The sequence below is a fragment of the Bradyrhizobium sp. LTSP849 genome (genome assembly GCF_000938255.1).
Lineage (GTDB): Bacteria > Pseudomonadota > Alphaproteobacteria > Rhizobiales > Xanthobacteraceae > Bradyrhizobium.
The window spans coordinates 226640-282474 of record NZ_JYMR01000004.1 but is presented as its reverse complement, the minus strand read 5'-3'; the positions used below and the strand labels follow the sequence as shown (position 1 = coordinate 282474).

Here is a 55835-nt window from a genome sequence, read left to right as displayed (position 1 = left end):
TGAGATGTCGCTATTCGATGGCATCCTGCGGCCGGCCATGTGACGGGTTCAAAATGACCGACGAGAACGAGAAGAAGCCAGCGGCTGGCGCCCGGCAGGACCGGCTGAAATCGGCGCTGCGCGAAAATCTGAAGCGGCGGAAGGTGCAGGCGCGCGAACGCGCCGCAAGCACCGACCCCTCGCAGAATGACGATGCTTCCCTAGATGAAGGGATCGCCGGCAAGACCTCTGACAAGACCTTCGACAAAGCCGGTGACTAGAATTTTTTGGAGTTAAGTGGACGTGGCCATGGGGCAGGACGGAACGAAACGAACCGACGGGGATACGCAGATGTCGCGGTTCTCTCGCCCCGAACAGACATTTCCGGCGCTGACACCCGCCGAGATCACGCGTATGCGGCATTTCGGCGAGCTGCGCAGCTATTCGCATGGCGAGCTGCTGTTCGAAACCGGCAAGCCGGGGCAGGGCATGTTCGTGGTGCTGAAGGGCCATGTCGCCCTCACCCAGCGCGACGGGCTCGGTCATGTCACCCCGCTGATCGACCAGGGGCCGGGGCAATTTTTGGCCGAGCTCAGCCAGCTCTCCGGGCGGCCGGCGCTGGTCGACGGCCGCGCCGAGGGCGATGTCGAGACGCTGCTGCTGCCGCCGGAGCGGCTGCGCGCGCTGCTGGTCGCCGAGGCCGAGCTCGGCGAGCGCATCATGCGCGCGCTGATCCTGCGCCGGGTCAATTTGCTCCAGGGCGGCGTCGGCGGTGTCGTGCTGATCGGGCCGTCGCATTCGGCCGGCGTGGTCCGCTTGCAGGGCTTTCTCACCCGCAACGGCCAGCCGCATCATCTGCTCTGTCCCGAGCGCGATCGCGACGCCGCTGAGGTGATCGCGCGTTATTCGCCAAAACCTGAGGACTGGCCGCTGGTCGTCACGACTGGTGGTACCGTGCTGCGCAACCCCGGCGAGACCGAGCTTGCGCGCGCGATCGGCATGATCGGCGGCCCGCGCAACGATCGCATCTACGACGTCGCGATCGTCGGCTCCGGGCCGGCGGGACTCGCTACCGCGGTGTACGCAGCGTCCGAAGGACTCTCGGTCGCCGTGCTCGACACCCGCGCCTTCGGCGGCCAGGCCGGCGCCAGCGCGCGCATTGAAAATTATCTCGGCTTTCCGACCGGCATTTCCGGCCAGGCGCTGACGGCCCGCGCCTTCAACCAGGCGCAAAAATTCGGCGCCGACATCATGATCCCGATGACGGTGAAGTCGCTCGACTGCACGCGCACCGACGGCGCATTTTCAGTGGCGATCGACGGCGGCGATCCCCTGCGCTCGCGCGCGGTGGTGGTCGCAAGCGGCGCGCGCTATCGCCGGCCGGAGATCGAGAACCTCGACAGATTCGAGGGCCGCGGCGTCTGGTACTGGGCGTCCCCCGTGGAGGCGCGGCTCTGCTCCGGCGAAGAGGTGGCCCTGGTCGGCGCGGGCAATTCGGCAGGCCAGGCAGCGGTGTTCCTGTCGGGTCATGCCAAGAAGGTGCTGATGATCATCCGCGGCGGTGGTCTGGGCGCCAGCATGTCGCGCTATCTCATCGAGCGCATCGAAGCGACGCCGAACATCGAATTGATGTTCAACACCGAGATATCGGCGCTCGAGGGCGACGAGGCTTCGCTGCTGCGGCGCATCCGCTTGCGCAGCCGGCTGTCTGCGGACGAGGATTCCGCCGACATCAAGAATCTGTTTCTGTTCGTCGGTGCCGATCCTGCCACCGGCTGGCTCGATGGCTGCGGCGTGACGCTCGATCGCGGCGGCTTCGTCGTCACCGGCGCGCAGTCCGAGCAGAACCAGGGCCGGCTCGTGGCCCCGCTCGAGACCTCCGTCCCCGGCGTCTATGCCGTCGGCGACGTCCGCTCCGGCTCGGTCAAGCGCGTCGGCGGCGCCATCGGCGAGGGCGCGCAAGTGGTGGCCTCCCTGCACGGCTATCTCGGCGACGCCGCAAAACCGGCGCTTTAGAGCTCGATCCGGAAAAGTGTGCAGCGGTTTTCCGAAAGATCGTGCTCAAATAATAAGTCAAGGAGAAGACAAGGGAATGGCAAGTCGAATGTGACTTGCGGTTTTGCCGTGTCCCGCGGACTATCGCCTCGTCGCGAGGCGCATCGCCCGCGAAACGAACAAAAGCTTCAACGGGAGGACTAAATGGCTGAACTCGTCGTGCTCTACAAGACGCCCAAGGATGCTGCGGCTTTCGACAAGCATTATGCCGAGACCCACATTCCGCTCGCCAAGAAACTTCCCGGCCTGAAGAAATACGCGGTCAGCACGGGGCCGGTCGGCTCCCCCGCCGGACCTTCCGGAGTCCACCTCGTCGCCATTCTCTCCTTCAACAGTGTGGCCGATATCCAGGCGGCATTCGGCAGCGAAGCAGGCAAGGCGGCAGCGGGCGACGTGCCGAAATTCGCCAGTGGCGGCGCCGATCTGCTGATCTTCGACACCAAGGAAGTTTGAAACCTGCAAGCTCGTAGCCCGGATGGAGCGAAGCGTAATCCGGGACAGCATTATCCAGGCGCGAGAACCCCGGATTTCGCTGCGCTCCATCCGGGCTACAAACTGCTGTCCATTGCGACAGTGATGCAAAAAAATCAGCCATGCGTTTGTCGATTCGCACGATGACGCATGGCTTCGTACGCATGTGTGATGCCGGCGCATGTAGCAATCCGATGAGGCGCGTAATACCATCCTGCTGATCTCAATATTGAGAGTAGGAGAGATGCCATGGTTCTTGGGTTGAGCCTGCCCGCCTTCACGCTAGTCCATGTCATCATCAGCCTGATCGCCATCGCCGCCGGCCTCATCGTGATGTTCGGCCTGCTCGGTTCGAAGCCGATGCCGGGCCTCACCGCGATCTTCCTGCTCTTCACCATCCTAACCAATGCGACGGGCTTCCTGTTTCCGTTCAAGGAGCTGCTGCCCTCGTACATCATCGCCGCCATCTCGCTGGTGCTGCTCGCGATCGCCTGCATCGCGCTCTACGGCATGAAGCTCAAGGGCGCCTGGCGTCCGGTCTATGTCGTGACCGCGATGATCTCGCTCTACTTCAACGTCTTCGTGCTGATCATCCAGTCGTTCCTGAAGGTGCCGGCGCTGGCCGCGCTCGCACCGGCCGTGCCGCCGGCGCCGCCGTCGGGCCCGGTGTTCGCCGTGGTGCAGGGTCTTGTGCTGCTGTTCTTCGTGCTGGTGACTATCGGCGCCTGGCGCCGCTACAGGCCGATGGCGTTCGCCTGATCTCTCACTGAAGGAGCCCATCCAATGCCCATCATCACCACCAAGGACGGCGTCGAGATCTTCTACAAGGACTGGGGCTCGGGCCAACCGATCGTGTTCAGCCATGGCTGGCCGCTGTCGGCGGACGATTGGGATGCGCAGATGATGTTCTTCGTCACTCGCGGCTACCGCGTCATCGCCCATGACCGCCGCGGCCATGGCCGCTCGTCGCAGGTCGCTGACGGCCATGACATGGATCACTACGCCGACGACCTCGCGGCGGTGACCGCGCATCTCGATCTGAAGAACGCCATTCACGTCGGTCACTCCACCGGCGGCGGCGAAGTCGTGCACTACATCGCCCGCCACGGCGAGAGCCGGGTCGCGAAGGCCGCGATCCTCTCCGCAGTGCCGCCGCTGATGGTTAAGACGGAGGCCAATCCCGGCGGCCTGCCGAAGAGTGTATTCGACGATTTCCAGGTTCAGCTCGCCGCCGGCCGATCGAGCTTCTATCGCGACGTCGCCGCCGGCCCGTTCTACGGCTACAACCGCCCCGGCGCAAAACCGTCGGAAGCGGTGATCCAGAACTGGTGGCGCCAGGGCATGATGGGCGGCGCGAAGGCGCATTACGACGGTATCGTCGCGTTCTCGCAGACCGATTTCACCGAGGATTTGAAGAAGATCACCGTGCCCGTGCTGGTGATGCATGGCGACGACGACCAGATCGTGCCTTACGCCGATTCCGCGCCGCTGTCGGCGAAGCTGCTCAAGAAGGGCACGCTGAAAACCTACAAGGGCTTTCCGCATGGCATGCCGACGACGCATGCCGAGACCATCAACGCGGACCTGCTGGCGTTCTTCAAGGAGCGATGCTGAAGCGGATCACTTCAATATCTCCCTGATCGCGTCAAAGGTCCGCTTCACGAAAGCCTCCGGCTTGTCGCGGGTGCCTTCGCAGAGCCAGCTCTCGCCGCCGACGCGCATCGCGCCGGTGGCGATCATGGCGACGAGCCGCGCCTTCAACTGGTCCGACTTGCGGCCGGAGCGTTGCGCAAGCCCTTCCGCCAGCGCGCGTTCGAGCTTCTCGTATTTGAGCTGGTCGCGCGCCTGAAGCGCGGGATTGTCACGTTTGAGCCGTGCCATCGCGGCCGCCTCGGTCGGATCGAGCCGTTTGACCGCCGCCGCAATCGCGTTTTCCGCGGCCGTCAGCAAGGATTCGTCTGCAGGCCTGGCGATGATCGCGGCGACGAGGGCGGTTGAAGCATCCTCCTGCCAGGCGGCAACCACGTCCTCTTTCGAGGCGAAGTAATGGAAGAAGCTTCGGCGCGACACATCGGCGGCGGCTGCGATGTCGTCGATGGTCGTGGTCTCGAAGCCGCGCTCCAGGAACAGCGCCATCGCCGCGCGGGTCAGCCGCTCGCGGGTCGCTTCGCGCTTGCGCTGCCTCAGGCCCGGCACCGCCGGCGATTTTCCTCCTGAGGACAAGGGCTTGGCGCGTTGCTTCGCCTGTTTCTTGGCCTGTTTCCCGGCGTGCTTCGAAACCTTCAAATTCTTTCACCTCTTGCAAAGTTGCACTAAGTGCACATTTAGACCGGTCGCGGGGCTCTTCCAACCCCTGACAGGAGATTAAGGCATGACCGACTGGAGTACGGCAGACATTCCCTCCCTCAGCGGCAAGACGGCCGTCGTCACCGGGGCCACGGGCGGCCTCGGCTACGAGACGGCGTTGGCGCTAGCGGGCGCCGGAGCCATCGTCATACTCACGGGGCGCAACGACGCAAAGGGCCTGCGGGCGATCGAGCGCATTTGCGAGCAGTTTCCCAACGCGCTGATCGCCTATGAGCGCCTGGATCTCGCGAGCCTCGCCTCCGTCGCCGATTTTGCCAGGCGCTTTGCCTCCAGCAATGATCAGCTCGACCTCCTGGTCAACAATGCCGGCGTGATGGCGCTGCCGAAGCGGCAGCAGACCGAGGATGGTTTCGAGATGCAGCTCGGCACCAACTATCTCGGCCATTACGCGCTGACGGCGCGCTTGCTGCCGCAGCTGCGCCGCGCAAAGGCCGCGCGCGTCGTCAATCTCTCGAGCCTTGCGCACCGCTCCGGCGCGATCAATTTCGACGATCTCCAGAGCCGGCGGTCCTATCGTCCGTGGCGTGCTTACTGCCAGTCCAAGCTCGCGATGTTGATGTTCTCGCTCGAATTGCAGCGCCGCAGCGACGCGGCCGGCTGGGGCGTGCGAAGCGTCGCGGCCCATCCAGGCTATGCACGCACCGATCTCATTCCGAACGGCCCGGGCGCCAACACCTTCCAGTCGCGCGTGAGCCGTTGGCTACAGCCCTTCATCAGTCAGTCCGCGGCTGAAGGCGCGCTGCCTACCCTGTTCGCGGCGACCTCTCCGGCCGCGGAGCCCGGCGGTTACTACGGTCCGAACTGGTTCTACGAATTGAAGGGGCCGCCGGTGCCGGCGAGGGTCATGCGGCAGGCGAAGGATTTCGCCGCGGCGGCCATGCTGTGGGATGTCTCGGCAACGCTGACCGGTGTATCCTTCGACGAGATCGCGGCCGCCGCATGAGCCGCGACATCGTGGGGGACGTCCCGATGCGAGTCATTGTCTTCGGCGCGACCGGCATGGTCGGGCAGGGTGTTTTGCGCGAGTGCCTGATCGATCCCGGCATCGAACGCGTGCTGGTGGTCGGGCGCAGTCCGACCGGCGTGCGCAGCGCCAAGCTCACCGAGATCATCCACGACGATTTCACCAACTATTCGGCGATCGAGGCGCAGCTCACCGGCTTCGATGCCTGCTTCTTCTGTCTCGGCGTCTCCTCGATCGGCATGAGCGAGGACCGTTACCGCCATCTCACCTACGACATCACGCTCGCTGCGGCGACGACGCTTGCGCGGCTCAATCCGCAGATGACCTTCACCTATGTCACCGGCGCCGGCACCGATTCCACCGAGCAGGGCTCGCGGATGTGGGCGCGGATCAAGGGCAAGACCGAGAACGACCTGCTCAAGCTGCCGTTCAAGGCCGCCTTCATGTTCCGGCCCGGCGTGATCCAGCCGTTGCACGGCGTACGCTCCAAGACCGCCTGGGTGCAGGCCGTCTACGATGTGACCTGGCCGTTGTGGTCGGTGCTGCGCCGCCTTGCGCCTCGCCTGGTCACCTCGACCGAGCAGATCGGCCGCGGCATGATCCGGGTTGCGCGAGAGGGCTATCCGCGGAAAGTGCTGGAGATGGAGCATATCAATGGGCTCTAATCCGCCCTCTGGTTAGTTTTGCGGATATTTTGGCACCTCCGCGCGTTGTGCCGCATCTGCATCGCAGGAGAAGGGCCGGCGAATGTCTCCCCAGCTTAAACTGATCGCGCTCGACGCCGATGATCTCGCGGTGATCTCGACCCATGTGCAGGATGCTCTGGTGCAAGCCTCCGACATCATCTGGCGGCAGGGCGAGAAGCGCCTGGTGGTCGGCATGAGCCGGCTGGACTGGGAGCAGACGCTGGACGGCGAAACCGAGCCGCGCCGGCTGGTTTCGGCGCTCCGTTTCGACCGGGTGCTCGCCTGCAAGTCGCGCGACATCGATCTTGCGGCGTCGGAGACGGTTCTGGACCTCGTCGGTATCGAGTTTCACCCCCGGGACGGCCGCGACGAGGAGCCCGGCGGCAGCGCGCTGCTGCTGTTCGCCCAGGGCGGCGCCATCCGCCTCGACGTCGAATGCCTGGAATGCGAGCTGACTGATCTGGGGGCGGACGAGCTGGGAACGGGGCTGGGGGTCGAGGGATGAGGGACGGATACCGCATGCCACATATCCAGTGTCGTCCCGGCGAAGGCCGGGACCCATAGCCCCAGGGCATAGTTGTTAAAACGAGATGTGGCCCCATTTTGCTCAACAATTAGCTTTGGTGGTTATGGGTCCCGGCCTTCGCCGGGACGACATCTCCCAAGGGTTGACGTCGCTTCCCCGCCGCGCCATTGAGCAGGGGGCCTTGTGACGCCGATCCGCCCCCAAAGACCAGCCAAAAGACCATCGAAAAATGCCCGTTCGCCTCGACCGCAGCAGCGCCGATTTTGACCAGCGATTCTCGGCCTTCCTCGCCGCCAAGCGCGAGGTCTCGGCCGACGTCGAGGCCGCCGCGCGCGCCATCGTCGATGACGTGGCCAAACGCGGCGACGCGGCTCTGCTCGAGGCCACGGCAAAGTTCGACCGGCTGACGCTGGATGCATCTGGCCTGCGCGTCACTGCTGCCGAGATCGAGGCCGCCGTGAAGGCCTGCGATGCCGCAACGCTGGATGCGCTCAAGCTCGCGCGCGACCGCATCGAGACCTATCATCGGCGCCAGCTCCCGAAGGACGAGCGCTTCACCGACCCGCTCGGCGTCGAGCTCGGCTGGCGCTACACTGCGATCGAATCCGCCGGCCTCTACGTGCCCGGGGGCACTGCGGCCTATCCGTCCTCGGTGCTGATGAATGCGGTGCCCGCGAAAGTCGCCGGCGTTTCGCGCGTCGTGATGGTGGTGCCGTCGCCCGACGGCAAGCTCAATCCGCTGGTGCTCGCGGCCGCAAAACTCGGCGGTGTCAGCGAGATCTACCGCGTCGGCGGCGCGCAGGCCGTGGCCGCGCTTGCGCACGGCACCGCGACGATCGCGCCGGTCGCAAAAATCGTCGGCCCCGGCAATGCCTATGTCGCCGCCGCAAAACGGCTGGTGTTCGGCAAGGTCGGCATCGATATGATCGCGGGCCCCTCCGAGGTGCTTGTCATCGCCGACGACACCGGCAATGCCGACTGGATCGCCGCTGATCTCTTGGCGCAGGCCGAGCACGATGCCAGCGCGCAGTCGATCCTGATCACCGATTCCGTGCGGCTTGCCGCTGATGTTGAAAAGGCCGTCGCGGCGCAGCTGAAGACGCTGCCGCGCGCCGCGATTGCCGGCGCCTCCTGGGCTGATTTCGGCGCGATCATCATGGTGAAGAATCTCGCTGAGGCGATCCCGCTTGCAGATGCGATCGCCGCCGAGCATCTCGAGATCATGACGACCGATCCGGATGCGCTCGCCGCAAAGATCCGCAATGCCGGCGCAGTGTTCCTCGGTGCGCATACGCCGGAGGCGATCGGCGATTATGTCGGCGGCTCCAATCATGTGCTGCCGACGGCGCGCTCGGCGCGATTCTCCTCAGGCCTGTCGGTGCACGACTTCATCAAGCGCACCTCGATCCTGAAATGCGGCCCGGATCAGCTCCGTGCGCTCGGTCCAGCCGCGATGACGCTCGGCAAGGCGGAGGGGTTAGATGCCCATTCGCGCTCGATTGGATTGCGCCTCAATTTGTCATGACAAAGCCGCCCGAACAGGACGACTCGACCAATCGCATCGTCGCGGTCACCCTCGATGAGGATTCGATCGGCCGTTCCGGGCCGGACATCGAGCATGAGCGCGCGATCGCGATCTACGATTTGATCGAGCAGAACCTGTTCGCGCCCGACGGCGCCGATGGGAAAGGGCCGTTCACGCTGCATATCGGTATCACCGGCAGCCGGTTGATGTTCGACATCCGCCGCGAGGACGGCACGCCCGTGGTCGCGCATCTGTTGTCGCTGACCCCGTTCCGGCGGATCGTGAAGGACTATTTCATGATCTGCGACAGTTACTACCAGGCGATCCGGACGGCGACGCCGGACAAGATCGAGGCCATCGACATGGGCCGCCGCGGCATCCATGACGAGGGCTCGCGCACGTTGCAGGAGCGGCTGAAGGGCAAGGTGCGGATCGATTTCGAGACCTCGCGCCGGCTGTTCACGCTCATCACTGTTCTGCACTGGAAAGGCTAGGGCATGGCCCGGAAAAGTGCGCAGCGGTTTTCCGACAAGGCCATGCCCTCTATCAAGAGAGGCTAGGCGCGATGGCGGGTCCGCCACGCGCACGCGATCCGCAATCGGTGCTGTTCGCCTGCGCGATGAACAGCGTGCGCTCGCCGATGGCGGAGAGCCTGCTGCGGCACATGTTTCCGCAAGGCCTCTACGTGAAATCGGCCGGCGCGAGAAAAGGCGAGCTCGATCCCTTCGCGGTCGCGGTGATGGACGAACTGGGGCAAGACATCTCCACCCACAAGCCGCAGACCTTCGAGGAGCTGGAGGACTGGGAGGGGCTGAACTTCGACCTCATCATCACGCTGTCGCCGGAGGCGCACCACAAGGCGCTGGAGCTGACCCGGACGCTTGCCGCCGACGTCGAATATTGGCCGACGCATGACCCCACCACCATCGAAGGCAGCCGCGACCAGAAGCTCGCCGCTTATCGCGAGGTCTGCGACCAGCTCCTGATGCGCATCCGCCGGCGGTTTGCCAAGGTCGGCGCGGCGAACGGGTAGCATTCGCCGCCCGTAACACCGGCGTCACAGACTGCGGGCACAGGCATGTGGCGACCCTCGAATCGCTTAAGTCCGGGTTCCCGGGTTGTGAAATCAGCCCCCTTCCGATAGGTTCCGCGCGCAATTCACCCCCTGCTTCATCCCCAAAAAATCAGCTGATGCTCGGCCGCCCCAAATTCGTTCTTGCCTCCGGTTCGCCGCGGCGCCTGTCGCTGCTCAACCAGGCCGGCATCGAGCCGGATGCGCTCCGGCCCGCCGACGTCGACGAGACGCCGAAGCGGGGCGAGCTGCCGCGCGCCTGCGCCAACCGCCTCGCCCGCGCCAAGGCCGATGCGGCGCTCAAATCAGTCCAGCTCGACGACGAGCTGCGCGGCGCCTTCATCCTTGCCGCCGACACAGTGGTGGCGGTCGGTCGCCGCATCCTGCCCAAGGCCAACCTCGTCGATGAAGCCGCGCAGTGCCTGCGGCTCTTGTCGGGCCGCAACCACCGCGTCTACACGGCGATTACGCTCGTTACGCCGCGCGAGGCCTTCCGGCAGCGCCTGGTCGAGACCCGCGTCCGCTTCAAGCGCCTCTCGGAAGACGACATCCAGGCCTATATCGGCTCCGGCGAATGGCGCGGCAAAGCCGGCGGCTATGCCGTGCAGGGCATCGCCGGCTCCTTCGTGGTCAAGATGGTCGGCTCCTACAGCAACGTCGTCGGCCTGCCGCTCTACGAGACCACGACCCTGCTCGGCGGCGAGGGTTTTCCGATCCGCTTCGGCTGGCTCAACGCCACCGCCGTGTGAGCGCGGCGCTGGCCTCGCGGCCTAACAAAAATCTCGAAAACAACCCCATGCACAGTAGAATGGCCCGGCGCGACCTTGCGTGGAACGCATGCGCCGACGCCTGAGGAACCTGTTTGTTGACAGGCTCTTGAACGCCTTCACCTCCTACGCGCTGCCGAGATCATGGACGACCACGTCAAAAAGCCCGCCGGCCCTGTCAAAACCTGCTCGATCTGCGGCAAGCCGCAGTCGGAGGCAACCCGCCCGTTCTGCTCGTCGCGCTGCCGCGACGTCGACCTGAACCGCTGGCTGAAAGGCTCCTACGTCATCCCCGGTCGCGACGACGAGACGGATGGCGAGGAATAACTAAGCAATATCAATATTTTAATTGAATTACTGACGTGCCGCGCGCCAGCCGCGGCGAGGCCGCCCGACCTTGTGCACAGCCGGGCCGCGCCCGGCGAAGCCTCTTGGCGAAGCCGGGTGGACAGGCCGCTTCCAGCCCACTATAAACCGCCCGCTCGATGGGCCTTGACCTTCTCTTTGGGTCCTTCCCTCAGCACGCCCAGGTAGCTCAGTTGGTAGAGCATGCGACTGAAAATCGCAGTGTCGGTGGTTCGATTCCGCCCCTGGGCACCATTCTTTGAACGGCTGACCGGAAAACAAAAAACGTCCCGCACGAGGGACGTTTTTTGGGCAGTCAGGCTCGATTCAGCGTTCAGAGCAGTACACTATCCACACCGACATCCATACCAGCTCTCCATTCTTTGACGTGTGCATCCAAGTCGCAATCTAACATGCGGCAGGCGTGTTTTCTACCCGGGATTTCTGAAGAAATTGACATGGAATAGGGCGTTCGGCGCCAGATTCTGAACGTTCATGCCGGCCGCGCTGTAGTTTGGCAGATTGTCCAGGTGCTTTGCCCGCAAACTCTCACTTGAGAGCAACACCTCGCTACCGTCACCGATTTTCCCGGCAGCCGTTATCGTTCCAAAGGCCGTCGGATAGATCAGCACGATATCGACACTCCCAGCCGTAATGGAATGAGAATTCTCGATCGAGATGTGGTCCTTCCCCTTCCTGCTGAGATCAATCATGGCATCGTCCAGCAGGAAATGGGATTTGACGATCAGGATGTCCCCCTTCGCCACCGACGTGATCGGGTTTTCGAAGAACACAAGAACGCCGATGGACTTGGCGGACGTATCGGTTGGATTCTTGACCGGGATGGCCTGCACCGCGATTTCGCGGTTCTGCGTTTGATTGAAGCAGGTCCACGCCGTCGGAACGATCGATGTCTCGCCATTCAGGTGCGCCGAAGAGTTGAAGCAGACCAAATTGTCTCCCTTGGCCTGGATGGTCGCAGTTCGAACGACGTAATCGCCCCCTCTGAGGAGGTTGGGCGGCAGCGGATGCAGGCATTCCGCGCGAACGACAAAATCGCCCTTGATGTATTCCCACTCCGGGAGTCGCAGAGACGTTTCAAAGACCTTGTACAGCGAGTGCATGATCTTGGCGGTGGACAATCGTCCTGAGAGCTTGGATGGCGCCGGTACGCCGACCATCTCATAAAGCTGAGCGATCTTGTACAGCTTGCTCATGGCTCGATTGTAGGAGGGCGTATACCAGGCGTCGTCATTCAACTTGGCGATCGCCGCCTCGAAATCGAATGTATTCAAGCTGGTGATTTCTTCGAACTGATTGCTCAGGCCGACGAGCCGCTTGGCGCGATCGACGTTGTGATTCATCGAGGCGGAAACAAGTTGCAGGCAATATTCCTTGAAGCCGCTCGGGACGTAAGGTGCCGGACTTTCATCGCCAATCGAAACGCAAAACACCTGGCCGTCAAAATCCTCTTTGGCCAATAGGAGCTCGACGGGGAGGTTTTCGCACAGCCCTCCATCGACGTATGGTGATGTAATCACATCGGCATAGCTTCGGAACGCGAACGGGATGGCCGATGAATGCAGGATCCTTTCGATCAAATTGCCGGAGTTGAATGTAACACCACGGCTCTGCGACAGGTCGGATCCGGTAATGATGAGCTGAATTCCATCGAGGCTGTTGATGTCCTCGATCTGCCGTGGCGCTTTCGGAGCAGCCTTAGCGAACAAGTCGTTCAGGAACTTGCCCAGCACCTCCGTTCGGAGCAGCCTCTTGCCGCGGTACGCCTTCCATACCGCCGTCAGCAGCTTCAACCGGTTGGTGAGTGGACTCATTGGTCCGGTGCTGACGGTCGAGCTCCATCTGCGCATCCCTGCCGTGTGCGCCGGCCCCTCCTCCTTTATGAACTTGCGCACTTGCGCGAAATCGGCGTTGCAGGCGATCAGCGCCGCGCAGATCGATCCTGCTGAGGAGCCTGCGACGCGCGTGATTCTTACAGTTCCGTCGTTGTGGGCCTGGAGGAGGGCGTGCGCGACCGGCAGCATCTCCACGAAACGTGCACCGCCCCCCTGAAATGCGACCTGTATTGAAGGCACGATGGCCACCAAGCAATCATTGAAATATGTATGAAAGGATATCTAAAACCACAAATTGTGCAAGGCTGGCGGCGAGCTCGGCGGGATCGGCAACGATGTCCGGGTCTGGACGGTCCGCGGCCTGCCCGTAATGACGAGGCCGGTCTGCGCGGCCCACCAGTATTCCCCACCCGGGCAACGCCCGCCATCATCAGACCGTCATCGCCCTGTCATTGGCGTTCCATTGATCGTTGCTCCTTTCGCCGCGCGCATTGCAGAGGGTGGACATGGATCTGATCAAGACAATTTCTTCCGACCGCCGGTCGATCCTGAAGGGCCTCGCGGCCGCGGCCGTCGCGCCGCTGGCGGTACCAGCCATGGCGGCCGAGGGCCTGCCGGCGCAGCTGACTGGACCCGCGGCCGCAATCGCCACCGACAAGGCCTATTGGACGGCCGTGAAGGGGCTCTATGCCGTGACGCCGGATGTCGTCAATCTGGAGAATGGCTTTTGGGGCATCATGGCCGAGCCGGTGCGGCGCGAGTTCATCCGTCTGTCCGACATGGTCAACTATCAGAACACCTACTACGCGCGGCAGCGCGCGGGTGCGGATTTCGATTCCGTGCGGGCCAAGGTGGCGGCGGCGGTCGGCGCCGCGCCCGAGGAAATCGCGCTCACCCGCGGCGCGACCGAAGCGCTACAGCTGCTCATCAGCGGCTACAACAAGCTCAAGCCCGGCGATAGCGTGCTCTACGCCGACCTCGATTACGATTCGATGCAGTATGCCATGAACGCGCTGAAGGCGCGCCGCGGTGTCGACGTGGTTAAGTTCGATGTGCCGGAGCCGGCCACCCGCCAGGCCGTGCTCGATGCCTATGCCCGCGCGCTGGAGGCGAATCCGAAGACCAGGCTTCTCCTCCTCACCCATGTCAGCCATCGCACCGGCCTCATCATGCCGATCACCGAGATCGCCCGCATGGCCAGGGCCAAGGGTGTCGACACCATCCTCGACGCCGCCCATTCCTGGGGGCAGATGGACTTCAGGCTGGGTGAGCTCGAGGTCGATTTTGTCGGCTTCAACCTGCACAAATGGATCGGCGCGCCGGTCGGCGTGGGCTTCCTCTACATCAAGAAGGACCGCCTCGCCGATATCGACCGCGACATGGGCGACGAAGATTTCCCGGACACCGACATCCGATCGCGGGTCCACACCGGCACGGTCAATTTCGCGACGGTGCTGACGGTGCCCGCGGCCGTCGATCTCCATCAGCAGATCGGCGCTGCGGCGAAACAGGCCCGCCTGCGCTATTTGCGCGACTATTGGGTCAGTCGCGTTCGCAGCTTCAAGGACATCGAGATCCTGACGCCGGATGAGGCCGGCCTGTATGGTGCGATCACGTCCTTCCGCCTCGCCGGCAAGACCAGCAAGGCCGACAACGACGCCACCGTGGCGAAGCTCAGGGACACCTACAAGGTCCTGACGGTTCGCCGGGCGGGCGTCGCCAAGGGCCAATGCATCCGCGTGACGCCGGCGCTCTACACCGACGAGGCCGATCTCGACCGGCTCGTCGAGGCGCTTGCTGCCATCACCGGTACCAAGGCAGGGTGAACGCGCGCAAGGCGGAGGGCGATCCGTTTCAAGGCGGCCAAATCGCAAAGGCGCGCGCGTTTCTGCCGCGTGGCCTCAGGCGGCGAGCCACGAGTCCAGTATCATTCTTTCCTGTTCGGTCGCACCTAGTGTTGAGTTTGCGAAGAAGGTGACGTTGATCCCGCCGTTAAAAGCCATCCAACCCGTGAATGCATCGCTCCAATCACCGTTGTGGCCATAGAAATTACCGGTGCCGTCGGGTGCCTGGAATCGCCAAACGCCAAGGCGTGCATCTCCTATCGGATAGGCAGGCAGAGCGCTGGCGGCGCCCGGTGCGCGCGTGTCACGCATGGTCGGCCACGGGTCTGGGCTGAATGAACCGTTGATCAAATGTGCGATGAAACGGCCGTAGTCGCGAACGTCCATGTTCCAGTGATCGGCGCCGCAGACGAGTATCGGGTTTGTCGAAAGATGCTGGTCGCCGAGGTGATCGTGGGCATCTGCGAACCACTCCGCTTGAAGGTTAGTCGGCGATTCCGGGCCAATCGATGCGTGACCGATTCCCGCGGGAGCCATGATGTTTCTCTGGATGTTGTCGGCATACATGGTGGCGGTGACCGTCGGCAGCACAGTTTGAGCCAGCACGGTTGGTAGAAGAGTCTGAGCCCGCGCCTCCAGCCACCCCAGGGAAAGAGGACAGCTCAGATAGGCCAGCAGGACACGAAGCAGGGAGTAGTTGATGTTTTGGTAGTGAACCACACCGAGAGTGCCTCCCGGTGGTGACTCACACAACGCCTTTAGCTGGCCGAAGTCGGATTGATCGCCAATCAGGCCGCCGGAATGCGTCATAACGTGCGCGAACGTCAGTTGCGCGATTTGCGCGTTCACATTCCATGATGCTGGCAAGAAGGGTCTGATCCCGTGCGCGGGCGTGAGGCCGCTGGCGAGCAATTGGCGTACGACCCCGGCTGCCGTGATGGTCTTGCTCATGCTCAGCACGTCCATACGGATCAAGGACGTCATCGTCACGTCTGGATTGATGCGGGCCTTGCCTGCGCCCGCATTGTTCTTGAGGTTCAATCCCTGATGGATCGCGATTGAGTGGCCCTCGGTGAAGCTCAGTTTGCCATCGAGGTTGCTGAAGACAGCGCCTAGATCGGTCATGATAGCTCTCCCTCGCAAATATTTTGCGCACACGATCTTGCACAGCACGCCACTGAATTGTCTGTGAGCGATCTCACACGCTTTACGGGAATCGCGGCAAGCGCAACGGCGGCGATCGGCAGGTCCGCCAGCGCTATTGGCGCGACTACCGGGTCAGTCGCGTTCGCAGCTTCAAGGACATCGAGATCCTGACGCCGGATGAGGCCGGCCTGTATGGTGCGATCACGTCGTTCCGCTTCGCCGGCAAGACGAGCAAGGCCGACAACGACGCCACCGTGGTGGGACACCCACAAGGTCTTGACGGTTCGCCGGGCGGGCGTCGCCAAGGGCCAATGCATCCGCGTGACGCCGGCGCTCTACACCGAGGAGGCTGATCTCGACCGGCTCGTCGAGGCGCTTGCTGCCATCACGGGTACGAGGGCGGGGTGACGCGCGCGAGGCGGAGTGTGATTGGTTTCAAGGCGGCCAAATCGCACACGCTGGCAATCAGCATTACCGTGCAGTGCACTCAATGCACATTCGAACCGATAGGCCGATTTGATAGGCCGCAAAATCGCTCAATTGAGTGTCACCGTAGTGGGTATATGCTCGCCGGTTTAATGAGAAACGCGCGGTGGAGTGCTGGCTGGTCGGCGTCCGTCGATCGACCTCAATGGATCGCTAATCGATCGTGTAGCCGAGCGTGCGGTATCCGGCCCGCCGCCTAGCAGCCATCCGAGCCAGAACCGGTACTGCCGAATCCACGTAGTCGACGACGAGAACGTCGGCCTTGCCAGCATATCGTCGGTGAAGCCGTCCCACATACTGGGCCAACGTCCCCTTCCAGGAGATAGGCATCGTCAGGAACAGCGTATCGAGCCGTGCATCATCGAAGCCTTCTCCGATGTAGCGGCCAGTCGCCAGGATGAGGCGTTCTTCCTCTTCGGGAACGCCTAATGCCACGTCGGCGCTTTTTCGCTCAGCCGCCGATAGTCCTCCGCGCAAGACCGCGATATTCTTGACGAAGGAGGAAAAGCGTTTCTCCAGATAGAGGAGATGGTCCTTCCGTTCGGTCAAAACGATGGGCGATCGCTTTTTTTCGAGAGCTTCTAGAACATCGTCGAAGATGAGATCATTGCGGACCTCCGGCATCGGAGGTCTTTCCATCGACGACAGGGACAGGGGTAACTCGAACCTCGTCGTCCGGTCGCGAACCCGATGGCGGATGCCGCGCTCAGACGCTTGGGTTCGCGCGTCGACCTTGTGCCGGACCGGACCGCACTGCATGAAGATGATTGGATGATGCCCGTCCTTCCGAGCAACCGTGGCGGACAGCCCGAGAACGAAGCGGGCCTTGGTACGCCTGGCAACCAATTCGAAGCTAGCGGCGGACAGGTGATGGCACTCATCGACGACCAGATGTCCATATGCGGCAACGACATCGTCCACTTCGCCGTTCCTGACCAAACTCTGGATGATCGCCACATCGATGACGCCGGTCGGCTTGCGCTTACCGGCACCGATCATCCCGATTTGCTTCGAGTCGATGTCCAGAAAAGAGCGCAGACGCTCCATCCACTGATCGAGAAGCTCGCGGCGATGGACCAGCACAAGGGTATTCCGCTCACGCTGTGCGATTAGCGCGGCGGCGACGACCGTCTTGCCGAATGCTGTCGTGGCCGCGAGGACACCATGATCATGGAGAGCGAGATCCGCGAAGGCTCTCTGTTGGGGCGGCAGCAGTTCTCCGCGGAACGATAGTCGCGTCGGCAGCGGCTGACCGAGTTCGCGACGATCTTCCAGGACCAACTCGATCCCATGGTTCCGGGCGAGCGCGGTCATCTCGTCGAGACAGCCGCGCGGCAAAGCCACGTGCCGGGGATGAAACTCGGCGCACGAGACGACGCGGGGCCTCCCGAATGTCGGCAAGCGCATGGCCTGAGCCCGATAGAACTCCGGGTTCTGGAATGCCGCCAGCCGGACGAACTGCGCGACCAATGCTGGGGGAAGCTCTGCTTTTTCGAGGTAAATCTGATCGGCAATCACGATGTTCATCGTCTTCGGAAGGGGGGCCTCGATCTGCGCTGGCCCGGTGCGGCGCGATGGGAGCATTTTCCATGGCTCGTCGGCAAACTCGTCTTCTACAGGCATCCGGACGCCGAGGATGCGGCCCGAACGCTCCGCCTCGTCGACGATCCCGAAAACTGCGTCTGCCGAATTTCGAGGGAGCGTTGATAGAAAAGCCCACTGATCTTCGTAGGGATTTAGGTCTTCGTCGACGAAGACGCTGTTGCCAACTTCGCGTGCTCGTCTCTGCAACGGCAACGCGATCAGGTTCCCGAAGCCGCCGAGCGGCATCGTATCCTGGTTGGGAAAGAATCGATCGTAAGAGGAGAAGCCGATCTCTGGGCGCCTCTCCATAGTCTCAGTGATCAGTGCTGCTCCCATCTGGCGCGCGGTCCGCGCCGAGATCGGCTCGCAGAAGAATACCCAGACATGACCACCATTTCCCGACCGAGATCGTTCGAGAGCGGCAGCGATGCCCTTGTCGCGGCACGTTTCCAAGAATGCTCTGGCATCCTCGGCCCACGCCTCTTTGTCAAAATCGGCGGCAAGGAACCAGCACGTCTCATCGGAAAGCAAGGGGTACACTCCGGCAATAAAATCACTGGATCGCGCATCGCCGCCGCGAAGGTGCCTTTCGATGATCTCGTCCGACGGAGGAATGAATGCCTGATGGGGGCATTCTCCGCATTTGACCTTTGGCTTGCCGCAAATGCCCCTTGCCCATTCGTTCGAGCAAGCCGGCGAATATCCCGCGCGACCCGTCTTGCGGTTTTCCCACCGCACAGGAACAATATCTGGTCGACCGGCGAATAGACGACGAAACAGGGTAATTTTGTCGGAAGCTGGCGAATTATTGGTGACCGGCGCGCCCTCGAAGGACGAACGCCGCCCGACCTGGTCAATCGCCGAGAGTTGTTCCAGCGAGGCTAGCCTCGCTTCAAGACCCGCTTGCTCGGCTTTGAGGTCAGTGACACGCTGCCGAATGCGTACGAGTTCCTGTTCGATCGCATCTCTGTCCACGGTGGCTACCCTGTACAATTTCTAGGGCAAATAAGCGGAGCATTTCCGCTTCCTGTCTCCTGACACGAGATCGAGATTATAGTCGAATGCCTTCAGGGGTGAAGCGCTCGAACTCTGCGACGCAGAATTTCAGCTCGTCCATAACTGCACGCGACATCATGGAGCGCTCCATGGCGACGCGTTGATGGTGTCTTGCAGCTCTTGGACGCGAGCGATGATATCGTCGAACGACAATGGCTTATCTTCAAACATCATCGGCGCCATGTCGCGATAGTCTGCGCGCAAATCCCTCAGGCGCGCCTCAGACGGCATCAGCCGCAACGTCCCCGGCCTCGCCGTGTCATAGTTCGCCCAGGCTGAGCGAAAAAATACGGCCTTGTGCTTAGCAACCTGCTCGAGAAGCTTGAAGTCGGCTGCTGCCGCCTTCCCGTATTCGGTGTCGATGAGCATGGCGATGTCGTAGTAGTGCCGTGAGAAATGTTGCGGCGTTGGCAAGTCGTTCGGTCGGTGGGCTTCTGCGTGTAGGGCCGTAGCCTTCTCCCAAAACGTGCGCCGCGCGGATAGTACAGTCACGGTGCAATCCGGGTCCTCGAAGAAGTCCGGGTATTCATCCGCTGCATAGGGACGGATGATCTTCTCCTCGCTCGGCCACGGGTCACCACGCGCACCGAACTCCAGCTTCACCCGCGGAGTGATGTAGGCCATGCCTTCGTACTCCTCCTCGGACAGCGCTGTCGGGTAGTGAAAGTTCACTGTCTGCGGATCATTCGCATCGATCTCCAGTGACCACTCGCCCTGCGTCGGCCCGCCAAGATGCTGAAGTATCGCCGACTGGAGGGCCGGCATCAGTTTCTCTGCGATGTGCTTTTCGACGTCGCTGACGAGCTCCTCGATGAGCCTGCTTGCCTGCTTCTTGCTGATCCCTTCCCTTTCCGGATTTCGCTCGCCGGTATAACCGAGACCAGCGCGGTCAAAGGACAGGTCGATGTCCTCGGAGAAGCGGCGGATCACGCCAAACGCCTTGGATAGGGACGTCCCGCCCTTGAAGATCAGGGTTGGCGTATCCTCCTTCTGCAGCTCGAAGAGACGTTTCAGGGTCCAGCAGACCCAAAAGTCTTTCTCGATGATGGTGTTGGCAACACCGCGTGCTGCACCTGTCTCGCCGAATAAGGCCGAGCGATCGGGCTCGTCGAGCAGGGCGACCTTATCCATCAACTGCACCGGAGATGGCGTTTGCGATGGATACCAGCGTCGGCCGCATCCACGCGGGCGCCTGGAAGACACTCGTGGCGAGCGTCTTCTTATCGCGGGCGGACAATTGGCGAGCGGCGACATGAACGACATCAGTGGCTCGTGCAGGACCTAGATGCCGCAATGCCTGAACAACGGTCCCAGCCGGGCTGCCCGGAGCGATCAGGTGCTTGGGCGAAGCATGGCGCAGGTCGACGACCCGCCTGCCCAGCACGACACGCCGGGATGGACCATCGGTCAGATAGATGCTCTGGGCCGGAACTTGGGTGGACAAGCCAAGGGCATTCACCGCACGGGCTCCGGCGATTTGCACCCGCGAACCGGTCTCGCGGGCGAGCGCCTGCGCAACGTCGTCGGGAGTGGGCGACAGCGCGCCGAGCTTCGGGTGTACCTTGGGGAAATCGTACAGGCCACGCGTCAAGCGGCGCAGCTGGCTGCCCTTAACCAGACGGGAGAGCGCCTGATCGACCGCGGCGCGTCCGGCTACGTCCAGGAAGTCGTTGGGGGTAAATACGCCTCCGCGGCCGCCCGCGCGGGCACGATTCATGATCCGGGCGGAGACCGATGCGAGCGGGCGTTTCATATGTCAGAAAATACTATATATTTTTCTGACATACAAGAGCCGATCACATTCTGCGGTGCCTGCTCACTTCGCGATGGCGCAATAAACCATTGCCGGTGAGCAGACCTTCAATAAATCTACCAAGGGATCGTAGGGTCACTCAAGTTGGGAGTAGAAATTACAGCGATATTTCAATGGTATAAGTTCGCAATACGACTTTGAATGGTGCGCCATTCCAGCCACCCGGCGGCCTCTTCCAGAAAATTGCGCGAGACAGCGATGGCCGGAGCGGGCGTAGCGACATCCGGGTTTTGTCACTGCGGTGACAGCGCACGCGATGCACGCTCGAACCAATAGGTCACCTTGATCGACCGCAAAATCGCCGAACTGAGTGCACCGTGGCCGTCCTCGACTCACACCGGAAACGTCAACGACTTCGCCAGCCTCACCAGATCGACCTGGCGCCGACAGCCCGTCTTCTCGAACACATGAAACAGGTGGCTCTTCACGGTGCTGAGGGAAACGCCGAGCAACGACGAGATCGCGTCTCGCGTCTCGCCTTCGCAAATCAGCTCGAAGATACGAATCTCGGCCGGCGTCAGGTCATAGAGCTGGGTGAGCGCATCGTGAGGCAAGCGCGGCGGCCCGGAGGCGGACGCCACGAATAGAGCGGCGGCGGCTCTCTGGTTCAGGCCGGATCGCATGTGGCTGCGTCGCAACGGCAGAACGTGGATGACGAGAGGGTCACCGCCGGCGCTGGGGATCGGGATGCCGATGCCTTTTTGGCCGAGCGTCGCCTCGTCCTTCGCGGCCTGCGCGATGGCCGATTGCAATGTGCTGGTGGTCGCCGCGGATTGAACGGCGATCCGGCCTTGTCGATCCACGATGGGATCACCGGCTGCGAGCATGGCAGTGGCCGCGGCGTTGGCGTGAACGATCTTGGACTCCTCGTCCGCCAGGACGACTCCGACCGTCAGCGCCTCCACGGTCGCGGCGAATGTCGCGGCTTCCACCGTCTTCATGTCGAACAGATTGCTGATCGTCACGGCGCGGCGGATGTGAGGTGCCAGAATGCGCAATCCGTCGAGCTGCGCATCGCCGATCGGGCCGGCCGACTGATGCTGACTGAAGATCGCGTTTCCAACCATCATCCTGTCGCGAACGAGGCCGACGGCGACGGCGTCGAACAAGCCCTTGGGCATCGCCCACTCGCGATAATAGCGATTGTTGGAAATGATGTCCTGCCGGACGGCCTGGGATTGAACGATCGGTTCTCCGAGCGGGTATTGCTGAATGCGCTCGACGCCGCCCCAGAGTTCGATGATGTCGGCCCCATACGCGATCCCGTTGTGAGCCATCTGGGCCAGGTCGCTCCTGGAGACCGCATTTACGCGGGCGCTCATGTTTGTGAGGCTGGTTACCGAGAGCGCGCCGGTGGCAAAGCCGAACTCCGCGCAAATCTCATCCAAAACCTCGGTCCATCGTTCAGGCGTGATCACACAATCGTAGATGGCGCCAATGAGATCTGAGAACTTCTCGACCGAAGCCTGCTGCATTCCGAATTTGCTCGCTTGGTAGTCACTCGCTTCACTTGAACGTCACCGTGGCAGCAGCGTCATCCGCCGATGTGGGTGTCACAGTCTGCTAGCCTTGGTCTTTAGCACCTCGATTCCGCAGCGCAAACGGGAACGCCGAACACGATGTCTTGGGCGGCTCCGATGATTTCGCGCATGGCGAGCCGTTCGCGCCTTTGCTGGAAATCCGGCTCCCGGTCACCCGGGGGCTGATTAAAACTGTGGCAGATGCGCCGCCATTGGCGCAGCGGCAGAGCTGCAATGAGTTGCATGATTCGACGATGCAGCTTCGATCGACGCGTGATAGAATTCGACTCCGGGATGGAATTGACCGTCCCCGCATCTGGAAGGACATGGCCATGACGTTGTCGTTGCACTTCGTTACGCGTCCCGCTGTCGCTATCCCGTCGATTGCACTGTTGCTGTGCTGCCTGAGCGGCACGGCAATGTCTCAACCGACCCCCTTGGCCGGTGCCGATACCCTTCCCGGCGTTACGGTCGATGCGCCGAAGCAGGTGGTGAGGCCGCCCAGGCCGGCGCATCATTTGGCAGCCCGCAGCACAGGCTTCCGCACGTCGTCATCAATTTCGACGGCGACCGCGCCGATGTCGGATACCGTGAAGCTCGCCAAGCTCGAACGCGAAACCGGCAGCTGCGTCGGCGGTTGCCAATCGAGTTTCAAGACGGCCAATCAGCCCTGGGTCGGCTGCAACGCTACGGGCGGCGTGTACTCGGCCACGTGCCGCAACGTCGGCAATTACAAAAGCTACGACGAGTGCAAGGAGGCCGGGCGGGTCACCGGCTGGCGATCCGGCGAAACCATGGCGTATTGCAGCAGCGTGGCGTTGGCTGCGGGATGGCGTTGACTTAGGGCCGCCTTGTTGACGCGGCGCGCGTAGCCAGCGAAGCCCGGATCAGCGAAGGCGACATCCGGGTGTTGCGGTCAGCGCCCATCCCGCATGTCGCTTCGCTCATGCGGGCGAGTGGTCTTCGTGATATGGCTGGCCTCAGTAACCCCACGAGGCCGCCATGCTTCCCATTCCCGCCGACATCTTCACCGAGCCCGAGGACGTCTCGCCGGACGGCCTTGCCAATCTCGGCCCGCTCCGCCGTCTTGCCGGCGTCTGGCAGGCGGACAAGGGCATCGACATCAATCCGAAGGCCGAGGGGCCGGAGCGGCGGGTGTTCATCGAGCATATCCGGATGGACCCGATCGATCCGCAGGCCAATGGGCCGCAGCTGCTCTATGGGCTGCGTTATCACATTCACATCAACACGCCCGAGGAGGACATCACCTTCCACGACCAGGTCGGCTACTGGCTGTGGGAGCCCGCGACCGGGCTGATCATGCAGACGCTGGCGATCCCGCGCGGGCAGGTGCTGCTCGCGTCGGGCAAGGCCAAGCCGGATGACAAGAAAATTTCCGTCACGGCGAAGCGTGGCGACACGACTTACGGCATCTGCTCGACCGACTTCCTGGAACAAGCCTTCCGCACCGACACTTATCGCTGCGACATCACCTTCAATGATGATGGCAGCTGGAGCTATCTGATCCAGACCGAGCTTTTCGTGAGAGGCGCCCCGTTCAATCATCACGACAGCAACACGCTCAAGCTCGTCGCGCCGCCAAAGCTCAATCCGCTCGCGGTGATCGTGAACGATCGCGCCAAGGATACTGAGAACAATGGGCCGGCGGCCTGAGACTTGCCCCCGGAGAATTTGCCCCGGAGAATTTGCATGAAACCCTACGTCATCTGTCTGATGCACTCCAGCCTGGACGGCCGCACGCATCCCAGCCGCTGGCGTCCGAAGAGCGCGGGCGCCGACTGGTTCGAGAAGATCCACGACGAGCTCGGCGGCGATGCCTGGGTGATCGGCCGAGTCACCGGCTCGGAGTTCGCCAAGGGCAAGCCCTATCCCGCAACGTCGGGCGAGAAACTTCCGCGCGAAAACTGGTTCGTGCGGCGCGATGCGAAGACCTACGGCGTCGTGCTCGATGCGCACGGCAAGATCGGCTGGGGCCGATCCGACATCGGCGGCGATCCGATCGTCGTGGTGCTGACCGAGAGCGTGCCGGATTCGCATCTTGCCGGCCTGCGCGGCGAGGGCGTGTCCTATATCTTCGCCGGCCAATCGGAAATCAACCTGGCGCTTGCGCTCGACATCCTCAATCGCGAGCTTGGCGTGAAGCGCCTGCTGGTGGAGGGTGGCGGCGTCGCCAATGGCGCGTTCCTGCGTGCCGGCCTGATCGACGAATTCAACCTGATCCTCAGTCCCGCGGTGGATGGCGCCCGAGGCGCTCCCTTCGTGTTCGATTCGACGGACGCCGACAGCGACCAGCGCGCGCCGCTGACCGCGATGACGCTGGAGAGCACGCGGCCGCTCGGCGGCGGTGTTTTGTTGCTGCGCTATTTGATCCAGAACGACGCGGTGGGCCAATAGCTAGCTGCATGTCGGACAAGTCAAAGCACATCGTCATTGCCGGCGCCGGCGCCGCCGGCCTGATGGCGGCCCGCGAGCTTGCGCGCGCTGGGAAACGAGTCACGATCCTGGAGGCGCGTGACCGTTGCGGCGGGCGCATCCAGCCGTTGCCGGTCTCGCAGTTCGGCTATCCCGCCGATGGCGGCGCCGAGTTCGTTCATGGCGAGGCGCCGGTCACGCGCGGCCTGTTGCGCGAAGCGAGGCTGTCGATGCAAGCCATCGCAGGCTCGCAATGGAGCTTTGACGGCACAGAGCTCTCGCGGGAGAGCCGCGACGATCCGCATGAGGCCGAGCTTCATGCCGCGTTGAGGGACTTGAAGGACGACCTCACCGTCGCCGAGTTCCTGCGCCGCCATTTCGCGGGCGACGCGTACGCGCGGATGCGGCATTCCATCGAGCGGATGGTCGAGGGCTACGACGCGGCCGAGCCCGAGCGCGCCTCCACGCTGGCCTTGCGCGAGGAGTGGATGGATGGCGGGCTCCACACGCAGGGGCGCATCATCGGCGGCTATGGCGGGCTGATCGAATTTCTGGTCGCGGAGTGCCGCGAGCATGGCGTTGTGATTCGCCTCGGTTGCGTGGTGTCGGCGATCGAGGAGAGCGGCGGCACTGTGACCGTCCGCTGCGACGGTGACGAGGCGCTCTCGTGCGACAGCGTGATCCTCACCGTGCCGCTGCCGCTATTGCCTGAGATCGCGTTGCCGAAACGCGCGCGGGAGAAGGCCGCGCTCGCTTCCGATATCGGCTTCGGCAATGTCATCAAGATCCTGCTGCGTTTTACGAAGCCATGGTGGCATGACCGGACGGAGGATCTCACCTTCCTGCTGTCGGATGAGACAATCCCGGTGTGGTGGACGCAGCGTCCGTCCGATGATCCCGTGCTGACCGGCTGGTTTGGCGGCCCGCGGACGGCGGAGCTGGCGGGTCTCGATCCGCAAGCGCTGATCGACGCCGGGATCGACTCGCTTGCGGCTGTGTTCGGCTTGCCGCGCAACGATCTCGCGCGCGATGTCGTGGCGGCCGTGGCGATCAACTGGGCGCACGATCCCTATGCGCGCGGCGCCTATTCCTGGGCGACGCCGCAGACACGCGAGGCGCAGACGATTTTGGCGCGCGCCGATGGCCCGGTGCTGTTCTCCGGCGAAGCGCTCTATCGCGGCCGCGACATGGGCACGGTCGAGGCCGCGCTCGCGAGCGGGCTGGAGACGGCGGGCTCGATCTTGCGCGCATGAAAAAGGCCCGCGTGCTCGCGGGCCTTTCGTTCATCGACGACAGCCCGTTTACCAGCGATGGCCGCCGTAGCCGTAGGGTCGGCCGCCATGATAGCCGTGATGCGGCCGCGGATAATAGCCGTAGCTCCGGTAGTACGGACGATAGTGGCCGTGATGAGGGCGCCAATGATGATGCTGGCGGTGGCCCTGATGATGCCGGTGTTGCGCGCTGATGTCGGTCGATTGGGTCTGCGCGTTCGGCTTGGCCTTTCCGCTGCCGGCCGCGTGTGCCGCGGATCCGCCGGCCAGCGCCGCAGCGCCGATCGCCATCGCGACAAAGAGATACTTCATGTCATCACTCCAGTTGATAAGTCGAGTGACAACAGATGTGCGTTCGCCGCGTTCCGACTATGGCGGGCGTCGAAACGACGCAGACGCAAATGGCTCAAGCGTATTGAGGTTTATTGTCGCAGTGCTGCGAGCGAGGCGATCACGTCATGCGTGGTCACAATGCGGGCGAATTCGCCGTTGAGATTCGACAGCGTCATCGCGTGGATCGCCTCGGCCGAATGCGTATCGCCATCGGGCCCGACGCGGTCGAACGTCCATGTCGCGTCGCGCACGAGGCGTGCGTCGAAGCCGAGATTGCCGGCCATCCGCGCCGTCGTCTCGACGCAATGATTGGTGGTGGCCCCGCAGATGACGAGCGTCGAGATGTTGCCTGCGCGCAAGCGGCTTTCGAGGTCGGTGCCGATGAAGGCGCTGTTGACGCGCTTCACGATCACGGGCTCGCCGGCCTGTTCGCGCGCCTCGTCCTTGACCGCGTAGCCGGAGTTCTCGGGGCGGAACGTCGAGTTCGGCTTGGTGCCCTCATGGCGGATGTGGAAGATCGGCGCACCGCTCGCCCTGAATGCCTTCAACAGATCGGCGATGCGCGCCACCGCATCCGGATTGTTGCGCCGTTTTCCGGCCGCCTCCCATTCGTCGAACGCGCGCTGGACGTCGACGACGATGAGGGCGGGGAGAGGGTGGGGCATGGAGAACGGATTCCGGCTTATGGCGAGCCGAGTATGCGAGGCGCCGGCCAGTGCGGGCAACGCCGAATTTCCCTCGTTTCAGGACGGCTGCGCTCGCAACGACGAGATGGGGAGACCGTCTCGCGCGGGCGATGGCGCTACTTGAACGGATCCTGAATCGACGGCGCCGACTGCCTGATCCGGCGCACGCTCACCGGCGCGCCGTCGGAGACGAACAGCAGCTCGTATTTGCGGCCTTCGCTGTCGGTCGCGGAGCAGGTGACGTCGTTCACCTTCTTGGCGGCGAAATTGCCGGTCTGGCGGCAGGTGCCAGTGGAAGTCTGCTCGGCCGGTACCGGCAAGCCGTCAACCTTCGGCCGGTCCTTGGAGTTGAGCAGCATGCGGTCGATCGGCAGCTCGTAGGAATTGTCGTCGGCCCGCTTGCCGTTCTCGCCGGAGAACGACACCACGTGGTTCTCGTCGCTGGGGTCGTCGACGGCGACGGCGAAATTGACCCGGCCCCCGTCGCCATGGGCGTAGGCCACCGTCTTGCAGGCGAAGGTGCGCCCGGCGACCTTCAGCGTCTTGCAATGGCCGGACATCAGCGCCAGCAGGTCGACGAAGGAGTTCTGCTGAGCGGGCGGATTGTTCACCGGGATTGCGGTGGAAGACTCGGCAAAACAAGGACTTGCGAGGAGGGTCAGGGTTGCAGCGAGGACCGGTCGGCAGAGGCGCATCGCGAGGCTCGTATGCCAGGGGACCACGGAAGCGGGAAAGTTCCGTCCAATAACCATCGAACCGCAAATTGGTTGCGATCCCGTTTGTGCTGCCAAACCCGTCTGGAATACCACCGCGCCACCCATCGGCGATTCGCTCAAATCGCCCATCCCGTCCCAACAGGCACTTGCCGCCAGGCCGGTGTTTTTTTCGTGGCAGAGCTAGCCCATTGCTGCCTGCCAGCGCGTATCGCGCATGGACGGGCGGCGGTGCAGGCGGGCGTCGAGCAGGGCGCGGGCGCGGGGCAGTTCGCCGCTGCGCATCAGAGCGACAAGGAAAGTGTCCTCGATCAGCTCGCGCTGGGCATGGCTGCCGCCGATGCGCACAACATCGGTGAGGACCGGCGCCAACTCTCGCACGCAAGCGGCATAATCCTCGTCCGCAAAAGCCGCCAGCGCGCGGCAGATCGCCGGCACCACGGGGCCGGCCGACAGCTTGCCCTCAGTGAGCCGCTGCTCGATCACCGCAAGACGCGCGGCGAGCGCCTCGCGATTTTGCGTCGCAGCGGCAAACAGCGCCATGTGGACGTCCGCAAAAGGCAGGCTCGATTTCGGAAACAGTTTTTGCGCGGTGGCATCGGCCTCAAGCCAGAGCGGCTTCGGCACAGCATGGCCATAAGCCGACAGGCGCCACAACAGCGAGGCGCCGTCGGTGATGACGTTGAGCGGCGGCGCCAGCGTGGCGGAAGGCTGGAGCACGTCGGCGTAGATCGCGAGCGCCCGCGCCGCATCGCCATGTTCGAGCGCGCCGAGCGCCTGGTGCCAGAGGATATGGCCGTGCAAGATCCCGGCGCGGTCGTAGGAGGGAATCCAATCGTCGACGAGACGGTCGGCCTCGTCGATCGAGCCGTCCTCGAACATCGCATGCAGCACCGCGTGCGCGGCATGGGCGTTCTGCCGCCGCAGGCCGAAGCCGCGCTCGGTGACAGCGCGGCCGCGCGTGACGTTGCCGTTCTCGGTCATCGCCCAGCCGTACAGCGTGAGGAACCACCAGTCCTCGCCGTAATGGTGCGCGACGCGCTCGCACAGATCCTGCCGCGCCTGGCCGTGATCGGCCATGCCGGAGAAGGCGAACAGGCCGAACGCGCCGAGCGGCAGCGAGAGTACGATCGTATCGCGCGGCCAGGTATCGATGTGTTTCAGCGTCGCTGACAGTGCCTCGGGCAGCCGCCCCTCGATTGCGAGCGCCAGCGTCTCGACATGCGAGCGCTCGCGTTGATCGCCGCGCTTCGCCACAAGTTCGCGCGCCACCGCCGCCTTGGCGCGCGCGAGATCGCCCTGCTGATAGAACGAATGCAGCCGCGCCCGTGCGATATGGGCCAGCGCGAAATCCGGATCGGCCGCGATAGCACGCTCCAGCGCCTCCGCCGCGCCAGTCCAGCCCGCGAGGATGAGGTCGACGCCCTCGCGATAGGCGCCAGCCGCTTCATGCGAAGAGGTGGACAGCGGTAGCCCGCAGCGGTCTTCAATCGCCATTGTCGGCTCCCGCTCTCACGCCGTTCGCGCGCGGCGTCCTTCGATCGGATAGGCCGGGTCGTTGTAGCCCGGCGTCGACGGATGGCCCGGCGTCACCAGGCGGTCGATCAGCGCCTCGTCCTCGGCAGTGAAGCGATAGTCGAGCGCGTGGATGTAGTCGTCCCATTGTTCTTCCGTGCGGGGACCGGCGATCACCGAAGAGACAAAGGCTGAGTTCAGCACCCAGGCGACCGAGAGCTGGCCGGCGGTGATGCCTTTCGTCTCGGCGTGGCTCTTGATCTCCTGCGCGAGCTTCAGCGATTCCGGCCGCCATTCGGTCTGCATCATGCGGGTGTCGTTGCGGCCTGCGCGCGTCTCCTTGTCCGGAGCGGCGTCGGGCTTGTATTTGCCGGTGAGCACGCCGCGCGCCAGCGGGCTATAGGCGACGATGCCGAGGCCATAATAGCCGCAGGCCGGAAAGTGCTCGACCTCGGGCATGCGGTTCATCGCGTTGTAATAGGGCTGGCTCGCTACGGGGCGGTCGATGCCGAGCCGGTCGCAGATGTTGCAGATCTCGGCGACGCGCCAGGCGCGATAATTGGAGACACCGAAATAGCGGATTTTGCCGGCGCGGATCAAATCGCCCATCGCGCGCACCGTCTCCTCCAGCGGCGTCGCATGGTCTTCCTTGTGCAGATAGTAGATGTCGATGTGGTCGGTGCCGAGCCGCTTCAGGCTCTCGTCAGCCGCCTGCAATACCCAGCGCCGCGACAGCCCGACACGATTGGGATCGTCGCCCATACCTGTGTTCATGGGGTTGGCGAGTTTTGTGGCGAGCACCCAGGCGTGACGGTTGTTGCCGATGGCGCGGCCGACGACCTCCTCGGAGCCGCCCTTTGAATAGGCGTCCGCCGTGTCGATGAAATTGATACCGGCCTCATGTGCCTTCGCGATGATGCGCTGTGAGGCGGCCTCATCCGTCGGCCCGCCGAACATCATGGTGCCGAGACAGATCGGCGAGACCTTGAGGCCAGAGCGGCCGAGTTGGCGGTATTGCATGGGCTATCCTCGATGCGTTCGTTGGTGTCAGCATAGCGCCCCAGTTCCGTCATTGCGAGCGCAGCGAAGCAATCCAGAGATGCGTCCGCGGAGATAGTCTGGATTGCTTCGCTGCGCTCGCAATGACGAGGTTGGGGGGACGCGCATACCCCACACTCGGTGTCATCGCCCGCGAAGGCGGGCGATCCAGTACGCCGAGACGCTAGTGATTGAGCGGAGAAGCTGCGGCGTACTGGATTCCCCGCCTTCGCGGGGAATGACAGCGGTGGGTGTCGTTGGCGGCGGTGGTAGCCTGACTACGTCTCGCTACCCCGGCCCCTTCAAGATCTTGAACACGCCATTCGCCATCACCAAGCAACGGCCGTCCACTGTCACCTCGGTGCTCATGAAAATCAGGCTGCGCGTCGCGCGCACCACGCGGGGGCGGGAGATCAGGAGGTCGCCGATCTGGCCGGCCTCGACGAAATGGGTGTCGAGCTGCACGGTGGCCATGAATTCCTTGCCCGAGACATAGCGGGCGGTCATGCCGCAGGTGCGGTCGGCAAATGTCATCATCACGCCGCCCTGGACCATGCCGCGGCGGTTGTGGTGCTTGTCCTCGGTGGCAAGCGCGAATTCGTAGTGGCCGTCGACCTTGCGCTCCCAGAGCGGGCCGATCAGGTGCATGAAGCCGGTGGTCTCGAGGATGGTCCAGCCGTCTGATTTAAGCTTTGCGGCGGTCTTGTCGATCATCTCCCGGTCCATCCTTGCTGGCGCATCTCTCCTCGTTTCATCAGATGCGGTCCTGGTGTAGTCAAGCATCATGAGATCTTTCGACGATGCCACCAGACGGAATATCGCAGAGGCCTGCGCGGCATTCGCGCGGCTGCCTGATGCGACCGAGCCGTCAGCATTGAAGCGTGCGGCGGTGGCGATCGCGCTGACCGCGACGGGGGAGGGCGATGACACCGCGCTCCTGCTCACGCTGCGCGCATCACACCTGCGCGCCCATCGCGGTCAATGGGCTTTGCCGGGCGGACGCTGCGACGCCGGCGAGACGCCGGTCGAAGCGGCACTGCGCGAACTTGACGAGGAGCTTGGCCTCAAGCTCGGCAGTGGCGAGGTGCTCGGCCAACTCGACGATTATCCGACGCGCTCGGGTTATCTGATCACGCCGGTGGTGGTCTGGGCCGCCGACAGTGCCGCGATCGTTCCGAACCCTGATGAGGTCGCATCGGTCCATCGCATCTCGCTTGCGACCATCGAGCGCGAAGCGGCTTTCGATTTCGTCGCGATCCCCGAAAGCGCGCGACGCGTGATCCGCTTCCATCATCAGGCCAGCCTGATCCACGCGCCGACTGCGGCCTTGATTTATCAGTTCCGCGAGGTGCTGGCGGGACGGCAGACCCGAGTGCGGGAACTGGAACAGCCGGTGTTCGCCTGGAAGTGACGATGGTAAACGGCACGTTAACGTGACGGTTACCGGATGCTTGCTAAGAGGGCGCCATGCATCATCACCCGATTCGAAATGCCCTGAGGCTGGTTCCACTCGCGCTCGTCCTGCTCGCGCCCGCCGCACGTGGCGGCGATGCCGACGCGCTGCCGCCCGCCGTCAGCAATGCCAACGCTCAGCTCTTGTCGCAATTTTTTGCGCAAGGCGGCGGCGCGTCGCCGGCCGTGCTCGAATATCGCCGCAAGCTGCAAGAGTATCAGGAAATCCGCGGCGCCTTCGATGCCCAGGCCGGCGCCTATTGGAGCCAGATCTCGGAGAAGCGGCGCGGCCGCAACGCCAAGCGGCGCAGCGGGCAGCAGATCACGCTCGACGATTACGTGCTGGAGCAGGCGCCGCTCTATAACGGGCCGAAGCGGCCAGTGAATCCGGAGCCGGAGGAAACGCCGGAGCGCCCCGCCCGCAAGCCGCTTCCCGTGGTCGCCGATCTCCTGCGCGCGGCGCAGGACCTCTATCAGTTCACGCCGCAGCGGCCAGCGACCGAGGCCGAGTTCAAGCGTGTCTATGCGCGTTACGCGCTGGCGTCAGGGCTGACGCGCGAACAGGCGGTGCGGGTCTATTCGTTCGAGACCGGCGGCACCGGCAATTACGACGTGCAAGCAGGAATTGAACATGGCGGCAAGCGCGCGATCTCGACCGCGATGGGTTATAACCAGTTGCTGACCACCAACAGCGTCGAGCTGCTGGCTGAGCAGGGCCACGAATTCATCCGTGCGCTGAGTGAGAAAGTCGCGCAGACCTCAGGCCCGGCGCGGAAGTCGCTGGAATACAAGCTCTCTGTGCTGAAGCGCATGGTGGCGCATGCCAAGTCGGTGCCGGACACCTGGTCGGAGCATGAGAAGATCGGCGACACCGCGCAGGGCTGGGCGATGCATGCCATGGTGCTCGACATCGATGTCGGGCCGATGCTGCAAACCCACAAGCTCCTGACCTCGGTGCTGTTCGCCCGCGCCAAAGGCTACACCCGTCCGCTGAGCGCAGCCGAGCTCGAGATGATGAACCTCACCGGCGACGGCACCGGCCTCGACATGGTGACGATGCCGCAGGCGATGCGCGAGCAGGTGCCGACCTCGAACTTCTTCCAGCGCGGCGGCTACGAGCGCAACCCGGTCGCGATCCGCCACAACACGGTGGCGAAGCTGCTGGCGATCACGGATGCGCGGATGGATAGCAACAGTAACAATGGTGGGGCGCGGGAGTTGGCGGCGGCGTTTTAAAAGCTGTCGTCCCGGCGAAGGCCGGGACCCATACCGCGTGATCTATCGGTGGGGCGCGGCGTGTGTACCGCGGACAGGCTTTCTAACTCAGAGTCGTCGCCAAACCCCTCCCTGGGGGTATGGGTCCCGGCCTTCGCCGGGACGACATTGAGTATGCGGCGCCTTCGCCGCCCCTACTGATTCGACCCGAACTTGAACTTGCCGTCGCCCTCCAGATACGGGCCGCTGCGCATGTAGAGCTGGCCGTTCTGGCCGATGAAGAACAGCGTGCCCTTCGGCACCTTCTTGGCACCCTTCAGGAGCTCGCCGGCATTGCTGGTGCCCATCTTGTAGGAGAAGGTCTTGCCTTCCTTGTCATAGGCATAGCCCGTGTCGGGGTTGAGCTCCCACGGCGTCGCCGCGGTTTGCGCGACTGCGGGTGCGGCGAAAGCACCCAGCACGGCTGCGATTGCAAATGTCTTCGTTGAAAATGCCATCATCCCATCCTCCCCCGCCATTGGGGTACCCTGCTTGAACAAATCACGAACAGTGTTTCCGGGTCAATCCGAGAAGCCGCATTGCGGCGCATCACGTCTTGCCCAGCAGTTTGTGATTTTCCCTTCGTCCCCTCGCGACTATGTTCCGCTTTCAGTCTAGAACGCAACTCGACAAAGATATTGGTGGGGATGATTCGAATGCGCCATGTCATTAAAATTTGCTGGGCTGCTGCGTTGTCGCTGACGGCGCTGGCGCCGGCCGCTCGGGCCGATGATTACCAGCTCAGCCACAACCAGCGGATTTCATGCAGCCGCGGCCTTGCCCCCGGCAAGCTCAACACCGCGACTTGCAAATCCTACACTTATCTCTTCAATACCAAGACTTCGGAATATTTCCGCTGCCAGGTCTCCCTGGCGCTGACCCGCGACAACAAGGAAGTCATCAACGTCCAGACCGATGGCGGCTGTACCAAGAAGCCGCGGATATTCGAGACCGACGGACATTATGATTTCGACGCGACCGAGACCGAGCCGCCGAACACCAATTCGTTCTTCGGTCCCGGCGGCTACTCGGTGTGGGCCGCCGACGTCAACGCGCAGAAGGTGCGCGGCTGCATCATCATCTCCTCTGGCCTCGGTTCCGACATCTCCAAGTGCCTGGACATGACGTTTCAGTAAGGGAAGCGCGCGCGTAGCCCGGATGGAGCGCAGCGCAATCCGGGGACAGTGATCCCGGATTACGCTTCGCTCCATCCGGGCTACAAAGAAAAAACAACAAGGGAGAACCGCGCGATGGACCGGCTCAAGGGCAAGGTTGCGATGGTGGTGGGCGCCGGCTCGATCGGCCCGGGCTGGGGTAACGGAAAGGCGACCGCGGTGACGTTCGCGCGCGAGGGCGCGCAGGTGTTTTGCGTCGATCGCAATGGCGCGGCGGCCGAGGAAACGGTGAAGATCATCACGGGTGAGGGCGGGAAGGCGAGCGCGTTCACGGCCGACGTGTCGCGCGCAGCCGAGGTGGAGGCGATGGTCGCGGCGTGCCTGAAAGCTTACGGCCGCATCGACGTGCTCGACAACAATGTCGGCATCGCCGAGATGGGCAGCGTGGTCGAGGTGACCGAGGAAAGCTGGGACCGCGTCTTCAGCGTCAACCTCAAGAGCGCTTATTTCGCCATGAAGCACGTTATTCCCGTGATGGTGAAGCAGGGCGGCGGCTCGATCATCAACATCTCTTCGATCGCTTCGATCCGCCACATGGGTATCTCCTACGTCACCTACGGCACCTCGAAGGCCGCGATGAACCAGATGACGCGCACCACCGCGATCGAGTTCGCGCGCCACCATGTGCGGGTGAACGCGATCCTGCCCGGCCTGATGAAAACGCCGATGGTCGAACATTCCGCTGGCCTCGCGGCGAGCTACGCCAAGGGCGATGTCGAAGCGATGTGGCGCGCGCGTGACGCTCAAGTGCCGATGGGCCACATGGGCGACGGCTGGGACGTCGCGAATGCCGCGCTCTTTCTGGCGTCTGACGAATCGAAATATGTGACGGGGATCGAGCTCGTGGTCGACGGCGGGATCACGTGCAAGGCGGGGGCGTAGTTTACTGTCGTCCCGGCGAAGGCCGGGACCCATAACCACAGGATAAGGTTTGGCGAAGACTGGTCGCTCGGTACGCCTACTTTCCGCAATCGATGGATCACGCGGTATGGGTCCCGGCCTTCGCCGGGACGACATACTCATCCCCCCGCACTCAGCTCCGCCCGATCCAGCTCTTCCTCGACGCGATGGAACGCGTCGTCGCCGATCACCTCGGTGGCGCGGAGGCTGAAGATCGATTTTCGTGCGGCCTCGATGGCGCGGCGGCGCAGGGGATCGGCGGGCAGTTCGCCGTTGGTAATGCCGCCGTTGGGATCGTCGTCGGCCCGCATCAGGACGGCGCGATATTCGAGCCGCAGGATTTCCGCCTCTTCCGACGGATCGTCCTCGATCGCATCGAGCGCCGCGCGATAGGCGACCGCACGGGCGCGCGCGACCTCGGCGCCGACGGGATCGTCGTCCTTGAGGCCGAACGCGAGGATCAGCGGCCGCAGCGTCAGGCCCTGCACGACCAGCGTGCCCAGCACGACCGCGAACGCGCTGAACAGGATGAAATCGCGATACGGAAAACCCTCCGGCAACGCAAAAGCGGTGGCGAGCGTGACCAGGCCGCGCATGCCGCACCAGGAGATGATGAGGCCGCCCTTCGGCGAGGCCACCTGCTTCGGATCCTTGGGATGATAGATTCCGTGCGCAATCAGCACGCGCAGCGTGGTGCGGTAGAACGTGATCCAGGCCAGCCGGACCAGGATCACCGTGAGCAGGATCCAGCCCGCCGCCACGCAATATTCCCAGCGCACGTCCTCATCGAGCCGCGCCCAAATCGGCCGCATCTGCATGCCGATCAGCATGAAGGCGAGCACGTTGAGCACGAACACCGTCGTCTCCCACACCGCATAGGACGGTACCCGCAGCCGCGCCGGCATGCGGGCCGGGGCCGTTTGCGCGATGGCGATGGCGTAGATCACGATGGTGAGGATGCCGGAGAGGCCGAGATGCTCGGCGGCAATCCAGATCATGAAGGTGGTGGCGAATTGCACGATGATCGCGCTCGGCACCTCCGTCACGCGCTCCAGAAGCAGGGGGATGATGCGTGCGGCAAGAAGTCCGGCGATGACGCTGCCGACCAATCCCAGCGCGATCGTCGGCGCGACCTCGCTCCATTTCAGATGCTCCATCGCAACCGCGCCGACCGCGATGCGATAGATCAGCAGTGCGCTGGCATCATTGAGCAGGCTTTCGCCCTCCAACACCTTCACCATGCGGTAGGGTAGCTTCACCTGGCTCAGGATCGCGACCGCGGCTGCCGCATCCGGCGGCGCCACGATTGCGCCAAGCGCCACCGCGGCAGCCCAGGGCATGTCCGGGATCAGCCGGTGCGCGACGAAGGCGACGCCGACCGTGGTCAGCCCGACCGCGGCCACGACCAGGGTCGAGACTGGAACCCAATTGTTGCGGAGATCGCGCAGCGAGGTATCGAAGGCGGCATCCATCAGCACCGGTGCGACAAAAAGCGCCAGCGCCAGGTCGGGCTCCAGCGCCCAGGACGGGCTGTTCGGTACAAAGGCGATCAGCACGCCGCCGACGGCGAGAAAGGTCGGGTAGGGGACCTTGATCCGCCGCCCCAGCGCCGATAATGCAACGGCGCCGAGCAGAAGCGCGATGATCCATTCGAATGTCGACACCACGATCCCCGAAACAAGATTTGAGCGATGCCATAGGCTAGCATCAATCCGGCCGTATGATGGATAGTGTGGCTACAAAGCAAGAGCTTCCAACTGCGACGAGCATGCGTTTTTTCTCCCTGATTCAATTTTTCGGCGTGGCGCTGTTTTCGGCGCGGCTCCTGGCGCTCGCGGTCGGCGCGGCCCATGCCGCGACCGGCGGCGAGCCGGCCGCCGCGGTCGCGCAGGTCGACGTCGGGTCATGCCTCGCTGCTGCGGCCGCTGATGATTTGGATAAGGTGGCCCCGGCCTGCGCCGCTGTTGTCGACAATGAAAAGACGCCCAAGCCGGACCTGATCAAGGCGCTGATCGCGCGCGGTGCGCTGTTCGCGCGGCATGACCAGATCGACCGCGCCATCGCCGACGACAGCCGCGCGTTGCAGCTCGATCCCACGTCGGCCGACCTCTTCAACGCGCGCGGCGAGCTCTGGCTGAAGAAGGGCGATAAGCCCAAGGCGGTGCAGGATTTCGGCGCAGCGCTCCGGATCGATCCGAACCACGAGAAGGCCAAGGCCAATCACAAGGCGATGGCGCGCGAGCTCGAGCGGATCGGCGCGCAAATGGCGGTCGCCGGCAAGCCCAGCTTCAGTTGCGGAAGCGCGCGCCGCCCGGTGGAGAAAGCGATCTGCGCCAACCATGAGCTCGCCGATCTCGACCGCGAGGTTTATGCCGCCAACGCCCGGGTCATTCGCGAGGCGCGCAATGCGGGCGAGGCAAAGACGCTCCAGCGCGAGCAGGATGATTTCATCGCGCGCCGCAATGCCGGGTTCGGTCGGCCGGGGTATGATTTGAAGAAGGCGATGCAGGATAGGCTGCAACGGCTGAACGGGGTAGACGGGTACTAGCGGCGGTCTTCGCCTCTCCCCGCAAGCGGAGCGAGGGGAGTGCAGGCGGCGGTTCGTCCCTCACGGCTTGAACCGAACCCCTGCCCGCCGCGACAATGGTGAAAACCTGATGTCACGGAGTAATGCTCATGTGCGGCACGCGTCCTTCCGCGCAAACGTCCAAAATCCCGCTGCGTGCCTTCCTGCTCGGCGCTGCGATGAGCCTCGTACTCGCTGGCCCGGCCTCGGCCGCCGTCGATTGTGTGTCCGGCAGCAAGGCCACCCCGGCCGAGCTGATCCCGGTGTGCGGTGCCATCATCGATCAGGCCACAAATTCAACGTCCGATCGGGCCGCGGCGCTGCTGGTGCGCGCTGATGCCAATGCGCGGACCTCGGGCGGTCTTACGGCGGCGCTGCGGGATATCGACCGCGCCATCGCGCTCGACGGCAAGAATGCACGGGCCTGGCGTCTGCGCGGCGACCTCCTGCGCGAGGCCGGCGGTGATCTCAACCGGGCGGCAGCTGACCTCAGCAAGGCGATCGAGCTCGATCCGCAGGACGCGGAGGCATATGAATTGCGCGGCGTGGCCTACACCAACCAGCGCCGGCTCGACCGCGCGCTCGCCGATTACGACCAGGCGATCAAGCTGAAGCCGGATTATGCGCAGGCCTGGTCCGACCGCGGCGCGACGCATTATCTCGGCGGCGACAACGAGAAGGCGGTCAGTGATCTCAGCGAAGCCTTGCTGCTCGATCCGAACCGGGCGCGCAGCTACACCAATCGCGGCGCGGCCTACAAGAAGCTCGGCCAGCTCGACAAATCGATCGCTGACGACAGCGACGCGATCAGGCTCGATCCGAAAGTGCCGGAATATTACGACAATCGCGGGCTCTCCTATGCCGCGACGAAAGACTACGACAAGGCGATCGCCGATTACGAGCAGGCACTGCGGCTGGCGCCGCGGCCAAACTTCTTCACCAACCGCGGTGATTCCTACCAGTTCAAGGGCGAGTTCGGCGCCGCGCTCAGCGACTACAATGACGCGCTGAAACTCGATCCGAATTTCGCGCAGACCTACAACAACCGCGCCGTGCTCTATACCAAGATGGGCGACCGCAAGAAGGCGCTGGCCGATTACGAGACCGCGCTGCGGCTCGATCCCGGCAACGCGAACGCCGCAGACGGCCGCCACACCATGATGGCGGAGATCGCGAGGTTTGGCGCCGCGCCGCCGCGCCCGTTGGCCGCGAATTCCGGCAACGGCCCGTCATTCGATTGCGCGGATGCGAAGCGCGAGGTGGAGAAGGTGATCTGCGCCGATCCGCAGCTTGGCATGCTCGACCGCCAGCTCGCCGAGGCCTATGAACGCGTGCTGAAATCGATGAGCCGGCGCTCGGCCGCTGATCTGCGTAAATCCCAGCACGATTTCCTCGCCACCCGCGACGCCAGCTTCCGCCGGCCCGGCTACGATCTGAAGAAGGTCATGCAGGATCGTTTGCAGCGGCTGAATGCGATGGAGAGCTGAGCGGCGTTCGCGATCTACGCCTCCCCTTGTAAACGCGGAGAGAGGGAGAAAGCGTTCTTTCAGCTTGAACCGCGGCCCGTTCCCGGGAAAATACCCCTTAAACAAGGCCGGCACTTGATCCGGGTCATGGCGGGACGTCTGTCCTGCCGTCTGGTCAAAGCCAGGCGAATAAAGGGAACGGGAGCACGGGAATGACCATCCAGAGCAAGAGCAGCTATCACGAGGTCCATGCGCGCTCGCTGGCCGATCCCGAGGCCTTTTGGGCCGAGGCGGCGAAGGAGATCGACTGGATCGAGCCGCCGAAAAGGATCTTTGATCCCGCGCAGGGCGTCTACGGCCGCTGGTTCACAGGCGGTGTCGTCAACACCTGCTACAACGCGCTCGACCGCCATGTCGAACGCGGTCGCGCCGACCAGGTCGCGCTGATCCATGATTCGCCGCTGACCAATTCGGTGACCAAATTCACCTATGCCGAGCTGCTGGCCGAGGTACAGGCGCTCGCCGCGATCATGCAGGATTTCGGCGTCGCCAAGGGCGACCGCGTCATCCTCTATATGCCGATGGTGGCTGAGGCCGTGGTGGCGATGCTCGCCTGCGCGCGCATCGGCGCGGTGCATTCCGTTGTGTTCGGCGGTTTTGCCGCGAAGGAGCTCGCCACCCGCATCGACGATGCGCAGCCAAAACTCATTCTGTCTGCGAGCTGCGGCATCGAGCCCGGCCGCATCGTGCACTACAAGCCGCTGCTCGACGAGGCGATCAGGCTTGCGGGAAGCAAGCCGAAGGCCTGCATCGTGCTGCAACGTCCACAACACATCTGCGACCTCACGCCAAAGCGCGACTACGATTGGGCGAGCCTGCGCCGCAAGGCGATGAACGACAGCAAGAAAGCCGCTTGCGTGCCGGTCGCCGCCACCGATCCGCTCTACATCCTCTACACCTCGGGCACGACCGGCATTCCCAAGGGCGTCGTGCGCGACAATGGCGGCCATCTCGTCGCGGTGAAATGGTCGATGTTCAACCTCTATGGCGTCAAGCCGGGCGAGGTCTGGTGGTGTGGCTCCGACATCGGCTGGGTAGTCGGTCACAGCTACATCATCTACGGCCCGCTGCTGCATGGCGCGACCTCGATCATGTATGAGGGCAAGCCGGTCGGCACGCCCGATGCCGGCGCGTTCTGGCGCGTCATCAGCGAGCACAAGGCGGTGGCCTTCTTCACCGCGCCGACCGCGTTCCGCGCCATCCGGAAAGAGGATCCGGAAGGCAAGTTCATCCGGCAATACGATCTGTCGACATTCCGCACGCTGTTCCTCGCCGGCGAGCGCGCCGATCCGCCGACGGTGGAATGGGCGGAGCAGCAGCTCAAGGTGCCGGTGATCGACCATTGGTGGCAGACCGAGACCGGCTGGTGCATCGCCGGCAATCCGGTGGGGTTGGGCATGCTGCCGGTGAAGCACGGCTCGCCGACGGTGCCGATGCCGGGTTATCAGGTCGATGTGGTGGATGAAGCGGCCAAGCCGGTCGGTCCCAACATCATGGGCTCGATCGTCATCAAGCTGCCGATGCCGCCGGCCTGCCTGCCGACGCTGTGGAATCAGGACGCACGCTTCAGGGAAGCTTACCTCACCGAATTCCCCGGCTACTACAAAACCTCCGACGCCGGCTACAAGGACGAGGACGGCTATGTCTTCGTCATGGGCCGCACCGACGACATCATCAACGTTGCCGGCCATCGTCTCTCCACTGGCGGCATGGAGGAGATTTTGGCCTCGCATCCCGATGTCGCCGAATGCGCCGTGCTCGGCATCAAGGATGCGATCAAGGGCGAGGTGCCCTGCGGCTTCCTGGTGTTGAAGTCTGGTGTGAAGCGCGCACCCGCCGAGATCGAGAAGGAGATCGTCGCACTTGTGCGCGACCGGCTCGGCCCCGTCGCCGCGTTCAAGCTCGCCATCATCGTCGGCCGCCTGCCCAAGACGCGGTCGGGAAAAATCTTGCGCGGCACCATCAAGAAGATCGCCGACGGCGAGGTGTGGACGATGCCCGCCACGATCGAGGATCCGAAGGTGCTGGACGAGATCGGGGAGGCGCTGAAGGGGAGGGTGTAGGTTCGCGTCTTGCGACGCCACTGCTCCGATCTCGGTTGTCATCACCCGCGAAAGCGGGTGATCCAGTACTCCGCGGCGGTCATTTGTTCACACGATTACCGCCGCGGCGTACTGGATTCCCCGCCTACGCGGGGAATGACAGCGAGCGGGGAGCGGCGTCCGCGGACTTACATTTTCCTCATTCGGCGCTACAAGTGCCGGACAATAGAGGACCCTTGATGCCGCTCTCCACTGCGCCGCGCCTGCTCACTGCCGTGCTGCTCGCCATGGCGCTCTCCGCCTGCTCGGCGCGCTACCAGACGCCGACGGCGATGGGCGGTGACGACGACGATGCGGTCTGCCAGAGCCGCGGCTATGCATCCGGCTCGCCCGAATACGTGGCCTGCCGCAAGGACCGTGACGTTCAGCGCAATGCCGCAGTCGCCCGTTCCGACCGCCGCCAGCGCGATCTCGGCGAGTACATGCTCAACCATCCGGAGCGGCCGTAAGGCGCGACGCCGGAGAGGATCAAACAAAAACGCGGCAGGTCGCCCCGCCGCGTCTGAATCGTATTCGATAGCGAATGGAGAGCGAAGGACTACTCCTCCTCTTGCTCCTGCTTCTTGCCGCCGAGCGTCTTCAGCTTGGCGAACACGGCGTCGACGTTGAGGTCGTCGCTCGACTTCTCTGCCGGCTCGAACTCGTCCTTCTTGGTGGTCTCGGACGCCGGCAGCAGCGTCGCGCCGCCATAGGCTGTGTCGATCGGCTTTTCCTTGGCCGCGCGCGCCACCTCGAAATCGAGCTCGATCTGCGAGCAGAGACCGAGCGTCACCGGGTCGATCGGCGTCAGCGACGAGGTGTTCCAGTGGGTGCGGTCGCGCACGCTGGCGATCGTGCTCTTGGTGGTGCCGACCAGGCGCATGATCTGGGCATCCTTGAGCTCGGCATGGTTGCGCAGCAACCAGAGGATGGCGCTCGGGCGCTCGTGGCGGCGTGACACCGGGGTGTAGCGCGGACCCTTGCGCTTGGGCTGAGGCGGCAGCACCACCTTGCTCTCCTGAAGGCGGAGCCGGGCATCCGGGTTCTTCTCGGCCTTCTCGATCTCCTCACGGCTCAGCTGGCCGTTGGAAATGGGGTCCATGCCCTTGATGCCCTGGGCGGCGTCGCCGTCCGCGATCGCCCGGATCTCCAGCGGATGCATCTTGGTGAAATCGGCGACCTGGTCGAAGGTCAGCGCGGTGTTGTCGAGCAGCCAGACGGCGGTCGCCTTGGGCATCAGAGGTGCGTTGCTCATGGCAAATCTCCTTTGTGCTTCGCCCACCCCTTTGGAGGCGAAGCCGGTGGTCATCAGCGATGACTGGGAATTCGCGCTATATAAGCCCGGAGGGGGTAGCCACGCAATGGTTCTGCTATAGATAGTGCCTTGACAGCGCCCGAAAGGGGGCCCAATTCCCTGTAAGCCCGTACCAAGCCCTATTCCATTCATCGACCGCTTCCCGCCCATTTGGCAGGTGATTCGGTCCCGAGATCGCTCAATGTCAGCCAAACCAGACCTCAAGATCGTGCTTTGTTCTCCCCGCGGCTTCTGCGCCGGGGTGGTCCGGGCGATCGATACCGTGGAACGGGCGCTCGATAAGTATGGTGCCCCGGTCTATGTTCGCCATGAGATTGTGCACAACAAATACGTCGTCGATGGGTTGAAAAAGAAGGGCGCGATCTTCGTCGAGGAGCTCGCCGAGATTCCGGTAAACACCACTGCGCCGGTGGTCTTCTCGGCCCATGGCGTGCCGAAGTCGGTCCCGTCAGACGCCCAGTCCCGCAATCTGTTCTCGCTGGACGCGACCTGCCCGCTGGTGACCAAGGTGCACCGCGAGGCCGCGATCCATTTCAAGCGCGGCCGCGAGATCTTCCTGATCGGCCATTCCCATCACCCCGAGGTGGTCGGCACGCTCGGCCAGCTTCCGGTTGGTGCGGTCACGCTGATCGAGACCGCCGAGGACGCCAAGACCATCGCGCCGAAGGATCCGAACAACCTCGCCTTCGTGACCCAGACCACGCTGTCGATCGACGACACTGCGGAGATCGTGGCGTTGCTGAAGGAGCGCTTCCCGAACATCAACGGGCCGCACAAGGAAGACATCTGCTACGCCACCACCAACCGCCAGCTTGCGGTCAAGAAGGTGGCGCCGGTGGTCGACGCCCTGATCGTGGTCGGTGCGCCGAACTCGTCGAACTCGCAGCGCTTGCGCGAAGTCGCCGAGCGCGAGGGCTGCCCGATCGCAGTGCTGGCGCAGCGCGCCACCGAGATCGACTGGAAGCGGTTCGAGAACATCACCAGCCTTGGCATCACAGCGGGCGCCTCGGCGCCGGAGGTGATCGTCGAGGAGATCATGGACGCCTTCGCCGAGCGCTTCACGCTGCATGTGGAGACGGTCTCGGCCGCGGAAGAGAACGAGTTCTTCCCGCTGCCGCGCCAGGTGCGCCCCGAAGCCGCCGCCGAGTAGACTTTTATGGCGGTCTACACCGACGTTGCCGCCGACGAGCTTGCGGATTTCCTGAAGCAATACGATCTCGGCGAATTGCTCTCCTACAAGGGCATCGCCGAGGGCGTCGAAAACTCCAACTTCCTGCTGCACACGACTCAAGGCTCGTTCATCCTCACGCTCTATGAGAAGCGCGTGGCGAAGAACGATCTGCCGTACTTCCTCGCGCTGATGACGCATCTCGCCGAGCACGGCATCAATTGCCCGCTGCCGGTGAAGGCGAAAGACGGCGAGGCGCTGCGCGAGCTGTCGGGACGGCCGGCGGCGATCATCACCTTTCTCGAAGGCGTCTGGCCGCGCAAGCCGAGCGCCGCGCATTGCGCCGGCGTCGGCGACGCGCTGGCGAAGATGCATCTGGCCGGCGCCAATTTCGCGGTTCAGCGCGCCAACGCGCTCTCGGTCTCGGGCTGGCGGCCGCTGTTCGATGCGGCAGCACACCGGGCCGACGAGGTGCAGCCGGGTCTGCGCGCATTTCTCGCTGCCGAGCTCGACACGCTCTCGAGCGGCGTCTGGCCGAACAATTTGCCCGAAGGCGTGATCCACGCCGATCTCTTCAACGACAACGTCTTCTTCCTCGGCGACCAGCTCTCGGGCATCATCGACTTCACCTTCGCCTGCAACGATATGCTGGCCTATGACGTCGCGATCTGTCTCAACGCCTGGTGTTTCGAGCCGGATCATTCCTTCAACGTCACCAAGGCCCGCGCCTTCCTCAATGCCTATGGCCGGGTGCGCAAGCTGAGTGAGGCAGAAGAGGCCGCGCTGCCGTTGCTGGCGCGTGGCGCGGCAATCCGCTTCCTGCTGACGCGGCTGGTCGACTGGCTCAACGTGCCGCCTGGTGCGCTGGTGAAGCCGAAGGATCCTTTGGAATATGTCCGCAAGCTGCGCTTCCACCAGAGCGTCTCAACCGCGCGCGACTATGGGCTGATGCCGTCAGGACTGGTCGCGTGAGCGAGCTTCCCACTGTCACGATCTATACGGACGGCGCCTGCTCGGGAAATCCGGGGCCCGGCGGCTGGGGCGCGATCCTGAAGTTCGGCGACAAGGAGAAGGAGCTGAACGGCGGCCTGCTGCACACTACCAACAACCAGATGGAATTGATGGCGGCGATCTCCGCGCTGGAAGCGCTGAAGAAGCCGTGCACCGTCGATCTCTACACCGACAGCCAATATGTCCGGCAGGGCATCACCGGCTGGATCCACGGCTGGAAGCGCAACGGCTGGCGCACCGCCGACAAGAAGCCGGTGAAGAATGTCGAGCTATGGCAGCGGCTCGATGCCGCGCTAAAGGCCCATGACGTGCGCTGGCACTGGGTCAAGGGCCACGCCGGCCATCCGGAGAATGAACGTGCGGATCAGCTCGCGCGTGATGGGGTCGCGATGGCAAGGTTGAAGGCGTAGGCGAGAGCGCCTGCTCTCTCCACGCTCGCCGTCATCGCCCGGCTTGACCGGGCGATCCAGTACGCCGCGGCCTCTCGATTCAACAATAACCGTCTCTGGAATACTGGATGCCCCGCTTTCGCAGGGCATGACAGTGTCAGATGTGGCTACAGGCGTTGGCCGCCTTACAGCTGCCCGAGCAGCGTATCGCCGCCGGAGACCTCGACCTTGCCGGGCATCGCCTCGAGGTTCAGCTTCTTGACCACGCCGTCCTCGATCAGCATCGAATAGCGCTTGGAGCGGATGCCCAGGCCGTTGGCGGAGGCATCGAGCTCCATGCCAATCGCCTTGGTGAAATCGGCATTGCCGTCAGCGAGGAAGGTGGCCTCGTCGCGCTGGTCGGTGTCGCGCTTCCAGGCGTTCATGACGAAGGCGTCGTTGACGGAGATGATGGCAATGCTGTCGACGCCCTTGTCCTTGATGGCGTAGGCGTTGAGGAAGATGCTCGGCAGGTGCATCTTGTGGCAGGTGCCGGTATAGGCGCCGGGCACGGCGAACAGCGCCACCTTCTTGCCCTTGAAGATATCGTCGGTGGTCTTCACCTGCGGGCCTTCCGCCGTCATCACGCGGAATTTCGCCTCGGGCAGCTTGTCGCCAATCTGGATGGTCATCGTTAGTCTCCGTGGAAAGGGGCCGAGGCTGTTCTAGAGCATTTTACGCGGAGAGGGAAACGGCTTCACCGCTGTGTGATGAGGCACATCTGCGGCTGCATCTTCGGTGTCGTCCCGGCGAAGGCCGGGACCCATAGCCACAGGACGTGATTTGGCGAAGACTCGTCGTTCGGAGCGGCGAACATGCGCCATTGATGGATTCCGCGGTATGGGTCCGGCCTTCGCCGGGACGACGATGAAATCCTCGCAATGACGGTGGAGAGGCGAGCTTACGCCGCCTCCGCCTTCTTCTCGTCCCGCAACTGCCGGCGCAAAATCTTGCCGACATTGGTCTTCGGCAAATCGGCGCGGAATTCGATGTGCTTGGGCACCTTGTAGCCGGTGAGCTGCCCCTGGCAGAACTTGACCACATCTTCCGCCGTGAGGTTTGGATCCTTCTTCACCACAAAGGCCTTCACCGCCTCGCCGGACTTGGAATCGGGGATGCCGATCACGGCGCATTCGAGCACGCCCGGATGGCTCGCGATCACTTCCTCGATCTCGTTCGGATAGACGTTGAAGCCCGAGACCAGGATCATGTCCTTCTTGCGGTCGACGATCTTGGAGTAGCCCTTCTCGTCCATCACGCCGATGTCGCCGGTGCGGAAATAGCCGTCGGCCGTCATCACCTTGGCGGTCTCTTCCGGCCTGTTCCAGTAGCCCGCCATCACCTGCGGACCCTTGGCGCAGATCTCGCCGGGCTGGCCGAGCGGCACCTCATTGCCGTCGTCGTCGCGGATCGAGATCCAGGTCGAGGGCACGGGGATGCCGATGGTGCCGTTGAACTCCGAATTGGTCGCGGTGTTGCAGGTCAGCGTCGGCGCCGTCTCCGACAGGCCGTAGCCTTCGGCGATCGAGCATCCCGTGAGCGCCTTCCACTGCTCGGCGACCGGGCGTTGCACCGCCATGCCGCCGCCGTTGGAGATCTTCAGCTTGGAGAAGTCGAGGTTCTTGAAGTCGGGATGGTGCATCAGGCCGTTGTAGAGCGTGTTGACGGCCGGGAAGCTGTTGACCTGGTATTTGGCCAGCTCCTTGATGAAGCCCGCGATGTCGCGCGGGTTGGGAATCAGGAGATTGCAGCCGCCGGCGCGCACCGCGAGCAGGTAACAGGCTGTCAGCGCGAAGATGTGATAGAGCGGCAGCGCGCAGACGATCAGGAGCTGGTCGATCTGCGGCGGCTGCGCCAGCGCCGGCTGGAGCCAGGCGTCGTTCTGCAAGACGTTGGCGACGATGTTGCGGTGGAGCAGGGTCGCGCCCTTGGAGACGCCGGTGGTGCCGCCGGTATATTGCAGGAAGGCGACGTCGCCCGGCGACAGCTTTGGCTTGTTGAAGGTCAGACTGCGGCCGGCCGAGAGCGCGTCGTTGAACGACACCGCGCCCGGCAGCGAATACGCCGGCACCATCTTCTTCACGCGGCGGACGACCAGATTGACGATCACGCCCTTGAAGCCGAGCAGGTCGCCCATGCTGGCCACGATGACATTCTTCACCGCCGTCTTGGCGATCACCTGCTCGACGGTGTGAGCAAAATTCTCCAGCACGATGACGACTTCGGCGCCGGAATCCTTGAGCTGATGCTCGAGCTCGCGCGGCGTGTAGAGCGGGTTGACGTTGACCACCGCGAAACCGGCGCGCAGCACGGCGGCGGTCGCGATCGGATATTGCAGCACGTTCGGCATCATGATCGCGACGCGCGCACCGCGCTGGAGGCCGCGGCCTTGCAGGTAAGCGCCGAGCGCCAGCGACATCTGGTCGAGGTCGCGGTAGCTGATCGACTTGTCCATGCAGATGAACGCCTTGCGGTCGGCGAACTTGGTAAAGCTCTCCTCCAAGAGGTCGACCAGCGATGCGTATTGGGTCGGCTCAATATCAGCGGGCACGCCGGGCGGATATTGCTTGAGCCAGATGCGCTCCATGGAAACTCCCCTCTCTTGACCTGAGCCCGTTGTGTCTCGGGCTTGCCTCATTGCCGGCAGTATCGAGCCTGCCGGAACGGCTGGCAAGCGGTCGAGGCTTAGGGCAAAGGCCGAAAAGTGGCTACTGGAATTGTCGCAAACCGCTGCCGCAAGTGCGAAGTGCGGGTGCAGCGTAACGGGTTTGCGCCACTAACCTAGCTGTTGTTCGGCGCGGGCTTGGCCGCAGGCTTGGTGGCCGCCTTGGGTGCTGCCTTGGGCTTGGCCGCCTGATCGCCGCTCGCGGCCGGCTTGTCGGCGGGCTTCGCCGCCGCATCGGGCTTGGCCGCGGCGTGCTTGATCGGAGCCGGCTTGGCGGCGCCCTTGGTGTCAGGCTTCGCAGCATCCGGCTTTGCCGCCGCCGTCTTGCCATCCGTCTTGGCGTCGCTGCCGGCGTCGGGTTTCTTGGCGACGCGCGACTTCTTGCCACGCGGCTTCGGGGTGGCCTGCTGGTCGGCGTCGGCCGCGACCGCTGCGATCAGGGCGGTGCCGGTGCGGGTCGGCCCGGTGTAGACAATCACGGGCTCCGCGGCCGCCGGGGCCGAGGCCATCAACTCGGAGGCCTTCATCAGGGGCGGTTGAAGCCCCGCGGTGAAGAACGTCACCTGGGCTTCACCGCCGGTGGCGGATGCCGATCCGGACGTGCCGCCATTGGTTGCGATCAATGCATCGTCATCGTCGCTGGCGGGCCGCTTGCGGTGACCGCCGCACATTTCCTCGCGCAGGTTCGGCGGCGAGGCGTCGACCGGCACGAGGTTTTCGACGGTGCCGAGCGAGGGACGCAGCCACGATAGATTGTCTTGGCTGAAGCCGCGCTCCAGCAGCTGCGCCGCCTTCACCGCGCGCGCGGTGCCCGAGTTCGCGCCGAGCACGACCGCGATCAGCCGGCGGCCGTTGCGCGTGGCCGAGGCCACGAGGTTGTAACCGGAGGCGCAGATGAAGCCGGTCTTGAAACCGTCGGCGCCGGGATAGCGGCCGATCAGCTTGTTGAAATTCCCCGTGACGCGCTTGCCGAGGCGGATCGCCGGGATGTGCACGAAATATTCGTATTCCGGCAGGTCACGCAGGAACGAGCGCGCGAGAATGCCGAGGTCGCGCGCGGACGTGATCTGGCCGTCGGCGGGCAGGCCGTTGGGATTGACGTAGCTCGTCTGCGTCATGCCGAGCTTCTTGGCGGTATCGTTCATCATCACCGAGAAGCCGTCGATCGAACCGCCGACGCCTTCGGCGAGCACCACGGCCATGTCGTTCGCCGACTTGACCAGCATCATCTTCAGCGCGTTGTCGACGGTGAGCTGCGTTCCCGGACGGAACCCCATCTTCGACGGCGATTGCGAGGCCGCGGTCGGCGACACCGTGATCAAGGTGTCGAGCGTGATCTTGCCGTCCTTCACCGCCTTCAGCGTCACATAGGCGGTCATGATCTTGGTGACGGACGCCGGGTACCAGGGAATGGTGGCATTATCCGCCTGCAACACCTTGCCGCTGTCGGCCTCGATCAGAAGCAGCGCTTCGGCATGCGCCGTGCGCGGTGCGAGCAGCGCAGCGACTGCGAGAGTCGCGGCGAACAGATTGAACAGGGATTTGCGAAGCAGCGGGCGAAAGGCGTGCACTATCCGATTCCGGTCCTTGGAGACCCGCCGGTTCCGGGCGGCTCTCGTGATCTTTGTTCGGTTCTGAAATCCAGCGGCGCCGCTTGCGGCGTCGCAAACCTATACCGGCTCTTGCGTCGAGAATAGGGGTTTCCACCCGGTATTCCGCAATGAAATAGGCCGAATTTCGACGGTCCTGCGGGGACTTGCTACGGGGATTTGGCCGCGGTCGCGATAGCCTCACCCGGTGTCACGCTGGCCCGCGGATTCGCTTGTGATTGCTCCTGCACCATGAACTGGGCCTTGGCGAGCTCGGCGAAATGGCCGCCTTTGGCCACGAGTTCATCGAAAGTTCCGCTTTCGGTGACCCGTCCGTTGTCGAACACCAGGATCCGCGTGGCGTTGCGGATGGTGGAGAGGCGGTGGGCGATCACGAAAGTGGTACGGCCCTTCATCACTTCATCGAGAGCGGCGTTCACCTTGGCCTCGGTGACGGCGTCGAGCGCGCTGGTCGCTTCGTCCAGAATCAGGAGCGGCGGGTCCTTGAGCAGCGCGCGCGCGATCGACAGCCGCTGCCGCTCGCCGCCGGAGAGCATGCGGCCGCGCTCGCCGGCATTGGTTTCGAAGCCGCCACTGCGCTCAATGAATTCGAGTGCCTGTGCACGCTCGGCTGCCTTGCGCATCTCGGCTTCGGTCGCATCCGGCTTGCCGACGCGCAGATTCTCCGCGATCGAGCGGTTGAACAAGAGCGCCTCCTGGAACACCACGCCGATGTTCCGCCGCAGCGATGTCAGCGTGACGCCGCGCACGTCCATGCCGTCGATCCTGATGAATCCGGACTGCGGATCGAAGGCGCGATGCAGCAGCGCGATCGCGGTCGATTTGCCGGCGCCGGTCGGGCCGACCAGCGCGATGGTCTGGCCGGGCAGCGCGGTAAAGGAGAGGTCTTCGACCGCCGGCCGCTTGCCGTCATAGGAGAAGGTGACGTCGTTGAACTCGACGAGGCCGGAGAGCCTGCCGGCATCGATCGCGTCGGAACGGTCGTGCACCGCGGGCACGGCATCGAGCACGTTGAAGAACTCGCGCAGGCGCGGGGCTTCCATGAAGACGTTGTTGATGAAGCTCACGACCTGCTCGAGCTTCTGGATCAGCAGCGTGGCGAAGCTCACGAACATCACGATCTCGCCGACCGAGGTGAGCCCCTGGTCGTGCAGCGAGATGCCGAGCGTGAAGATCGCGAGCACCGTGATGGTGGTGGAGGCGCGCGTGATGACGGTGACAAGCGCCCACCAGGACAAGACCGGCATCTGCGCCTCGAGCAACTGACTGGCGACGGAGCGCAAGCCCTGCACCTCGGATTCGACGCGCACGAAGCTCTGCACCAGCGCGACATTGCCGAGCGCGTCGGAGGCGCGCGCGGAAAGCTCGCTATAGTGCTCCTCGACCTGCATCTGCATGCCAAAGGTTCTGCGCACGACGAAGGTCGTCAGCGCGGTGAAGACGATGCAGAGCACGAACAGGAGGATGGCGAGCCGCCAGTTCAGATAGAGCGACAGCGGCAGCAGTACTATGACCGACAGGATTGCCGCAAAGTGCTCGCGGAAGAAGCCGAGCCAGAGCCGCCACAGCGCATCGGTGCCGTTGAGCATCACTTTCATCAGCCGGCCCGAATGGGTGCCCGAGTGGAAGGTCAGCGGCAGTTGCAGGATGTGCTCGAAATAGTCAGTCAGCACCGCCTGGCGCTGGCGATGCGAGAGCCGGTCGGCTTGCAGCGCCACAAGCGCGCTACAGGCGATGGTGAACAGCCCGAATGCGACCCATGCCATCAGGAACGGCCAGGCCGAGTTCGATCCGGCCACCGACTTGCCGGAGAGCACGTCGACGATGCGGCCGAACAGCACCGGTTCGGCGAATTGCGAGGCGGCAAGCAGAAGATTGGCAAACGCCAGCAGCCAGCCCAGCCGCGCCTCCTTGCCGAGCAGCTCGAGAACACGGGTGTAGAGGCTGAAAATGGACATGAAGGAGGCACTAACCCAGGCAACCGGTGAGACGGCGAGGTGACATTTTAAGCAGGGATGGCCCGCGAGATACAGCGGAAGCTTCCGGTTATCTTCAGTTGATCAACTCCCCGCTCGCGAAAGCTGATGGACGCGTCCTCCGAATCCGAAATTCCTTGGGCAAAATTTCTTGGGTCTGCGCCGCAACAGTTTGGTGTCGCTTTAGCCCGCCGTTCGCCGCCGTCCTGAAACTCCAATATGAACGACGGATGAGCGGCAGTTGCGTCATGATCACGCAACCCCGTTCAGCTTCTGTTGGGGTTGGGGAACCCAACATGGGATGCGGGTGTTGAAGGGCATGAGCCTGTCTCTAGGCACCATTGAAGGTCCCAAGGAGGGTCCAAGGCATGTTTGACCGATTTTCGAAATTTGCCGGCCGCAAGGCCGTTCTCGCCACCGCGGCGGTGCTGGCGCTGACCACCGTCGCCCCCACCGCGTCGTTCGCTGGCGGCCGCCACTGGCATGGCGGCGGCGGGGGGGCTTTCGCCGGCGCAGCCATTGCCGGTATCGTCGGCACCGGGCTTGCGATCGCCGCGAGCCGCAACGCCTATGACGACGGTCCCTATTATGGCGGTCCGGCCTACTACAGCGGCCCTGCCTATTACGGCAACGGCCCCTATTACGGCCCGGGCCCGGACTACCAGTATCAGCGCTACGGTGGCACCGCGCCGTCCGAGATGTGCGGTCAAGGCCACTACACGAACTGCTACTAGCTTTGGCTACCAAAGGTTGACCAAAACAGGCCGTCGCGCTTGCCGCGCCGGCCTGTTTTTGGCTTTATTGTCAGGCGTTAACGCGTCCGCCATTGGTTTAGAGTAGTTTTGAGTACCATGAGTGATTCGCTTGAGCGGCTATATCTGGCTGTGCTCGCGGCCAAGGATCTTGATCCGGCAACATCGCGCACCGCGCGGCTGTTTCAGCGCGGCCCCTCCAAAATGGCGAAGAAGCTGGCCGAAGAGGCCATCGAGGTCGTCATCGACGCGGTCAACGGCGATAGCCAAGCCGTGATCCGGGAGAGCGCCGATCTGCTCTACAATCTGACCGTGCTCTGGGCCTCGGCCGGCGTACGTCCCGAGGATGTCTGGCGCGAGATGACTCGGCGTGAGGACATGCTCGGCATTGCCGAGAAGCTGCCGAAGTCTTCCATGAAGCTGCCCAAAGTCGCGTCACCGCGCGTGGCCGCGCGGCGGCCAATTGTCGCGCTCGAGGGCCGCGTGGCGCGCAAGCGCCACTAAAATCGTCACAAAACTCGCGATGGACAAATCCGCCCCATGGTGCTTCATCGCGGCGCCATGCTGAAACGTATCTACGACTGGTGCATCGACGCCGCCCACAAGCCTTACGCGCTCTGGATCATGGGCGCCGTGGCTTTCGCCGAAAGCTCCTTCTTTCCCGTCCCTCCGGACGTGATGCTGATCCCGATGTCGCTGGCGCGCCCGCAGCGCGCCTGGCTCTACGCGGCGATCTGCACCGCGACCTCGGTGGTGGGCGGCCTGCTCGGCTACGCCATCGGTGCGCTGCTGTTTGACTCGGTCGGCCACTGGCTGATCCAGGTCTACGGTCTCGGCGACAAGGTCGATGCGTTCCGCGCCTCCTATGCGGAATGGGGCACGGTGATCATCCTGCTCAAGGGGCTGACGCCGATCCCCTACAAGCTCGTCACCATCACCTCGGGCTTTGCCGGCTATAATATCGGCCTGTTCATCCTGTGCTCGATCGTGGCGCGCGGTGGACGCTTCTTCATCGTGGCGATTCTGCTCAACCGCTATGGCGACTGGATCCGGGTCAGGATCGAGAAGCATCTTGGATTGTGGGTCGCGCTTGGCGCCGCCGTGCTGGTGCTAGGCTTCGTCATCGCGATCAAGCTGATCTAAACCTCAATGCTTTGCCGCTGCGCCGGCTTCGGTTACGGTTGCCGTCATGATGGTTCGATCCGGCAATCCGGCGGTGCGGCTGGGGTGGCTTGTTTCAGCGATGCTGCTGGTCCTGCTCGGCTCCGGCGGGGCCGGTTGGCCGCAATCGACGCCGCCGGCGCTCGGTCTCCAGGAGCAGGGGCCGCAGGCCACGCCAGCACCACCGCCACCGCCGTCGGCTCCCTCGGCGCGCGAGGAAAATCCCGGGCTGATCAACGAAATGGGCAAGCTGTTCGACAAGCTGCCCTCGTTGCTGCCGCCGATCAAAAGCCCGAGCGAGACCATGAACGATCTGTCGCGGCTGGCGAAGCCGTCCACCATGGTCTCGGGGCGCGCGGCCTGCCCGGTCTCGTCAAACGGCGCGCCCGACTGCAAGCAGGCCGCCGACCAGCTCTGCCAGAGCAAGGGCTACAAGGAAGGCAAGAGCCTGAACGCCGACTCCGCCGAAAAATGCTCGGCCAAGGTTTTGATCCCGGGCCGAGCCCGCAAGCCGGATGACTGCCGCACCGATACTTTCGTGACCAGCGCGCTGTGCCAGAACTGATGCGATAGCCTGCGCGCATGCAACAAGGAGCACCCATGAGCCGTACAGAGCAGGATTTCCTCGGACAGCGTGAGATCGCCGACGACATCTACTACGGCGTCCAGACCATCCGCGGGAAGGAGAACTTCCACATCACCGGCATTCCGATGAACCAGGAGCCTTACTTCGTGAAGGCGCTCGGTTACGTCAAGAAGGCCGCCGCCATGGCCAACCGCGATCTCGGCGCGGTCGATGCAAAAGTCGCCGATGCGATCATCCTGGGCTGCGATCGCGTCATCGCCGGCGACATGATGGATCAGTTCGTCACCGACTTCATCCAGGGCGGCGCCGGCACCTCCACCAACATGAACGCCAACGAGGTGATCGCCAACCTCGCGCTGGAATCGATGGGCTTCAACAAGGGCGACTACCAGCACGTCAGCCCCAACGACCACGTCAATTACGGCCAGTCCACCAACGACACCTATCCGACCGCGTTTCGGCTGGCGCTGATCCTGCGGCTCGAGAGCTACATGACGGCGTTGCGCCAGCTCCAGGAGGCCTTCTTCGCCAAGGGCCGCGAGTTCGAACGCGTGCTGAAGATGGGGCGCACGCATCTGCAAGACGCAGTCCCGATGTCGCTCGGCGCCGAATTCCGCGGCTGGGGCACCACGATCGGCGAGGAGGTCGACCGCATCTCCGAAGCGCGCGCGCTGCTGCGCGAGATCAATCTCGGCGCCACCGCGATCGGCACTTCCGTCACCGCGGCAGTCGGCTATCCCAAGCTCGCCGTCCGGCATCTGAGCGCGCTGACCGGCGTCGACTTCATTCTTGCCGGCGATCTCGTCGAGGCGACGTCGGACACCGGCGCCTATGTGCAGCTCTCCGGCGTGCTCAAGCGCACCGCGAGCAAGCTCACAAAAATCTGCAACGACATCCGCTTGCTCGCCTCCGGTCCGCGCGCCGGCTTCAACGAGATCAACCTGCCGCAGCTCCAGCCGGGCTCCTCGATCATGCCGGGCAAGGTCAATCCGGTGATCCCCGAAGTCGTCAACCAGACCAGCTTCCTCGTCATCGGCCTCGACATGACCGTCACGCTGGCAGCAAGTGCCGGTCAGCTCCAGCTCAACGTGATGGAGCCGGTGATCTCGTTCGCGCTGTTTTTCTCGATCCGCACCATGGAGCGCGCGGTCAATAGCCTGCGCGAGAACTGCATTGTCGGCATCACCGCCAACGACGAGCACACGCGCAACATGGTGCTCAATTCGCTGGGTATAGTCACGGTGCTGAAGCCGCTGCTCGGCTACAAGCAGTGCGCCGAAATCGCGCGCGAGGGTTACAAGAGCGGCAAGTCGCTGCACCAGATCGTGGTGGTCGAGCGCAAGCTGCTGACGCAGGAGAAATGGGATGAGATGTTCTCGTTCGAGCGGCTGATCAATCCGGATATGCTCGGGTGATGCCGCCCGCCTTTGCGTAGCGAATTCCGCGCGTTGGAATTGCGGTAACGGCGTCCGGGGGCGGCGTCAAAACGCAATACTTGACAGTGGAAAGATTGCCTTGTTGGTATGGCTTCCAGCTTTCGATTTGCCTGCCAACAAAGGATCGTTTCGCAATGTCCATGCCTGCTCTGTTCAAGGGGCGTCTGTCGATCCCCGTGATCGGTTCGCCGCTCTTCATCATCTCGGTGCCCGATCTCGTGATCGCGCAGTGCAAGGCGGGTGTGGTCGGCTCGTTTCCGTCGCTGAACGCGCGCCCGCCCGAGCTGCTCGACGAATGGCTGGCGCGGATCACCGAAGAGCTCGCGGCCTATGACCGCGCGCATCCCGACAAGCCGTCGGCGCCGTTCGCGGTCAACCAGATCGTGCACAAGTCGAACAACCGGCTCGATCACGACATGCAGCTTTGCGCCAAGTACAAGGTGCCGATGGTCATCTCGTCGCTCGGTGCGCGCGAGGAGCTCAATCAGGCCGTGCACGGCTGGGGCGGCATCGTCTTCCACGACGTGATCAACCAGAAATTCTCGCACAAGGCGATCGAGAAGGGCGCCGACGGCCTGATCCTGGTCTCGGCCGGCGCCGGCGGCCATGCCGGCACGATTTCGCCGCTGGCCTTCGTTGCCGAAACGCGAAAATGGTTCGACGGCCCGATCGCGCTGTCGGGCGCGATCGGCAACGGCAAGGCGATCCGTGCCGCGCGCATT

At 63.6% G+C, this 55835-nt stretch carries 56 protein-coding genes and 1 tRNA gene (1 of these 57 cut by a window edge); 37 read left to right on the top strand and 20 right to left on the bottom strand.

What is annotated here, in order from left to right; genetic code table 11:
• Window positions 1-53 precede the first annotated feature (53 nt).
• From UB31_RS03670 to UB31_RS03650, 5 genes are all read left to right on the top strand, one after another.
• Complete coding sequence (locus UB31_RS03670; RefSeq protein WP_045009841.1) at window positions 54-260, top strand: hypothetical protein; 207 nt, start codon at window positions 54-56, stop codon at window positions 258-260.
• Between the two features lie 28 nt (window positions 261-288).
• A complete protein-coding gene (locus UB31_RS03665) occupies window positions 289-1995 on the top strand; it encodes an FAD-dependent oxidoreductase (RefSeq protein ID WP_045009840.1) in 1707 nt (568 codons plus the stop codon).
• Between the two features lie 183 nt (window positions 1996-2178).
• Entirely contained in the window at window positions 2179-2487 is a 309-nt protein-coding gene (locus UB31_RS03660; protein WP_045002365.1) for an EthD family reductase, read from the top strand.
• Between the two features lie 267 nt (window positions 2488-2754).
• A complete protein-coding gene (locus UB31_RS03655) occupies window positions 2755-3264 on the top strand; it encodes a hypothetical protein (protein ID WP_045009839.1) in 510 nt (169 codons plus the stop codon).
• A gap of 24 nt (window positions 3265-3288) precedes the next feature.
• Window positions 3289-4119 carry an alpha/beta fold hydrolase gene (locus UB31_RS03650; RefSeq protein ID WP_045009838.1) on the top strand — a complete coding sequence of 277 codons (831 nt, stop codon included), beginning with the start codon at window positions 3289-3291 and terminating at the stop codon, window positions 4117-4119.
• A 6-nt stretch (window positions 4120-4125) separates the two neighbouring features.
• On the opposite strand, the gene UB31_RS03645 is transcribed toward UB31_RS03650, so the two are convergent.
• Window positions 4126-4791 (bottom strand): TetR/AcrR family transcriptional regulator, encoded by a 666-nt coding sequence (locus UB31_RS03645; RefSeq protein ID WP_045009837.1) that lies wholly within the window; start codon window positions 4789-4791, stop codon window positions 4126-4128.
• Between the two features lie 85 nt (window positions 4792-4876).
• Here UB31_RS03645 and UB31_RS03640 point away from each other — a divergent pair, with 85 nt between their 5' ends.
• From UB31_RS03640 to UB31_RS03600, 9 genes are all read left to right on the top strand, one after another.
• Complete coding sequence (locus tag UB31_RS03640; protein WP_045009836.1) at window positions 4877-5815, top strand: SDR family oxidoreductase; 939 nt, start codon at window positions 4877-4879, stop codon at window positions 5813-5815.
• A 26-nt stretch (window positions 5816-5841) separates the two neighbouring features.
• On the top strand, window positions 5842-6501 hold the full coding sequence (locus UB31_RS03635; protein ID WP_045002600.1) for an NAD-dependent epimerase/dehydratase family protein: 660 nt from the start codon (window positions 5842-5844) through the stop codon (window positions 6499-6501).
• An 82-nt stretch (window positions 6502-6583) separates the two neighbouring features.
• Window positions 6584-7027 (top strand): DUF2948 family protein, encoded by a 444-nt coding sequence (locus UB31_RS03630; RefSeq protein WP_045002370.1) that lies wholly within the window; start codon window positions 6584-6586, stop codon window positions 7025-7027.
• 250 nt (window positions 7028-7277) lie between these two features.
• Window positions 7278-8573, top strand: a complete 1296-nt coding sequence (gene hisD / locus UB31_RS03625) for a histidinol dehydrogenase (RefSeq protein ID WP_045009835.1) — start codon at window positions 7278-7280, stop codon at window positions 8571-8573.
• Window positions 8570-9067, top strand: a complete 498-nt coding sequence (locus UB31_RS03620) for a UPF0262 family protein (protein ID WP_045002372.1) — start codon at window positions 8570-8572, stop codon at window positions 9065-9067. The genes hisD and UB31_RS03620 overlap by 4 nt, the downstream gene beginning before the upstream one ends.
• Before the next feature lie 71 nt (window positions 9068-9138).
• Entirely contained in the window at window positions 9139-9606 is a 468-nt protein-coding gene (locus UB31_RS03615; protein ID WP_045009834.1) for an arsenate-mycothiol transferase ArsC, read from the top strand.
• 158 nt (window positions 9607-9764) lie between these two features.
• Window positions 9765-10394: a Maf-like protein gene (locus UB31_RS03610; protein ID WP_045009833.1), complete on the top strand. Its 630-nt coding sequence runs from the start codon at window positions 9765-9767 to the stop codon at window positions 10392-10394.
• Between the two features lie 162 nt (window positions 10395-10556).
• Window positions 10557-10739 carry a DNA gyrase inhibitor YacG gene (yacG, locus tag UB31_RS03605; RefSeq protein WP_045009832.1) on the top strand — a complete coding sequence of 61 codons (183 nt, stop codon included), beginning with the start codon at window positions 10557-10559 and terminating at the stop codon, window positions 10737-10739.
• Between the two features lie 197 nt (window positions 10740-10936).
• Window positions 10937-11012, top strand: a tRNA-Phe gene (locus UB31_RS03600).
• A 176-nt stretch (window positions 11013-11188) separates the two neighbouring features.
• Here UB31_RS03600 and UB31_RS03595 read toward each other — a convergent pair.
• Window positions 11189-12862 (bottom strand): patatin-like phospholipase family protein, encoded by a 1674-nt coding sequence (locus tag UB31_RS03595; protein ID WP_156175156.1) that lies wholly within the window; start codon window positions 12860-12862, stop codon window positions 11189-11191.
• Between the two features lie 257 nt (window positions 12863-13119).
• Between UB31_RS03595 and UB31_RS03590 the strand changes: the two genes are divergently transcribed.
• On the top strand, window positions 13120-14439 hold the full coding sequence (locus UB31_RS03590) for an aminotransferase class V-fold PLP-dependent enzyme (protein WP_045009830.1): 1320 nt from the start codon (window positions 13120-13122) through the stop codon (window positions 14437-14439).
• A 75-nt stretch (window positions 14440-14514) separates the two neighbouring features.
• On the opposite strand, the gene UB31_RS03585 is transcribed toward UB31_RS03590, so the two are convergent.
• Window positions 14515-15582 carry a serine hydrolase domain-containing protein gene (locus tag UB31_RS03585; protein WP_045009829.1) on the bottom strand — a complete coding sequence of 356 codons (1068 nt, stop codon included), beginning with the start codon at window positions 15580-15582 and terminating at the stop codon, window positions 14515-14517.
• A 297-nt stretch (window positions 15583-15879) separates the two neighbouring features.
• Between UB31_RS03585 and UB31_RS42795 the strand changes: the two genes are divergently transcribed.
• Window positions 15880-16011 (top strand): hypothetical protein, encoded by a 132-nt coding sequence (locus UB31_RS42795; protein WP_283806020.1) that lies wholly within the window; start codon window positions 15880-15882, stop codon window positions 16009-16011.
• A gap of 231 nt (window positions 16012-16242) precedes the next feature.
• Here the strand turns inward: UB31_RS42795 and UB31_RS42460 are convergent, their stop codons facing one another.
• From UB31_RS42460 to UB31_RS03565, 4 genes are all read right to left on the bottom strand, one after another.
• Window positions 16243-18648, bottom strand: coding sequence for a TOTE conflict system archaeo-eukaryotic primase domain-containing protein (locus tag UB31_RS42460; protein WP_045009987.1), 2406 nt, complete (start codon window positions 18646-18648; stop codon window positions 16243-16245).
• A gap of 156 nt (window positions 18649-18804) precedes the next feature.
• Window positions 18805-19860: a nucleotidyl transferase AbiEii/AbiGii toxin family protein gene (locus tag UB31_RS03575; RefSeq protein WP_045002378.1), complete on the bottom strand. Its 1056-nt coding sequence runs from the start codon at window positions 19858-19860 to the stop codon at window positions 18805-18807.
• Window positions 19853-20446, bottom strand: coding sequence for a DUF6088 family protein (locus UB31_RS03570; RefSeq protein ID WP_045002601.1), 594 nt, complete (start codon window positions 20444-20446; stop codon window positions 19853-19855). The genes UB31_RS03575 and UB31_RS03570 overlap by 8 nt, the downstream gene beginning before the upstream one ends.
• 428 nt (window positions 20447-20874) lie before the next feature.
• Window positions 20875-22017: a helix-turn-helix transcriptional regulator gene (locus UB31_RS03565; protein WP_045009828.1), complete on the bottom strand. Its 1143-nt coding sequence runs from the start codon at window positions 22015-22017 to the stop codon at window positions 20875-20877.
• Window positions 22018-22166: 149 nt separating this feature from the next.
• Here UB31_RS03565 and UB31_RS03555 point away from each other — a divergent pair, with 149 nt between their 5' ends.
• The 4 genes from UB31_RS03555 to UB31_RS03540 all read left to right on the top strand — a co-directional run bounded on the left by UB31_RS03555 (window position 22167) and on the right by UB31_RS03540 (window position 25748).
• On the top strand, window positions 22167-22901 hold the full coding sequence (locus tag UB31_RS03555) for a hypothetical protein (protein ID WP_245305941.1): 735 nt from the start codon (window positions 22167-22169) through the stop codon (window positions 22899-22901).
• Between the two features lie 163 nt (window positions 22902-23064).
• Window positions 23065-23736 carry an FABP family protein gene (locus tag UB31_RS03550; protein WP_045009826.1) on the top strand — a complete coding sequence of 224 codons (672 nt, stop codon included), beginning with the start codon at window positions 23065-23067 and terminating at the stop codon, window positions 23734-23736.
• 36 nt (window positions 23737-23772) lie between these two features.
• Entirely contained in the window at window positions 23773-24477 is a 705-nt protein-coding gene (locus tag UB31_RS03545) for a RibD family protein (protein WP_045009825.1), read from the top strand.
• Between the two features lie 8 nt (window positions 24478-24485).
• Window positions 24486-25748: a flavin monoamine oxidase family protein gene (locus UB31_RS03540; protein WP_045009824.1), complete on the top strand. Its 1263-nt coding sequence runs from the start codon at window positions 24486-24488 to the stop codon at window positions 25746-25748.
• 48 nt (window positions 25749-25796) lie between these two features.
• Here UB31_RS03540 and UB31_RS03535 read toward each other — a convergent pair whose 3' ends face one another.
• The 6 genes from UB31_RS03535 to UB31_RS03510 all read right to left on the bottom strand — a co-directional run bounded on the left by UB31_RS03535 (window position 25797) and on the right by UB31_RS03510 (window position 30765).
• Window positions 25797-26078 (bottom strand): hypothetical protein, encoded by a 282-nt coding sequence (locus tag UB31_RS03535; RefSeq protein WP_045002383.1) that lies wholly within the window; start codon window positions 26076-26078, stop codon window positions 25797-25799.
• A 110-nt stretch (window positions 26079-26188) separates the two neighbouring features.
• A complete protein-coding gene (locus UB31_RS03530; protein WP_045009823.1) occupies window positions 26189-26764 on the bottom strand; it encodes a cysteine hydrolase family protein in 576 nt (191 codons plus the stop codon).
• A 137-nt stretch (window positions 26765-26901) separates the two neighbouring features.
• The gene (locus tag UB31_RS03525) at window positions 26902-27480 is read right to left on the bottom strand and encodes a hypothetical protein (RefSeq protein WP_045009822.1); all 579 of its coding nucleotides are present in this window, start codon (window positions 27478-27480) and stop codon (window positions 26902-26904) included.
• Between the two features lie 201 nt (window positions 27481-27681).
• Window positions 27682-28995, bottom strand: coding sequence for a tetratricopeptide repeat protein (locus UB31_RS03520; RefSeq protein WP_045009821.1), 1314 nt, complete (start codon window positions 28993-28995; stop codon window positions 27682-27684).
• Window positions 28996-29010: 15 nt separating this feature from the next.
• Complete coding sequence (locus tag UB31_RS03515) at window positions 29011-30033, bottom strand: aldo/keto reductase (protein ID WP_045009820.1); 1023 nt, start codon at window positions 30031-30033, stop codon at window positions 29011-29013.
• A 306-nt stretch (window positions 30034-30339) separates the two neighbouring features.
• Window positions 30340-30765 (bottom strand): PaaI family thioesterase, encoded by a 426-nt coding sequence (locus UB31_RS03510; RefSeq protein WP_045002604.1) that lies wholly within the window; start codon window positions 30763-30765, stop codon window positions 30340-30342.
• A 70-nt stretch (window positions 30766-30835) separates the two neighbouring features.
• Here UB31_RS03510 and UB31_RS03505 point away from each other — a divergent pair, with 70 nt between their 5' ends.
• A complete protein-coding gene (locus UB31_RS03505) occupies window positions 30836-31462 on the top strand; it encodes an NUDIX hydrolase (protein ID WP_045009819.1) in 627 nt (208 codons plus the stop codon).
• A gap of 56 nt (window positions 31463-31518) precedes the next feature.
• The gene (locus UB31_RS03500; protein ID WP_045009818.1) at window positions 31519-32739 is read left to right on the top strand and encodes a hypothetical protein; all 1221 of its coding nucleotides are present in this window, start codon (window positions 31519-31521) and stop codon (window positions 32737-32739) included.
• A gap of 173 nt (window positions 32740-32912) precedes the next feature.
• On the opposite strand, the gene UB31_RS03495 is transcribed toward UB31_RS03500, so the two are convergent.
• Entirely contained in the window at window positions 32913-33215 is a 303-nt protein-coding gene (locus UB31_RS03495) for a hypothetical protein (RefSeq protein WP_045009985.1), read from the bottom strand.
• A gap of 198 nt (window positions 33216-33413) precedes the next feature.
• Between UB31_RS03495 and UB31_RS03490 the strand changes: the two genes are divergently transcribed.
• Complete coding sequence (locus UB31_RS03490; protein WP_045002389.1) at window positions 33414-33893, top strand: hypothetical protein; 480 nt, start codon at window positions 33414-33416, stop codon at window positions 33891-33893.
• A gap of 114 nt (window positions 33894-34007) precedes the next feature.
• Window positions 34008-34814, top strand: a complete 807-nt coding sequence (locus UB31_RS03485) for an SDR family NAD(P)-dependent oxidoreductase (RefSeq protein WP_045002390.1) — start codon at window positions 34008-34010, stop codon at window positions 34812-34814.
• 137 nt (window positions 34815-34951) lie between these two features.
• Here UB31_RS03485 and UB31_RS03480 read toward each other — a convergent pair whose 3' ends face one another.
• Window positions 34952-36496 (bottom strand): cation:proton antiporter, encoded by a 1545-nt coding sequence (locus UB31_RS03480; protein WP_045009817.1) that lies wholly within the window; start codon window positions 36494-36496, stop codon window positions 34952-34954.
• A 104-nt stretch (window positions 36497-36600) separates the two neighbouring features.
• Between UB31_RS03480 and UB31_RS03475 the strand changes: the two genes are divergently transcribed.
• The 4 genes from UB31_RS03475 (at window position 36601) to UB31_RS03460 (ending at window position 41475) form a co-directional block, all read left to right on the top strand.
• Complete coding sequence (locus UB31_RS03475; protein WP_045009816.1) at window positions 36601-37380, top strand: tetratricopeptide repeat protein; 780 nt, start codon at window positions 36601-36603, stop codon at window positions 37378-37380.
• A gap of 128 nt (window positions 37381-37508) precedes the next feature.
• A complete protein-coding gene (locus UB31_RS03470; protein WP_045009984.1) occupies window positions 37509-38885 on the top strand; it encodes a tetratricopeptide repeat protein in 1377 nt (458 codons plus the stop codon).
• A 191-nt stretch (window positions 38886-39076) separates the two neighbouring features.
• The gene (locus tag UB31_RS03465) at window positions 39077-40987 is read left to right on the top strand and encodes a propionyl-CoA synthetase (RefSeq protein WP_045009815.1); all 1911 of its coding nucleotides are present in this window, start codon (window positions 39077-39079) and stop codon (window positions 40985-40987) included.
• A 218-nt stretch (window positions 40988-41205) separates the two neighbouring features.
• Window positions 41206-41475 carry a hypothetical protein gene (locus UB31_RS03460; protein WP_045002394.1) on the top strand — a complete coding sequence of 90 codons (270 nt, stop codon included), beginning with the start codon at window positions 41206-41208 and terminating at the stop codon, window positions 41473-41475.
• A gap of 89 nt (window positions 41476-41564) precedes the next feature.
• On the opposite strand, the gene UB31_RS03455 is transcribed toward UB31_RS03460, so the two are convergent.
• Window positions 41565-42260, bottom strand: a complete 696-nt coding sequence (locus UB31_RS03455; protein ID WP_045009983.1) for a DUF1013 domain-containing protein — start codon at window positions 42258-42260, stop codon at window positions 41565-41567.
• Between the two features lie 241 nt (window positions 42261-42501).
• Here UB31_RS03455 and ispH point away from each other — a divergent pair, with 241 nt between their 5' ends.
• From ispH to rnhA, 3 genes are read left to right on the top strand one after another with little or no spacing between them, the layout of a single operon-like run.
• On the top strand, window positions 42502-43470 hold the full coding sequence (gene ispH, locus UB31_RS03450; RefSeq protein ID WP_045002396.1) for a 4-hydroxy-3-methylbut-2-enyl diphosphate reductase: 969 nt from the start codon (window positions 42502-42504) through the stop codon (window positions 43468-43470).
• Window positions 43471-43476: 6 nt separating this feature from the next.
• Window positions 43477-44460, top strand: a complete 984-nt coding sequence (locus UB31_RS03445) for a homoserine kinase (protein WP_045009814.1) — start codon at window positions 43477-43479, stop codon at window positions 44458-44460.
• Complete coding sequence (rnhA, locus tag UB31_RS03440; protein WP_045009813.1) at window positions 44457-44909, top strand: ribonuclease HI; 453 nt, start codon at window positions 44457-44459, stop codon at window positions 44907-44909. Before UB31_RS03445 ends, rnhA begins: the two co-directional genes overlap by 4 nt.
• A gap of 164 nt (window positions 44910-45073) precedes the next feature.
• Here rnhA and UB31_RS03435 read toward each other — a convergent pair whose 3' ends face one another.
• The 4 genes from UB31_RS03435 to UB31_RS03420 form a co-directional block, all read right to left on the bottom strand.
• A complete protein-coding gene (locus tag UB31_RS03435; protein WP_045002607.1) occupies window positions 45074-45559 on the bottom strand; it encodes a peroxiredoxin in 486 nt (161 codons plus the stop codon).
• A gap of 269 nt (window positions 45560-45828) precedes the next feature.
• A complete protein-coding gene (locus tag UB31_RS03430; RefSeq protein ID WP_045002399.1) occupies window positions 45829-47514 on the bottom strand; it encodes a long-chain fatty acid--CoA ligase in 1686 nt (561 codons plus the stop codon).
• A 194-nt stretch (window positions 47515-47708) separates the two neighbouring features.
• Complete coding sequence (locus UB31_RS03425; protein WP_045009812.1) at window positions 47709-49163, bottom strand: D-alanyl-D-alanine carboxypeptidase family protein; 1455 nt, start codon at window positions 49161-49163, stop codon at window positions 47709-47711.
• Window positions 49164-49351: 188 nt separating this feature from the next.
• Entirely contained in the window at window positions 49352-51160 is a 1809-nt protein-coding gene (locus UB31_RS03420; RefSeq protein ID WP_045009811.1) for a glucan ABC transporter ATP-binding protein/ permease, read from the bottom strand.
• 386 nt (window positions 51161-51546) lie between these two features.
• Here UB31_RS03420 and UB31_RS03415 point away from each other — a divergent pair, with 386 nt between their 5' ends.
• The 6 genes from UB31_RS03415 to UB31_RS03390 form a co-directional block, all read left to right on the top strand.
• Window positions 51547-51912 (top strand): hypothetical protein, encoded by a 366-nt coding sequence (locus UB31_RS03415; RefSeq protein ID WP_045009810.1) that lies wholly within the window; start codon window positions 51547-51549, stop codon window positions 51910-51912.
• 117 nt (window positions 51913-52029) lie between these two features.
• Window positions 52030-52434, top strand: coding sequence for a phosphoribosyl-ATP diphosphatase (hisE, locus tag UB31_RS03410; protein ID WP_045002403.1), 405 nt, complete (start codon window positions 52030-52032; stop codon window positions 52432-52434).
• 36 nt (window positions 52435-52470) lie between these two features.
• Window positions 52471-53073, top strand: coding sequence for a YqaA family protein (locus UB31_RS03405; protein ID WP_082078392.1), 603 nt, complete (start codon window positions 52471-52473; stop codon window positions 53071-53073).
• A 46-nt stretch (window positions 53074-53119) separates the two neighbouring features.
• Window positions 53120-53656 (top strand): hypothetical protein, encoded by a 537-nt coding sequence (locus tag UB31_RS03400; RefSeq protein WP_045009809.1) that lies wholly within the window; start codon window positions 53120-53122, stop codon window positions 53654-53656.
• 35 nt (window positions 53657-53691) lie between these two features.
• Window positions 53692-55092, top strand: coding sequence for an aspartate ammonia-lyase (locus tag UB31_RS03395; protein ID WP_045002405.1), 1401 nt, complete (start codon window positions 53692-53694; stop codon window positions 55090-55092).
• A 155-nt stretch (window positions 55093-55247) separates the two neighbouring features.
• Window positions 55248-55835: the 5' portion of an NAD(P)H-dependent flavin oxidoreductase gene (locus UB31_RS03390; protein WP_045002406.1), read on the top strand. The gene runs 381 nt beyond the window's last position; 588 of the gene's 969 nt are visible here — the first part of the coding sequence; its start codon is at window positions 55248-55250; the stop codon falls past the right edge of the window.

Excerpts from the sequence above, each read along its gene's own strand:
- UB31_RS03670 (WP_045009841.1), top strand. The coding sequence starts at position 54 with ATGACCGACGAGAACGAGAAGAAGCCAGCGGCTGGCGCCCGGCAGGAC.
- UB31_RS03665 (WP_045009840.1), top strand. The coding sequence starts at position 289 with ATGGGGCAGGACGGAACGAAACGAACCGACGGGGATACGCAGATGTCG.
- UB31_RS03660 (WP_045002365.1), top strand. The coding sequence starts at position 2,179 with ATGGCTGAACTCGTCGTGCTCTACAAGACGCCCAAGGATGCTGCGGCT.
- UB31_RS03655 (WP_045009839.1), top strand. The coding sequence starts at position 2,755 with ATGGTTCTTGGGTTGAGCCTGCCCGCCTTCACGCTAGTCCATGTCATC.
- UB31_RS03650 (WP_045009838.1), top strand. The coding sequence starts at position 3,289 with ATGCCCATCATCACCACCAAGGACGGCGTCGAGATCTTCTACAAGGAC.
- UB31_RS03640 (WP_045009836.1), top strand. The coding sequence starts at position 4,877 with ATGACCGACTGGAGTACGGCAGACATTCCCTCCCTCAGCGGCAAGACG.
- UB31_RS03635 (WP_045002600.1), top strand. The coding sequence starts at position 5,842 with ATGCGAGTCATTGTCTTCGGCGCGACCGGCATGGTCGGGCAGGGTGTT.
- UB31_RS03630 (WP_045002370.1), top strand. The coding sequence starts at position 6,584 with ATGTCTCCCCAGCTTAAACTGATCGCGCTCGACGCCGATGATCTCGCG.
- hisD (WP_045009835.1), top strand. The coding sequence starts at position 7,278 with ATGCCCGTTCGCCTCGACCGCAGCAGCGCCGATTTTGACCAGCGATTC.
- UB31_RS03620 (WP_045002372.1), top strand. The coding sequence starts at position 8,570 with ATGACAAAGCCGCCCGAACAGGACGACTCGACCAATCGCATCGTCGCG.
- UB31_RS03615 (WP_045009834.1), top strand. The coding sequence starts at position 9,139 with ATGGCGGGTCCGCCACGCGCACGCGATCCGCAATCGGTGCTGTTCGCC.
- UB31_RS03610 (WP_045009833.1), top strand. The coding sequence starts at position 9,765 with ATGCTCGGCCGCCCCAAATTCGTTCTTGCCTCCGGTTCGCCGCGGCGC.
- yacG (WP_045009832.1), top strand. The coding sequence starts at position 10,557 with ATGGACGACCACGTCAAAAAGCCCGCCGGCCCTGTCAAAACCTGCTCG.
- UB31_RS03590 (WP_045009830.1), top strand. The coding sequence starts at position 13,120 with ATGGATCTGATCAAGACAATTTCTTCCGACCGCCGGTCGATCCTGAAG.
- UB31_RS03585 (WP_045009829.1), bottom strand. The coding sequence starts at position 15,582 with ATGACCGATCTAGGCGCTGTCTTCAGCAACCTCGATGGCAAACTGAGC.
- UB31_RS03575 (WP_045002378.1), bottom strand. The coding sequence starts at position 19,860 with ATGGATAAGGTCGCCCTGCTCGACGAGCCCGATCGCTCGGCCTTATTC.
- UB31_RS03570 (WP_045002601.1), bottom strand. The coding sequence starts at position 20,446 with ATGAATCGTGCCCGCGCGGGCGGCCGCGGAGGCGTATTTACCCCCAAC.
- UB31_RS03565 (WP_045009828.1), bottom strand. The coding sequence starts at position 22,017 with ATGCAGCAGGCTTCGGTCGAGAAGTTCTCAGATCTCATTGGCGCCATC.
- UB31_RS03550 (WP_045009826.1), top strand. The coding sequence starts at position 23,065 with ATGCTTCCCATTCCCGCCGACATCTTCACCGAGCCCGAGGACGTCTCG.
- UB31_RS03545 (WP_045009825.1), top strand. The coding sequence starts at position 23,773 with ATGAAACCCTACGTCATCTGTCTGATGCACTCCAGCCTGGACGGCCGC.
- UB31_RS03540 (WP_045009824.1), top strand. The coding sequence starts at position 24,486 with ATGTCGGACAAGTCAAAGCACATCGTCATTGCCGGCGCCGGCGCCGCC.
- UB31_RS03535 (WP_045002383.1), bottom strand. The coding sequence starts at position 26,078 with ATGAAGTATCTCTTTGTCGCGATGGCGATCGGCGCTGCGGCGCTGGCC.
- UB31_RS03530 (WP_045009823.1), bottom strand. The coding sequence starts at position 26,764 with ATGCCCCACCCTCTCCCCGCCCTCATCGTCGTCGACGTCCAGCGCGCG.
- UB31_RS03525 (WP_045009822.1), bottom strand. The coding sequence starts at position 27,480 with ATGCGCCTCTGCCGACCGGTCCTCGCTGCAACCCTGACCCTCCTCGCA.
- UB31_RS03520 (WP_045009821.1), bottom strand. The coding sequence starts at position 28,995 with ATGGCGATTGAAGACCGCTGCGGGCTACCGCTGTCCACCTCTTCGCAT.
- UB31_RS03515 (WP_045009820.1), bottom strand. The coding sequence starts at position 30,033 with ATGCAATACCGCCAACTCGGCCGCTCTGGCCTCAAGGTCTCGCCGATC.
- UB31_RS03510 (WP_045002604.1), bottom strand. The coding sequence starts at position 30,765 with ATGATCGACAAGACCGCCGCAAAGCTTAAATCAGACGGCTGGACCATC.
- UB31_RS03505 (WP_045009819.1), top strand. The coding sequence starts at position 30,836 with ATGAGATCTTTCGACGATGCCACCAGACGGAATATCGCAGAGGCCTGC.
- UB31_RS03500 (WP_045009818.1), top strand. The coding sequence starts at position 31,519 with ATGCATCATCACCCGATTCGAAATGCCCTGAGGCTGGTTCCACTCGCG.
- UB31_RS03495 (WP_045009985.1), bottom strand. The coding sequence starts at position 33,215 with ATGGCATTTTCAACGAAGACATTTGCAATCGCAGCCGTGCTGGGTGCT.
- UB31_RS03490 (WP_045002389.1), top strand. The coding sequence starts at position 33,414 with ATGCGCCATGTCATTAAAATTTGCTGGGCTGCTGCGTTGTCGCTGACG.
- UB31_RS03485 (WP_045002390.1), top strand. The coding sequence starts at position 34,008 with ATGGACCGGCTCAAGGGCAAGGTTGCGATGGTGGTGGGCGCCGGCTCG.
- UB31_RS03475 (WP_045009816.1), top strand. The coding sequence starts at position 36,601 with ATGCGTTTTTTCTCCCTGATTCAATTTTTCGGCGTGGCGCTGTTTTCG.
- UB31_RS03470 (WP_045009984.1), top strand. The coding sequence starts at position 37,509 with ATGTGCGGCACGCGTCCTTCCGCGCAAACGTCCAAAATCCCGCTGCGT.
- UB31_RS03465 (WP_045009815.1), top strand. The coding sequence starts at position 39,077 with ATGACCATCCAGAGCAAGAGCAGCTATCACGAGGTCCATGCGCGCTCG.
- UB31_RS03460 (WP_045002394.1), top strand. The coding sequence starts at position 41,206 with ATGCCGCTCTCCACTGCGCCGCGCCTGCTCACTGCCGTGCTGCTCGCC.
- UB31_RS03455 (WP_045009983.1), bottom strand. The coding sequence starts at position 42,260 with ATGAGCAACGCACCTCTGATGCCCAAGGCGACCGCCGTCTGGCTGCTC.
- ispH (WP_045002396.1), top strand. The coding sequence starts at position 42,502 with ATGTCAGCCAAACCAGACCTCAAGATCGTGCTTTGTTCTCCCCGCGGC.
- UB31_RS03445 (WP_045009814.1), top strand. The coding sequence starts at position 43,477 with ATGGCGGTCTACACCGACGTTGCCGCCGACGAGCTTGCGGATTTCCTG.
- UB31_RS03435 (WP_045002607.1), bottom strand. The coding sequence starts at position 45,559 with ATGACCATCCAGATTGGCGACAAGCTGCCCGAGGCGAAATTCCGCGTG.
- UB31_RS03430 (WP_045002399.1), bottom strand. The coding sequence starts at position 47,514 with ATGGAGCGCATCTGGCTCAAGCAATATCCGCCCGGCGTGCCCGCTGAT.
- UB31_RS03420 (WP_045009811.1), bottom strand. The coding sequence starts at position 51,160 with ATGTCCATTTTCAGCCTCTACACCCGTGTTCTCGAGCTGCTCGGCAAG.
- UB31_RS03415 (WP_045009810.1), top strand. The coding sequence starts at position 51,547 with ATGTTTGACCGATTTTCGAAATTTGCCGGCCGCAAGGCCGTTCTCGCC.
- hisE (WP_045002403.1), top strand. The coding sequence starts at position 52,030 with ATGAGTGATTCGCTTGAGCGGCTATATCTGGCTGTGCTCGCGGCCAAG.
- UB31_RS03405 (WP_082078392.1), top strand. The coding sequence starts at position 52,471 with ATGGTGCTTCATCGCGGCGCCATGCTGAAACGTATCTACGACTGGTGC.
- UB31_RS03400 (WP_045009809.1), top strand. The coding sequence starts at position 53,120 with ATGATGGTTCGATCCGGCAATCCGGCGGTGCGGCTGGGGTGGCTTGTT.
- UB31_RS03395 (WP_045002405.1), top strand. The coding sequence starts at position 53,692 with ATGAGCCGTACAGAGCAGGATTTCCTCGGACAGCGTGAGATCGCCGAC.